59 protein-coding genes, 1 tRNA gene and 2 pseudogenes (2 of these 62 only partly in view) are annotated in these 56657 nt (G+C 40.6%); 27 read left to right on the top strand and 35 right to left on the bottom strand.

Annotated features, from left to right (window positions below; genetic code table 11):
• Together CCS77_RS08605 and crcB are read left to right on the top strand one after the other, a co-directional pair.
• Window positions 1-127 carry the end of a biotin synthase gene (locus tag CCS77_RS08605; protein ID WP_107917150.1) on the top strand. It extends 713 nt beyond the left edge of the window, so only the last 127 of its 840 coding nucleotides appear in the window; its start codon lies off the left edge, out of view; the stop codon is at window positions 125-127.
• Window positions 127-480 carry a fluoride efflux transporter CrcB gene (crcB, locus tag CCS77_RS08600; RefSeq protein WP_103581463.1) on the top strand — a complete coding sequence of 118 codons (354 nt, stop codon included), beginning with the start codon at window positions 127-129 and terminating at the stop codon, window positions 478-480. The genes CCS77_RS08605 and crcB overlap by 1 nt, the downstream gene beginning before the upstream one ends.
• A gap of 850 nt (window positions 481-1330) precedes the next feature.
• On the opposite strand, the gene CCS77_RS08595 is transcribed toward crcB, so the two are convergent.
• A complete protein-coding gene (locus CCS77_RS08595; protein WP_107917149.1) occupies window positions 1331-1813 on the bottom strand; it encodes a hypothetical protein in 483 nt (160 codons plus the stop codon).
• Between the two features lie 116 nt (window positions 1814-1929).
• On the opposite strand from CCS77_RS08595, the gene CCS77_RS08590 reads away from it, so the two are divergent.
• The 3 genes from CCS77_RS08590 to CCS77_RS08580 are packed head-to-tail and all read left to right on the top strand — an operon-like array spanning window position 1930 to window position 5173.
• Entirely contained in the window at window positions 1930-3093 is a 1164-nt protein-coding gene (locus CCS77_RS08590; RefSeq protein WP_002940802.1) for a cation:proton antiporter, read from the top strand.
• A 2-nt stretch (window positions 3094-3095) separates the two neighbouring features.
• The gene (locus CCS77_RS08585; RefSeq protein ID WP_021085366.1) at window positions 3096-4373 is read left to right on the top strand and encodes a citrate synthase; all 1278 of its coding nucleotides are present in this window, start codon (window positions 3096-3098) and stop codon (window positions 4371-4373) included.
• A complete protein-coding gene (locus tag CCS77_RS08580; RefSeq protein WP_107917148.1) occupies window positions 4370-5173 on the top strand; it encodes a 3'(2'),5'-bisphosphate nucleotidase CysQ family protein in 804 nt (267 codons plus the stop codon). The genes CCS77_RS08585 and CCS77_RS08580 overlap by 4 nt, the downstream gene beginning before the upstream one ends.
• Window positions 5174-5175: 2 nt before the next feature.
• Here CCS77_RS08580 and CCS77_RS08575 read toward each other — a convergent pair whose 3' ends face one another.
• The 8 genes from CCS77_RS08575 to CCS77_RS08540 are packed head-to-tail and all read right to left on the bottom strand — an operon-like array spanning window position 5176 to window position 11200.
• Window positions 5176-5640 (bottom strand): damage-inducible protein, encoded by a 465-nt coding sequence (locus CCS77_RS08575; RefSeq protein ID WP_107917147.1) that lies wholly within the window; start codon window positions 5638-5640, stop codon window positions 5176-5178.
• A gap of 1 nt (window position 5641) precedes the next feature.
• The gene (locus tag CCS77_RS08570; RefSeq protein WP_107917146.1) at window positions 5642-7198 is read right to left on the bottom strand and encodes a class I SAM-dependent methyltransferase; all 1557 of its coding nucleotides are present in this window, start codon (window positions 7196-7198) and stop codon (window positions 5642-5644) included.
• A 9-nt stretch (window positions 7199-7207) separates the two neighbouring features.
• The gene (locus CCS77_RS08565) at window positions 7208-7705 is read right to left on the bottom strand and encodes a redoxin family protein (protein WP_103597207.1); all 498 of its coding nucleotides are present in this window, start codon (window positions 7703-7705) and stop codon (window positions 7208-7210) included.
• A gap of 36 nt (window positions 7706-7741) precedes the next feature.
• A complete protein-coding gene (gene modB / locus CCS77_RS08560) occupies window positions 7742-8416 on the bottom strand; it encodes a molybdate ABC transporter permease subunit (protein WP_107848069.1) in 675 nt (224 codons plus the stop codon).
• Window positions 8416-9273 carry a sulfate/molybdate ABC transporter ATP-binding protein gene (locus CCS77_RS08555; protein ID WP_107917145.1) on the bottom strand — a complete coding sequence of 286 codons (858 nt, stop codon included), beginning with the start codon at window positions 9271-9273 and terminating at the stop codon, window positions 8416-8418. The genes modB and CCS77_RS08555 overlap by 1 nt, the downstream gene beginning before the upstream one ends.
• Window positions 9274-9275: 2 nt before the next feature.
• Complete coding sequence (locus tag CCS77_RS08550) at window positions 9276-9665, bottom strand: TOBE domain-containing protein (RefSeq protein WP_107917144.1); 390 nt, start codon at window positions 9663-9665, stop codon at window positions 9276-9278.
• The gene (modA, locus tag CCS77_RS08545) at window positions 9662-10417 is read right to left on the bottom strand and encodes a molybdate ABC transporter substrate-binding protein (RefSeq protein WP_107917143.1); all 756 of its coding nucleotides are present in this window, start codon (window positions 10415-10417) and stop codon (window positions 9662-9664) included. The genes CCS77_RS08550 and modA (CCS77_RS08545) overlap by 4 nt, the downstream gene beginning before the upstream one ends.
• Window positions 10418-11200, bottom strand: a complete 783-nt coding sequence (locus CCS77_RS08540; RefSeq protein WP_103581455.1) for a TOBE domain-containing protein — start codon at window positions 11198-11200, stop codon at window positions 10418-10420.
• Between the two features lie 152 nt (window positions 11201-11352).
• On the opposite strand from CCS77_RS08540, the gene CCS77_RS08535 reads away from it, so the two are divergent.
• From CCS77_RS08535 to CCS77_RS08525, 3 genes are read left to right on the top strand one after another with little or no spacing between them, the layout of a single operon-like run.
• The gene (locus CCS77_RS08535) at window positions 11353-12063 is read left to right on the top strand and encodes an MlaA family lipoprotein (RefSeq protein WP_103585993.1); all 711 of its coding nucleotides are present in this window, start codon (window positions 11353-11355) and stop codon (window positions 12061-12063) included.
• Window positions 12064-12065: 2 nt separating this feature from the next.
• Complete coding sequence (locus tag CCS77_RS08530) at window positions 12066-12668, top strand: ABC transporter substrate-binding protein (RefSeq protein ID WP_107917142.1); 603 nt, start codon at window positions 12066-12068, stop codon at window positions 12666-12668.
• On the top strand, window positions 12668-15118 hold the full coding sequence (locus CCS77_RS08525; protein WP_107917141.1) for an efflux RND transporter permease subunit: 2451 nt from the start codon (window positions 12668-12670) through the stop codon (window positions 15116-15118). The genes CCS77_RS08530 and CCS77_RS08525 overlap by 1 nt, the downstream gene beginning before the upstream one ends.
• A gap of 2 nt (window positions 15119-15120) precedes the next feature.
• On the opposite strand, the gene CCS77_RS08520 is transcribed toward CCS77_RS08525, so the two are convergent.
• Complete coding sequence (locus CCS77_RS08520; RefSeq protein ID WP_012140469.1) at window positions 15121-15696, bottom strand: BON domain-containing protein; 576 nt, start codon at window positions 15694-15696, stop codon at window positions 15121-15123.
• A gap of 75 nt (window positions 15697-15771) precedes the next feature.
• Here CCS77_RS08520 and CCS77_RS10385 point away from each other — a divergent pair.
• Window positions 15772-15869 (top strand) — tRNA-Sec (locus CCS77_RS10385).
• A 121-nt stretch (window positions 15870-15990) separates the two neighbouring features.
• On the opposite strand, the gene CCS77_RS08515 is transcribed toward CCS77_RS10385, so the two are convergent.
• The 4 genes and pseudogenes from CCS77_RS08515 to CCS77_RS10900 all read right to left on the bottom strand — a co-directional run.
• Window positions 15991-16332, bottom strand: coding sequence for a hypothetical protein (locus CCS77_RS08515; protein ID WP_107917140.1), 342 nt, complete (start codon window positions 16330-16332; stop codon window positions 15991-15993).
• 2 nt (window positions 16333-16334) lie between these two features.
• On the bottom strand, window positions 16335-17657 hold the full coding sequence (locus CCS77_RS08510) for an NFACT RNA binding domain-containing protein (RefSeq protein WP_107917139.1): 1323 nt from the start codon (window positions 17655-17657) through the stop codon (window positions 16335-16337).
• A 71-nt stretch (window positions 17658-17728) separates the two neighbouring features.
• Window positions 17729-18253, bottom strand: coding sequence for a methyl-accepting chemotaxis protein (locus CCS77_RS10905; RefSeq protein ID WP_103575376.1), 525 nt, complete (start codon window positions 18251-18253; stop codon window positions 17729-17731).
• 753 nt (window positions 18254-19006) lie between these two features.
• Window positions 19007-19504: pseudogene (locus CCS77_RS10900) on the bottom strand (PDC sensor domain-containing protein); the annotation flags it as partial.
• A gap of 594 nt (window positions 19505-20098) precedes the next feature.
• Between CCS77_RS10900 and leuC the strand changes: the two are divergent.
• Window positions 20099-21364, top strand: a complete 1266-nt coding sequence (gene leuC, locus CCS77_RS08500) for a 3-isopropylmalate dehydratase large subunit (RefSeq protein WP_107917137.1) — start codon at window positions 20099-20101, stop codon at window positions 21362-21364.
• Window positions 21365-21778: 414 nt separating this feature from the next.
• Here leuC and CCS77_RS08495 read toward each other — a convergent pair whose 3' ends face one another.
• Entirely contained in the window at window positions 21779-22036 is a 258-nt protein-coding gene (locus tag CCS77_RS08495; RefSeq protein WP_087581406.1) for a SemiSWEET family transporter, read from the bottom strand.
• Between the two features lie 222 nt (window positions 22037-22258).
• Here CCS77_RS08495 and CCS77_RS08490 point away from each other — a divergent pair, with 222 nt between their 5' ends.
• The 6 genes from CCS77_RS08490 to CCS77_RS08465 all read left to right on the top strand — a co-directional run bounded on the left by CCS77_RS08490 (window position 22259) and on the right by CCS77_RS08465 (window position 30409).
• Window positions 22259-22834: a molybdenum cofactor guanylyltransferase gene (locus CCS77_RS08490; protein WP_107917136.1), complete on the top strand. Its 576-nt coding sequence runs from the start codon at window positions 22259-22261 to the stop codon at window positions 22832-22834.
• Window positions 22827-23795, top strand: a complete 969-nt coding sequence (locus CCS77_RS08485; RefSeq protein ID WP_107917135.1) for a phospholipase A — start codon at window positions 22827-22829, stop codon at window positions 23793-23795. Before CCS77_RS08490 ends, CCS77_RS08485 begins: the two co-directional genes overlap by 8 nt.
• Window positions 23796-23959: 164 nt before the next feature.
• Entirely contained in the window at window positions 23960-25354 is a 1395-nt protein-coding gene (locus CCS77_RS08480; RefSeq protein WP_107917134.1) for a GntP family permease, read from the top strand.
• Complete coding sequence (locus CCS77_RS08475) at window positions 25351-26481, top strand: glycerate kinase family protein (RefSeq protein ID WP_107917133.1); 1131 nt, start codon at window positions 25351-25353, stop codon at window positions 26479-26481. Before CCS77_RS08480 ends, CCS77_RS08475 begins: the two co-directional genes overlap by 4 nt.
• Before the next feature lie 186 nt (window positions 26482-26667).
• Window positions 26668-27405, top strand: a complete 738-nt coding sequence (locus tag CCS77_RS08470; RefSeq protein ID WP_107917132.1) for a 4Fe-4S dicluster domain-containing protein — start codon at window positions 26668-26670, stop codon at window positions 27403-27405.
• A 13-nt stretch (window positions 27406-27418) separates the two neighbouring features.
• The gene (locus tag CCS77_RS08465; protein WP_107917131.1) at window positions 27419-30409 is read left to right on the top strand and encodes a molybdopterin dinucleotide binding domain-containing protein; all 2991 of its coding nucleotides are present in this window, start codon (window positions 27419-27421) and stop codon (window positions 30407-30409) included.
• Window positions 30410-30694: 285 nt separating this feature from the next.
• Here CCS77_RS08465 and CCS77_RS10680 read toward each other — a convergent pair.
• From CCS77_RS10680 to CCS77_RS08410, 11 genes and pseudogenes are all read right to left on the bottom strand, one after another.
• Window positions 30695-30823, bottom strand: a pseudogene (locus tag CCS77_RS10680) (integrase); the annotation flags it as partial.
• A gap of 54 nt (window positions 30824-30877) precedes the next feature.
• Window positions 30878-31738 carry an AMIN domain-containing protein gene (locus tag CCS77_RS08455; protein ID WP_107917130.1) on the bottom strand — a complete coding sequence of 287 codons (861 nt, stop codon included), beginning with the start codon at window positions 31736-31738 and terminating at the stop codon, window positions 30878-30880.
• 5 nt (window positions 31739-31743) lie between these two features.
• A complete protein-coding gene (locus CCS77_RS10780; RefSeq protein ID WP_180385140.1) occupies window positions 31744-31926 on the bottom strand; it encodes a hypothetical protein in 183 nt (60 codons plus the stop codon).
• A gap of 104 nt (window positions 31927-32030) precedes the next feature.
• Window positions 32031-33281: a phosphopyruvate hydratase gene (gene eno / locus CCS77_RS08445; protein ID WP_107917129.1), complete on the bottom strand. Its 1251-nt coding sequence runs from the start codon at window positions 33279-33281 to the stop codon at window positions 32031-32033.
• Window positions 33281-34378, bottom strand: coding sequence for a recombinase RecA (recA, locus tag CCS77_RS08440; RefSeq protein WP_021085361.1), 1098 nt, complete (start codon window positions 34376-34378; stop codon window positions 33281-33283). Before recA ends, eno begins: the two co-directional genes overlap by 1 nt.
• 62 nt (window positions 34379-34440) lie before the next feature.
• Complete coding sequence (locus tag CCS77_RS08435) at window positions 34441-34929, bottom strand: addiction module antitoxin (protein WP_107917128.1); 489 nt, start codon at window positions 34927-34929, stop codon at window positions 34441-34443.
• An 8-nt stretch (window positions 34930-34937) separates the two neighbouring features.
• A complete protein-coding gene (locus CCS77_RS08430; protein WP_107917127.1) occupies window positions 34938-35735 on the bottom strand; it encodes a UDP-N-acetylmuramate dehydrogenase in 798 nt (265 codons plus the stop codon).
• Window positions 35732-36001 (bottom strand): flagellar biosynthesis protein FliQ, encoded by a 270-nt coding sequence (fliQ, locus tag CCS77_RS08425; RefSeq protein WP_236635313.1) that lies wholly within the window; start codon window positions 35999-36001, stop codon window positions 35732-35734. Before fliQ ends, CCS77_RS08430 begins: the two co-directional genes overlap by 4 nt.
• On the bottom strand, window positions 35998-36813 hold the full coding sequence (locus tag CCS77_RS08420; protein WP_234400099.1) for a menaquinone biosynthesis family protein: 816 nt from the start codon (window positions 36811-36813) through the stop codon (window positions 35998-36000). Before CCS77_RS08420 ends, fliQ begins: the two co-directional genes overlap by 4 nt.
• Window positions 36814-36925: 112 nt before the next feature.
• Window positions 36926-37423, bottom strand: coding sequence for a chemotaxis protein (locus CCS77_RS08415; protein ID WP_107917125.1), 498 nt, complete (start codon window positions 37421-37423; stop codon window positions 36926-36928).
• An 8-nt stretch (window positions 37424-37431) separates the two neighbouring features.
• Window positions 37432-38520 (bottom strand): nicotinate phosphoribosyltransferase, encoded by a 1089-nt coding sequence (locus tag CCS77_RS08410; protein ID WP_107917124.1) that lies wholly within the window; start codon window positions 38518-38520, stop codon window positions 37432-37434.
• A 127-nt stretch (window positions 38521-38647) separates the two neighbouring features.
• On the opposite strand from CCS77_RS08410, the gene modA (CCS77_RS08405) reads away from it, so the two are divergent.
• From modA (CCS77_RS08405) to CCS77_RS08390, 4 genes are all read left to right on the top strand, one after another.
• Window positions 38648-39346: a molybdate ABC transporter substrate-binding protein gene (gene modA, locus CCS77_RS08405; RefSeq protein WP_107917123.1), complete on the top strand. Its 699-nt coding sequence runs from the start codon at window positions 38648-38650 to the stop codon at window positions 39344-39346.
• A gap of 8 nt (window positions 39347-39354) precedes the next feature.
• The gene (locus CCS77_RS08400) at window positions 39355-40014 is read left to right on the top strand and encodes a molybdate ABC transporter permease subunit (protein WP_107917122.1); all 660 of its coding nucleotides are present in this window, start codon (window positions 39355-39357) and stop codon (window positions 40012-40014) included.
• 85 nt (window positions 40015-40099) lie between these two features.
• The gene (gene accB, locus CCS77_RS08395) at window positions 40100-40552 is read left to right on the top strand and encodes an acetyl-CoA carboxylase biotin carboxyl carrier protein (protein ID WP_002940019.1); all 453 of its coding nucleotides are present in this window, start codon (window positions 40100-40102) and stop codon (window positions 40550-40552) included.
• Window positions 40552-41883: an acetyl-CoA carboxylase biotin carboxylase subunit gene (locus CCS77_RS08390; RefSeq protein WP_004317853.1), complete on the top strand. Its 1332-nt coding sequence runs from the start codon at window positions 40552-40554 to the stop codon at window positions 41881-41883. Before accB ends, CCS77_RS08390 begins: the two co-directional genes overlap by 1 nt.
• Before the next feature lie 149 nt (window positions 41884-42032).
• On the opposite strand, the gene CCS77_RS08385 is transcribed toward CCS77_RS08390, so the two are convergent.
• The 8 genes from CCS77_RS08385 to CCS77_RS08350 form a co-directional block, all read right to left on the bottom strand.
• Window positions 42033-42584, bottom strand: coding sequence for a DUF2393 family protein (locus CCS77_RS08385; protein WP_103558977.1), 552 nt, complete (start codon window positions 42582-42584; stop codon window positions 42033-42035).
• On the bottom strand, window positions 42584-43114 hold the full coding sequence (locus CCS77_RS08380) for a DUF2393 family protein (protein ID WP_103558976.1): 531 nt from the start codon (window positions 43112-43114) through the stop codon (window positions 42584-42586). Before CCS77_RS08380 ends, CCS77_RS08385 begins: the two co-directional genes overlap by 1 nt.
• Window positions 43104-43838 carry a bifunctional phosphoribosyl-AMP cyclohydrolase/phosphoribosyl-ATP diphosphatase HisIE gene (gene hisIE, locus CCS77_RS08375; RefSeq protein WP_107917121.1) on the bottom strand — a complete coding sequence of 245 codons (735 nt, stop codon included), beginning with the start codon at window positions 43836-43838 and terminating at the stop codon, window positions 43104-43106. The genes CCS77_RS08380 and hisIE overlap by 11 nt, the downstream gene beginning before the upstream one ends.
• A gap of 2 nt (window positions 43839-43840) precedes the next feature.
• On the bottom strand, window positions 43841-44953 hold the full coding sequence (locus CCS77_RS08370) for a prohibitin family protein (RefSeq protein WP_107917120.1): 1113 nt from the start codon (window positions 44951-44953) through the stop codon (window positions 43841-43843).
• A 16-nt stretch (window positions 44954-44969) separates the two neighbouring features.
• A complete protein-coding gene (locus CCS77_RS08365; RefSeq protein WP_002939975.1) occupies window positions 44970-45884 on the bottom strand; it encodes a branched-chain amino acid transaminase in 915 nt (304 codons plus the stop codon).
• A gap of 100 nt (window positions 45885-45984) precedes the next feature.
• Window positions 45985-46626: a thiol:disulfide interchange protein DsbA/DsbL gene (locus CCS77_RS08360; RefSeq protein WP_107917119.1), complete on the bottom strand. Its 642-nt coding sequence runs from the start codon at window positions 46624-46626 to the stop codon at window positions 45985-45987.
• Between the two features lie 9 nt (window positions 46627-46635).
• On the bottom strand, window positions 46636-47133 hold the full coding sequence (bcp, locus tag CCS77_RS08355; RefSeq protein WP_107917118.1) for a thioredoxin-dependent thiol peroxidase: 498 nt from the start codon (window positions 47131-47133) through the stop codon (window positions 46636-46638).
• A complete protein-coding gene (locus CCS77_RS08350) occupies window positions 47130-47333 on the bottom strand; it encodes a tautomerase family protein (RefSeq protein WP_009295389.1) in 204 nt (67 codons plus the stop codon). The genes bcp and CCS77_RS08350 overlap by 4 nt, the downstream gene beginning before the upstream one ends.
• 114 nt (window positions 47334-47447) lie before the next feature.
• Here CCS77_RS08350 and CCS77_RS08345 point away from each other — a divergent pair, with 114 nt between their 5' ends.
• Window positions 47448-47852: a hypothetical protein gene (locus CCS77_RS08345; RefSeq protein WP_021084112.1), complete on the top strand. Its 405-nt coding sequence runs from the start codon at window positions 47448-47450 to the stop codon at window positions 47850-47852.
• Here the strand turns inward: CCS77_RS08345 and CCS77_RS08340 are convergent.
• Window positions 47849-51169: a DUF748 domain-containing protein gene (locus CCS77_RS08340; RefSeq protein ID WP_107917117.1), complete on the bottom strand. Its 3321-nt coding sequence runs from the start codon at window positions 51167-51169 to the stop codon at window positions 47849-47851. The genes CCS77_RS08345 and CCS77_RS08340 overlap by 4 nt on opposite strands.
• Before the next feature lie 175 nt (window positions 51170-51344).
• Between CCS77_RS08340 and CCS77_RS08335 the strand changes: the two genes are divergently transcribed.
• The 6 genes in view from CCS77_RS08335 to CCS77_RS08310 are tightly spaced (at most 26 nt apart) and all read left to right on the top strand, a layout consistent with a single transcriptional unit that may run on beyond the window.
• On the top strand, window positions 51345-52877 hold the full coding sequence (locus CCS77_RS08335; RefSeq protein WP_103571734.1) for an ABC transporter substrate-binding protein: 1533 nt from the start codon (window positions 51345-51347) through the stop codon (window positions 52875-52877).
• A gap of 12 nt (window positions 52878-52889) precedes the next feature.
• Window positions 52890-53828 carry an ABC transporter permease gene (locus CCS77_RS08330; protein WP_107917116.1) on the top strand — a complete coding sequence of 313 codons (939 nt, stop codon included), beginning with the start codon at window positions 52890-52892 and terminating at the stop codon, window positions 53826-53828.
• Window positions 53825-54625 carry an ABC transporter permease gene (locus CCS77_RS08325; protein ID WP_103558967.1) on the top strand — a complete coding sequence of 267 codons (801 nt, stop codon included), beginning with the start codon at window positions 53825-53827 and terminating at the stop codon, window positions 54623-54625. The genes CCS77_RS08330 and CCS77_RS08325 overlap by 4 nt, the downstream gene beginning before the upstream one ends.
• On the top strand, window positions 54622-55302 hold the full coding sequence (locus tag CCS77_RS08320; RefSeq protein WP_107917115.1) for an ATP-binding cassette domain-containing protein: 681 nt from the start codon (window positions 54622-54624) through the stop codon (window positions 55300-55302). The genes CCS77_RS08325 and CCS77_RS08320 overlap by 4 nt, the downstream gene beginning before the upstream one ends.
• The gene (locus CCS77_RS08315; RefSeq protein ID WP_107917114.1) at window positions 55299-56048 is read left to right on the top strand and encodes an ATP-binding cassette domain-containing protein; all 750 of its coding nucleotides are present in this window, start codon (window positions 55299-55301) and stop codon (window positions 56046-56048) included. Before CCS77_RS08320 ends, CCS77_RS08315 begins: the two co-directional genes overlap by 4 nt.
• 26 nt (window positions 56049-56074) lie before the next feature.
• Window positions 56075-56657, top strand: the 5' portion of a protein-coding gene (locus CCS77_RS08310; protein ID WP_107917113.1) for an epoxyqueuosine reductase QueH. 494 nt of this gene lie beyond the right edge of the window; only the first 583 of its 1077 coding nucleotides appear in the window; its start codon is at window positions 56075-56077; its stop codon lies off the right edge, out of view.

Here is a 56657-nt window from a genome sequence, read left to right as displayed (position 1 = left end):
GATCTTTGAAAATGGCGCAGATGCGATCGTGATAGGCGACTACCTCACCGCAAAGGGCGAGAAGGCGAGCAAGGACATCGAGGAGCTTACAAAGCGCGGTTTTAGCTTTGCAAGCATCTGCCACTAATGCTTGTAAATTTGCTTTTTGCAGGGCTTGGGGGCTTTATCGGAGCTGGGTGCAGGTTTTTAGCTGGCGAGCTGCTAAAATTTAGTCACTTTCCGCTAGCCACGCTTGGTGTAAATGTGCTTGGCAGCTTCATTATCGGCGTTTTATTTTGCTTAAATTTAAGCCAAAGCGTGAGGGTTTTCTTAGTCGTTGGCATACTTGGCGGCTTTACCACATTTTCAAGCTTTAGCCTTGATAGCGTTAAATTTTTACTAGAAGGCGAACTCATAAAAGGCTTTTTAAATATATTTTTAAACCTTAGCCTTTGCCTGCTTGCAAGCTATTTTGGCATTTTGCTTGGTAAAAATTTGTGAGGTTTTTAAGGTGTGTAATAAAAATAGCTTTATTTATGCCATTTTGCAAATTTTAAAATTCCATTCACTCGCAAGAATTGGCTACTAAAATTTGGCTTCGCTTATTGTTTAGCTCAAATTTTAGAGCCGAAATTACTCGTTCATGAAATTTTAAAATTTGTTAGAAATTTCTTAGAAGCAAGCCGCATGCAGTGCTTCAGCACTGACGCATGCCACTTCTAACGTTGTCGTGGTTAGGGGATTGTTAAGGGGGAAGGGAGCCTTCTTTGCTTCGCAAGCTCGCAACTGCAAGCAGACCGTAATTCAAGCTTCTTCCCCCTTAACAAAGAAACAAAACTTTAAATTTCTAAAAAGCTATTTTGCAAATTTTAAAACTTTACTCGCTCGCCTTAGCAGACTACTAAATTTAGGCTGCACTACGTTTAGCACTAAATTTAGAGCCGTGATATGCCAGCTCTAATTTTAAAATTTGCTATAAATTTTTTAAAACAAAACGCATGCAGTGCTTTAGCACGATTGCATGCCCCTTGAACGTGCGAGGGGATTGAGGGATCTAAAGGGAGATAAGGGGATGGCTTCGTGTCTGCCCCGCAGTTGCGAGCCTGCGAAGCAAAATTCAAGTCCCCTTGTCTCCCTTTTGAATAAAAAGAAATTTACAAATTTAGTCAAGCTGTCTTTGCAAATTTTAAAATTTCACTCACTCACAAGAATTGACTACTAAAATTTGGCTTCGCTTTCAGCTTAGCTCAAATTTTAGAGCCGAAATTACTCGCTCATGAAATTTTAAAATTTACTGAGGCTTACCGATATACAATCGCATGCAGTGCGTAGCGCCGTCACATACACCTCTCTATCTAGCTTCTACCTTTGGCATCTGCAGCATAAAATTTCTAGCTTCGCTTAAAAGCACAGGTTTGAGCGCATCTGCTGATGTTTGTGGATCGTAAATTCTCTCATACGAAAGCATCAAAACTCCATCTTTTTTAAGCAAAAAGTGGATTATTTCTATATTTTTGCTCTTAGTTTCATCTTTTATAAGAGCTAAAATTTGATCATTTTCTTCGCTAAAAAGCACATTTTTATCTTGCTTAAGAGCCTTTTTTAGCTCCTCTAGCTCGCTTTTTGTCTTAATATCTTTGTCAAATTTTACCTTAAACGAGGCAAAGTGCTCGTCCATATTTTCATTTTTTAAAAAGTAAAAGCTCTCATCTTTAACCACTTGCTTTTTATAAAATGTGCTCCCATCAAACCTAAAACTCTCAACTAAATTTGGCTCATCTGCCAAAGAAAAGACACCAAAAAACAGCAAAACAAAAAGGCCAAATTTACGCATAAAATTTCACTCCAAATTTTTAAAAATAGCCGCCATTTTGCCCAAATTTCGCTTAGCTTAATCAAAAAATAACAAAGCTTTTTATACAATCAGGCATTTTTATTTTAAGGATCTTTTTGCAGTTACACCAAGCAAGCGAGCTTAGCATCCTTGTCGTTTTGGCATTTATCGTCTTTGCTTCGCCTTATATTTCTAAAATTTTACGCATTCCAGTCGCACCTGCTGAGATACTACTTGGAGCGGTTGCTGGCTACATTGGAGTTGTCGGCGAAAACGAGATGTTTAAGCTCATCAGCGAAGTTGGCTTTTTCTTTTTGATGTTTCTAGCTGGCATGGAGATCGACCTTAGGATGCTAATAAACATCGACCGTAAAATTTTGCGCCTTGGGCTCATCTATCTAGCGCTCATCTACGCTCTAGCCACGGCCTTGACGCTAGGACTTGAGCTTAGCCTGCTTTACATCATCATCATCCCGATAATGGCCGTTGGCATGATATTTACGCTATTTAAGGAGTATGGCAAGCAGCAAGAGTGGCTAAATTTAAGCATGCTAATAGCAACTATCGGCGAGCTTTTAAGCATCACACTTCTAACCTTTACCGCTGCTTACTTGCAGTTTGGAGCGAGCATAAATTTATGGCTAACGATTGGCTATTTGATCCTATTTTTGGCTATCAGCGTGCTTAGTTTTAAAATTTTGGACGTGCTTTTTTGGTGGTATCCGGGGCTTAAAGTGGTGCTCATGCCACACTACGACAAGGACGAGAAGGACATCAGGCTTTGCATCGCGGTATTTTTCACGATGATAGCCTTGATGCTCTATCTAAATTTAGAGGTCGCCTTTGGCGCGTTTATCGCAGGTATGTTTATCACGACATTTTTCGATCACAAAAAGGACTTGCCGCACAAGCTTTCAAGCTTTGGATTTGGCTTTTTGGTGCCGATATTTTTCATCCACATAGGCTCGACCTTTAAGCTTTCAAGCCTAGGATCTAGCGAAGTGATAAAGGATGCTATTTTTATATTTTTAGCGATGCTTGGCACGAGAGTTGTATCTAGTTTGCTCTTTTTGGGCAAGCTTGGCTTTAGAGGGATATTTTTATTTTCAGTTTCGCAGTCTATGCCGCTCACTCTTTTGATCGCAGTTGCTACTATCGCACACAAATCAGGCGAGATAAGTGACTATTCTTACTCATCTTTCATCCTAGCAAGCCTCGCACAAGCTATAATAGGAGCTATAATCATCAAAATTTTAATGCAATCAAAAAGCAAGGAGTAAAAATGTCATCAAATACAGCCACACTAATCGACAACCGAACTGGCAAGAGCTATGAATTTCCTATCCTAAAAGGCACGATGGGGCCAGACGTCATCGACATATCGACCTTTTTTAGCGATACTGGGATGTTTACCTTTGATCGGGGCTATACCTCAACTGCGATGTGCCGCTCAGCCATAACCTACATAGACGGCCTAAAGGGCGAGCTCATGTATAGGGGCTACGACATCGCCTATTTGGCTGAAAATAAGACATTTTTGGACGTTGCCTACCTGCTTTTAAACAAAGAGCTGCCAACGAACGAGCAATACAGGGGCTTTAAAGATGAGCTCAAAAAAAGGAGCTTCATACACGAGGGCATGATGAAGCTATTTGATGCATTTCCAGACAAAGCGCACCCTATGGCGATCTTGCAGGCAGCAGTCTCAGCGCTAAGTGCCTTTTACTCAGATCACCTAAATATGGACAAGCCTGAAGAGTATCACGAGATGGCTATGCGTATAATCGCCAAGATCCCAACGATCGCAGCCTTTAGCTACCGCTACTCACGCGGACTTCCTATTATATATCCAAATTTAGATCGTGGCTTTACTGAAAATTTCCTCTACATGATGAGGGGCTATCCATACGAGCACGTCGATCTTAAGCCTATCGAGATAAAGGCGCTTGACACGGTCTTTATGCTCCACGCTGACCACGAGCAAAACGCCTCGACGACTACCGTTAGGACTGTTGGCTCTACGCACGCGCACCCATACGCATGTATAAGCGCTGGTATCGGCGCTCTTTGGGGCTGGGCTCATGGCGGAGCAAACGAGGGCGTCATCCGCCAGCTTGAAGAGATCGGCTCGGTCGCAAACGTCGATAAATACATCGCTAGAGCAAAGGATAAGAACGATCCATTTAGGCTGATGGGCTTTGGTCACAGGGTCTATAAAAACTTTGACCCGCGCGCAAAGGTGCTTAAAAAGATGAGAGATCAGCTGATGGACGAGATCGGCATTAGCTCAGAGCTCATAAAGATCGCCAACCGTATAGAAGAGATCGCGCTAAATGACGACTACTTTGTAAGTAGAAATTTATATCCAAATGTTGATTTTCACTCAGGGCTCATCCTAAAGGCGCTTGGCATACCAAACAATATGTTTGCCGTCATCTTCGTCATCGGCAGGACGCCAGGCTGGATCAGCCAGTGGATCGAGCTAAAAGAGCAAGACACTATAAAGATCGTCCGTCCAAGACAGCTCTACGTCGGAGAGACAAACAGAACACCAAAATGAGCGAGCTTTTAAATTTAGCCATCAAGGCAGCCATCAGCGCTGGAGGTGAGATAATGAAATTTTACTCATCTAATAGCCAGGCGCTTAAAGTCTGCCTAAAAGATGACAGCTCGCCGCTAACTAGCGCTGATCTAGCGGCAAATGAGGTGATACTAAAAGAGCTAAGCAAAAGTGGGATAAAGATTTGCTCTGAAGAGAGCATCTTACAAGATAGCGACAAAGACGAGTTTTGGCTAGTTGATCCCCTTGATGGCACGAAAGAATTTTTAGCTAGAAATGGCGAATTTTGCGTTTGTATAGCGCTTATAAAAGAGGCTAGGCCGGTACTTGGCGTCATTTTTATCCCAGTTAGCAAAGAGCTTTTTTACGCTGATGAAAACGGCGCTTTTAAAGAAATTTTAGGTGCTAATGATGAGGTCGTAGCAAGAGATGATCTAAATGAAAAAGCTAAAAGCTTAAATAACTTCATCTTTTCAAGCAGAAGAGGCGAGACGAAGAAGGTTGAACTTGTAAGAGATAGTTTAAATTTAGAGCAAAAATGCATCGGATCTGCCATTAAATTTTGCCGTTTAGCCGAGCTTGGCGGGATATATGTGAGATTTAGCCCTAGCTATCTTTGGGACAACGCTGCAGGCGAGGCGGTAGTGAAATTTAGCGGTGGCAAGGTCTTAAACGCTAGCGACAGATGCGAGCCAAGCTACAAGCTAGCGGATCTAAAAAGCCCATTTTACGTAGCTTTTGGCAAAAATGCTTTGAGCTTAGAGGATGAAGTTTTTAAGCTTATAGAGCAGGGCAGATAAGGCTACTTGCAGCTTATCTCATTGCTCATCTTTAAAAATGCGCTCTCGTTTTGCTCTAAAAATTTATTTGCCGCTTCTAAATCTTGAAATTTATCTTTTAGCCTGATCACTAAAGTGCCACATTTTAGCTCTCTAGCTCGCTCTAAACTGGCATCAAAGCTTTGCGTTAGATCATTTACGCTTTTTATCAAAAGATCGTTTTTACCTAGCTCTTTTACGCTAAATTTAGCGTGCCTCTCAGCTCTTACTACGCCAAGATAGTTTGCGACTTTAGCGTTACTTATATAGATGAAAACTCCCTCACGAAAGTTGCTGCTAAATGCCACTGCATCATCTTGCTCAAGTATCTTTGCAAGCTCTTGGCCGCCGTAGTTTAGGCTGCTTTTAAGATTTAGATTTTTCACGCTTGGCTTGCTAGCACAACCTGCTAGAAATATACAAAATATAAGAGCAAGAATTTTTTTCATTTTAAATTTCCTCAAGCAGATAGAGCATGCTAGCTATCTTTGCTGTGCCTACGATGTAGCCCTTTAAGTGAGCGACTAATTTGTCATTTTTAAGCTCTTTGCCATTTTTATCAGATATTTTTATGCTGTTTTCTTTTATAAATTTTAAACTCTTAGCTGTTATTTCTTCTAAAGTATTTTTACCATCAAGTAGTAAAAATATATAGTAATCAAGCCTGTCAAGACGTTCTGTAAGACCAAATTTGTTTGCAAAGGTAATGTCTGCGTTATCTTTGTGGTTTAAAAAGTACTTTATATAGCCGGTTAAATTTGCCTTTAGCCTTGAGTGATTTGGAGCATACTCTATATCTTTTAGCTCATCTTTAACTATCATCGCGCTTGCTGAGTTAGTTAAAAGTCTTACAAAAGCGCTATAAACCATGAGCTTATCTTCTGGCAAAATCTCTAAAATTTGAGAGAGATTTATGCTTGCTGGATACATCTTATAAAAGACCTCGCAAAGCCAAGATATATCTTGAGGCATAAGAGAAAATTTATCATGCCAGCCATCATCTTTTTTTACAAAGTCGGCTACGACGTGAATTTTATTTACATCGCTTGGTCCTATTTGTTTATTAGCCACGCTCTCATAAGCCTTAGCATGCACGATGAGACTTTGCCTAAAGACCTTATTGCTAAGTATATCCATAAACTGCTCTAGATCGATCCTATCTTTAAATTTGCTATCTTTGTAGTTATCTACATGCTCTATGCCAAGATCTGGCACAAAAAGGTCTTCAAGTCCGTATTCGCAAAGATAGGCAAGATCGTTTTTAGCCAGCATGGCGTTAAAGTCTTTAAAGTAAAATGGATCGTTTATCTCTTCTAAAAACTCATGAGCTACGTAAAAATCGCTTTTACTAAGAATATTATCTATCCAAAAAAGAAGTACCTTGAGAGGTATTTGTTTCTCGTATATTTCATTGTCTTTGGCTAGTAAAATTTCCTTAAAGATTAAAAGTGCCTCTTTGGCTGCCTTTAGCCTCTCTTCAGTGCTATCTTTGTCTTTTGCGGCAAGCAGCATAAGATCACGCACGACATCTTTTATCTTCCAGCCTGGGTATGTGTTATAAGAGATAAACGCCACGCCGTTTTGGCTTAAATTTTCTCTTACGACTCTTAAAATAGCATCTTTTACAAAGTCAGGTACCCAGCTAAAGACGCCGTGAGCGATGATGTAGTCAAATTTCTCATCACTTTTAAATTCACAGATATCGCCGTGAATTAGCTCTAAATTTTGTAGTCCTATCTCTTTTACGATCTCTTTACCACGCCTTATTTGTTCGCCGCTAAGGTCGATGCCAACTACTCTTGCGTTCTCGTTATTTACAGCAAATGGGATCAAATTTCCACCAAAACTGCATCCTATCTCCAAAACTTTTGCGTTTTTGCAAGGTGGCGGGTTGATGCCAAGAAGTGTGGCGCAAGCCTCTAGTTTATAGGGTGATGACTGCGCAAATGCCGCTGATTTATATGTTAGCTCGTCATAAGACTTTTCGATCTTGCTATTTTTGTCCATTTTCTATCCTTAGTAGTCTTCGTTTTTTATCTTCTCCAACATATTTTTGGCGTCGTTTTCAGGCTCATCAACGATATATGCGCGCCTTATATTGCCACCTTTTATGATAAGTGTTTGACGAAAGTAAAATTTATGCCCATTTGAAGCTGCAAATACAGGCAATTCAAGCGCGCGCTCTAGCATAAACTCGCTATCATTTAAAAACATCACGCCAGTTGCGGTCTCTTCTTCAAATTTCTTCTGAGCAGCGATATCTTGGGAGCTGATAGCTACTACCATAAAGCCAAGATCGTTAAATTCTTTAAGAAGTTTTTTGTAGTTTATCGCTTGCTTGGTGCAACCCTTCATGCCCGCAGTTTTTTGTAGCTGCTCGCTTAAAAGCTCAAAATCCTCGCCTATCTTTGGATAGATAAAAACCACGCAGTCGTGGGTCCTTGCAAAGGCTGAAAAGTCAAATTCTTTACCGTCTAAAGTCCTTAAATAGATGCTTGTAGGCACTTTTATCATGTTTTGTCCTTTAAAAATTTTATCTATTATATATCTTTAAGCTTTTTTTGAATTTAAGAGATAGACGACAAAAAGAACGAAAAAGCTAATTATTAGCATCAAAAGAGCGTAAATGTGAGCTTTGGTATAGTCAAGCATCTCAACTGCTTCAAATATCGCGATACTAGCGACCTTGCTCTCACCAGCCACGCTGCCACCTATCATCAAAACCACGCCAAACTCGCCCATCGTATGAGCAAAACTAACAACGATCGCGGTTAGTAAGTTTGATCTGATGCTTGGCAAGATGACCCTAAAAATGGTCGTAAGCTTGCTTTTACCAAGGCTGTAGCTCGCCTCAAAAAGGCTCTTTTTTAGGCTATTTAGCCCAGCATAAATGGGCCCAAACATAAATGGCAGCGAGTAGATGCAGCTTGCTACAACAAGGCCCGTGAAGTTAAAAACCAGCCTTACGCCAAAGAGCTCTTCGATAAATTTACCAAAGGCTGAGTAGGGCGAGAGAAAAATGAGCAGATAAAAGCCAAGAACGCTTGGCGGCAGCACCAAAGGCAGCGAGATGATGGACTCTAAAAACGCCTTGCCAAAGAATTTCTTTTGCGACATAAAGTAAGCAAGTCCTACGCAGAAGAAAAATAGGATAAAAGTCGTGATAAAAGAGAGCTTTAGCGAGAGCCAAAATGGCTCGTAATCGATATTTGCTAGCTCACTCATCATGCTTTTACCAAATTTACGCCAAAGGCTTTTGTGCTAACTATGGCGGTGTCGCCAGCTCTTAGCCCACTAGCTTCTGCGCTACTTAGCACGACTTCGCAAATTTGGCGGTTTATGAGCACGCTTGCTACAAAAATGGCGTCACACTTTTTGATCTCTAAAACCTTAGCGTTAAATGCAAATTTTTGCGATCCTGCACTTTTTAAAAATATCTCACTTGCACTGCCAGACCTTGAAATTTTGCCATTTTCAAGTACAAAAACCTTGCTACAAAGCTTGTAAATTTCAGCTATGTCGTGACTTACTAAGATAACACTCATCTTAAACTCATCATGAAGTGCTAGTAAATAATCCTGCAGCTTCTCGCGCATGGCGTTATCTAGGGCACTTAGTGGCTCATCTAGCAGTAAAATTTCTGGCTTTCTCATCACCGCACGAGCAAGTGCCACGCGCTGCTTTTGACCGCCTGAAAGCTCGCCTATCTTGGCGTTTTTTAGGCTCTTTAGCTCGCAAATTTCAAGCAGTTTGTTTGCTAAATTTTCATCATTATTTGCAAAGAGCAAATTTTTAAAGACATTCATATTTTCAAAAAGGGCGTAGTCTTGAAACAAAAAGCCGATATTTCGCTTTTGCGGGGCTAAATTTGTCTTTTCGTCAAAAAATATCTTATCTGTAGCCTTTATCACGCCACTTTGTGGGGCTTCAAAGCCAGCGATGAGCCTTAAAATCGTCGTTTTACCTCCGCCACTTGCTCCATAAAGTGCGACAAACTCGCCACTTTCAAAGGCAAGCTCGGCCTCAAGCATAAATTTACCGCCACCGCCATTTAGCTCTTTTTTGCAAGAAATTTCTATCATTTTTAAGCGCTTACGTGGATACTTGTTGATTTAACATAGGCAAAAACCTGCTCGCCTATCACTAAATTTAGCCCTTTTAGAGCGTGATCTGAGATGATAGCCTCAAAGCAAAGCTGCTCACACTTTAGGCTAACTATACTTAAAATTTCGCCACGAGTTATGCCAGCGACCTCGCATTTTAGCTCATTTTCAAGCGAACTAGCCTCAAGTCTAAGCCTTGATAAAACGACGTCTGAACTTTTGAAATTTAAGCTCACCTCATCATTTAGAGCAAATTTGCTAGCCTCATTTAAGGCCAGCATATATAAATTTCTCCCTAAATTTAGGCACTTAAGCTCAAAAAAATTGACGCCATCTTTAGAAGAAATTTGAACGATCTTTGCTCTTATCATTTAGCTGGGACGTTGTAGCCAAATTTCTTGAAAATTTCTTTTGCCTTTTCGCCCAAGATAAACTCATAAAATGCCTTCGCATCAGCGTTATTTTCAGCACGTTTTAGAAGCACGATGCCTTGATCGATCGGAGTGTAGAGCTCTTGAGGCACGAAGATGTAGTTAATGCCCTCTTTGTATTTTGCCATTTTCTCGCTAAAAAGCGCGCTAGCAGCGATAAATCCAACATCTGAAGCGCTCAATGCTTGAGAAAGTGTCTCAGAAATTTTTTGAGCATAGACGATGTTTTTCTCTACTTCGTCATAAAGTTTTGCATTTTTAAGAGCCTCGATGCTAGCTTTGCCGTAAGGTGCGGTTTCTGGGTTTGCTACCGAGATCGCTTTTAGGCCGCGAACCACTTCGATGCCCTTTTTAAAGTCCACATCTCTTATAGAAAAGATCGCCAAAGCGCCTTGAGCGTAAACTTTTGGAGCAGCCACTGCAAAGCCTGTGTCATAGGCCTTTTGTGCAAAGCCCATATCAGCAGCCATGAAGATATCAGCTGGAGCCGAGTTTTGTATCTGCGTGACAAGGCCGCCGCTTGCGCCAAGAGTTAGGTTGATCTTAGCGTCTGGGTGAAGCTTATTAAACTCTTTTATAAGCTCTGGAAACGCGTAAGTCGTGTTTGCTGCGGCATAGACATTTACCTCTGCGCCAAGTGCGTTTATGGCAAGCAGAGCTGCCACACATAGAAATTTAAAAACCTTTTTCATTTATACTCCTATTATGATTTGAGATGATTTTACTATTGCTAAAAGCGTGTCACCAACGCCTATTTGCATATCCATCGCGCTATCTTTTGTGATGATGGCAGTTAAAGTTTGCTCGTCGCTTAGTTTTAGCGTGACCTCGGCATTTACAGCGCCTATCTTTGCCTCGATGACCTCGCCTTTTAGCTGATTTTTAGTGCTTATTTTTATATCAAGATCTTTTGCTAGGATGACAGAGGGTGCTTTAAAGATGAAAACTACCTTTTGACCCACTTTTAGGCCTAAATTTTTCTCGCTCTCAACTGTTATAGTCGCTTCAAGCGTGTTGCCATTGCTTAGCTTTGCAGTGATCTCAGAATTTACAGCACCTCTATTTATGCTAACGATCTCGCATGAGAGCTGGTTTCTAGCGCTTAAATTCATACTCATTCTTTGTAAATTTATGATATCAACATCTTCAAAATCAACCTTTTGGCAAATTTTTTGTAAAAAGTCCTTTTGCGTCTCGAGGATAGCGTCGTAAATTTTTATCAGTTTTTTGGCGTATGGGCTAAGCTCTGATCCGCTATTTTTCTTGTTGCCATCAGCTCTTATGATGAGAGGCTTACTGCTTTTGTTATTTATCGTATCTAAGCAGTCCCAAGCGTTTTTATACGATATGCCCACCACTTCAGCAGCTTTTGTAATACTTTTTGTCTCTTTTATCGCTTTAAGTAGCGCGATATGCTTTGCTAAAACCTGCGTATCTTCGCCCAGAAATAGCTCTAAATTTATATCTGCTTTCAAATTTTTACCTCTAAATATATAATAATAATTTGCAAAGTATATCTAATTATATTAATTCACAAGCTTAAATTATAAATTTTCTTTAATTTCTTGTAAAGTTTCAAGAGGATAAAATCAAGCTGTATTTTATAAATAAATTTTAAGGTTTTATGATGAAATTTTTGCTTGCTATCTTTTGTAGCCTGCTTTTAGCCTGTGCCAGCGCTGATTTGAACGCAAACAGTGAAAAAGATGATTTTGACGTTGAGTTTGAAGCAAAAAAAGATGTTTTTGACCCGCTTAGTGGCTACAACAGAGTGATGACAAATGTAAATGACTTTATATATATAAATATGCTAACTCCAGTTGCAAAAGGCTACGCTTATGTCGTGCCAGCCACAGCTAGGACGATGGTTGCAAATTTCTTTGACAACCTTCTTTTTCCAGTGCGTTTTGTAAATAACTTGCTTCAGTTTAAATTTCAAAACGCTGGCGAAGAGACTTTGCGCTTTTTGGCAAATACGATAATTGGCTTTGGAGGGCTAACAGACGGGGCAAAATACTATGATCTAAAGGCTCACAATGAGGACTTTGGACAAACCCTTGGCTACTGGGGGCTTGGAAGCGGTTTTCACATCGTTTGGCCTTTGCTTGGACCATCAAATTTAAGAGATACTGGCGGCCTAGTTGGAGACTATTTTGCCGATCCTATCAGCTACGTTGATCCTAGGCTTTTATCGCTTGGTATCAAATCTTATAGAGCATTTAACGGCTTTTCACAAGATCCAACTGCTTATGAAAAACTACGCAAAGACGCAATCGATCTATATCCATTTTTACGCGATGCTTACGAGCAAAGACGCGATAAACTTATCAAGGAGTAAGTATGAAAATTTTTAAAGCTTTTGCGGCGATTTTACTTTTAGCAACTAGCCTTTTTGCCCTCTCAAAAGAGCAGATAAAGCCTGAGATAGAGGCAAAGACAACAAAGGTGATTGAAATTTTAAAAAATACAAATTTAGATAACAATGCAAAGACAAAAGAGATTTTTGCTCTGCTTGATCCATTTTTTGACTACAAACAAATGGCAAAGATCAGCCTTGGCAAACGCTACAACAGCCTAAGTGCTGACGAGCAAGCTAAATTTGACGCTGCATTTGAGCAAAAGCTAAAAAGCTCATATATCGACAAACTTTTAGGCTACAAAGACCAACAGATCCACATCACTGGAGAGAGTGAGCCTCAAAAAAATAGATATTGGCTCACATCAGAGCTTCTAAATGACGGCAAAAACTATGAATTTGTCTATAAATTTTACGATGCAAAAGAGCGTGGCTGGCTCATTTACGACCTTGATATCGTTGGTGTGAGCATCATTCAAACTTATAGAAGTCAGTTTGGCGACGTGCTAAACAATGCTGATTTTAATACGCTTTTACAAAAACTAAACGAAGCGGTTTTGCCTGATCAAAACAAAACTAATCCTTAATGCGACAAATTTTTAAATTTATCATTGCCAAAAACAAGCTTGTTATCTCGCTTGTGCTAGTTCTAAGCGTAGTTTTTGGCTACCTTAGCACAAAGCTTAGCATCGACGCTTCGGCTGAGACCTTGCTGCTTGAGCATGACCCAGATCTAAAAGCCTATAGGCAGATCGCAAAGCGCTACGATTCGCCAGGGCTTTTGGTGGTTGCTTTCACCCCAAAAGATGATCTTTTTTCACCTAAAAATTTAGAGCTTATTAAAAATTTAAGTGATGAGCTAGCCAAAAACGATATGGTTAGCAGCGTCATCTCTATCTTAAACGTCCCACTTCTAAATAGCGTAAAAGGTGGCGTTACAGGCATCTTAGATCACACACCAACACTAAGTGATAAAGATATAAATATCTCAAAAGCAAAGCTTGAGTTTGCAAAAAGTCCTATTTATAGCGGAAATTTGATAAGCAAAGATCTAAAAACCACAGCGATCGCGCTAAATTTAAAGCAAGATGAGAAATTTAACGAGCTTTTAAATGAGCGAAATTTGCTTAGCCAAAAAGAGTCAAACGGCACTATCACGCAGGCTGAAAAAGAGAAATTTAAAGCGCTTTTAGCGGAGTTTAAAGCCTACCGTGATGAGCTTAGAAAGAGCGATCACAAAAACCTTGAAGCCATAAAGGCAACTATCGCTAAATTTAACGCAAATGACGAGCTATTTTTAGGCGGCGCAAACATGATCGCTGATGATATGATAGGCTTTATAAAGAGCGATCTTTTGGTTTATGGGCTAAGCGTTTTAGCGCTTCTTAGTTTTAGTTTGTGGCTATTTTTCAGGCAGGTTAGATGGATCGTCTTGCCGATGTTTATCTGCGCGGTAAGTGCCATTTTTACGACTGGAATTTTTGGTATGTTTGGCTGGGAAGTGACGGTCATTAGCTCAAACTACATCGCACTTCAGCTAATTATCACCATTTCAACTGTCATCCACCTAGTCGTTAGCTATAGAGAATTTTATGCAAGGCACCCAAAATACAGCCAAAATCAGCTCATCTATCTAACACTTCGTGACAAATTTTCTCCATCTTTTTGGGCGATATTTACAACTGTTATTGGCTTTAGCTCATTAATGAGTGCCGATATAAAGCCAGTTATCATGCTTGGCATTATGATGAGTGCTGGTATTAGCGTTTCACTTGTGCTTGCATTTTTGCTATTTGGCTCGATAAATGTAAATTTAAAGAAGCTTGCTCCCGTTAGGACATTTGAAAACAGCTTTAAATTTACAAAATACTGCGCAAATTTAGCCCTAAACTCAAGAAAGATCATCTACGCAGTTTGCGTGCTTGTTGTCTGTTTTGGCGTTTATGGCATCAGTAAGATAAAGGTTGAAAACAGCTTCATTGGCTACTTTAAAGAGAGCACGCAGATCCGCCAAGGCATGCAGGTCATCGACACAAAGCTTGGTGGCACGATCCCAGTTGATGTGATAGTGAAATTTAAAGAGAGCGAGCCAAAACAAGAAAAAACTGATGAGAAAGATGACTTTGAAAGCGAGTTTGAAAACGACGCAAAGAGCGCAAAATACTGGTTTAACAGCTACCACACAAGAGTTGCAGAAAAAATCCACGACTATCTAAAAGAGCAAAATTTTGTAGGCAACGTAAGCTCTCTTGCAACGCTCATAAAAGCGATAAAAGAGCTAAATAACGGCGTAAGTGATGACTTTTTACTTGCTGCGATGTACGAAAAACTACCACTTGAGTATAAAAAGATCTTGCTAAGTCCTTATGTGAGCGTCGAAAATGACGAGCTTAGATTTAGCCTAAGGATCGTTGATAGTGATCCAAAGCTTAGACGAAATTTATTTCTAAAAGAGCTTAGAGAAGGGCTTACAGAGCTTACTAAAAACGATAACGTAAGCATCGAAGTTGTCGGCATGATGGTGCTTTATAACAACATGCTTCAAAATTTGCTTAGCTCGCAGGTTGATACATTTGGACTAACGGTTGCGATACTTTTTGTTATATTCTGCTTTGTTTTTAGAAGTATCAAGCTAGCGACCATCGCCATAGTTTCAAATTTGATCCCGCTTTGCACGCTCTTTGGTGTAATGGGTTTTTTTGGTATCCCACTTGATGTGATGAGCATTACGATTGCTGCCATTAGTATAGGCATCGGCGTTGATGATATCATCCACTACATCCACCGCTTCAAAGAGGAGCTGCTTACAAAGGACGTTTTTGAGAGCATCAAAGCTGCACACGCGAGCATAGGATACGCGATGTATTACACCTCATTTACCATTTTCCTTGGATTTAGCGTGATGATAACTAGCAACTTTATACCGACTATTTATTTTGGCTTGCTAACTGATCTTGTTATGGTATTTATGCTGCTTGGCGCGCTCATCATCTTGCCAAGTCTGATAGCAAGCTTTGTGAAAAAGCGCGAAGCATAAATTTATTTGATAACTTTGATGAATGAATAGACATCAGCCACGCCATCAATGTGCTTAGCGTACCAAATGGCGTGCTTTTCTTGCTCGATGCTATCTACCACACCGCTAAAAACAACGTCACAGCCAACGATGCTAACACGCACATTTGTGCCCTCAACGACGCTATCTTTAAAGAGATTTTGCTTTAAATTTGCAAGAATGCTTAGGCTATCGCACGGATACTCGCTCTTTTTTACCCTAAGATAGGTGTAAATTTTTCGCACTCCGTCCGTGCTTTTGGCAAGCTCAACTAGCTTACCTTCAAGCTCTTTGCTATCAACAAGCCCTATGAGATAGGCATCGCCGTAAAAGACCTCTATCTCGATGTCGATGTTGCTGAGCCCTTTTGAAAACAAAATTTTGCTTTGTAGCTTGCTTTGGATAAATTTATCGCGAGAGATCGAGTAGATGCCGCGTTTATCGCGAGAAATGGAGTATGCGTCATATACATTTAGCGGCGCTGTTGCTGGGGTGAGGACTGAGGAGCAAGAGCAAAAAAATAAGACCAAAAATGCAAAAACGCTAAATTTAGAAATCATAAATCCTTTTGTAATTTTAAAAAGTTTATAGAAAATGGGCTAAAATTTATCTAAATCTGCTAAAATAACGCACACGGAGGATAAAGTAATCTGGTGATGCTCACGGGCTTCAAACCCGATGACTGGGCGGTTGACCGTCTGGTGGGGAGTTCGATTCTCTCATCCTCTCGCCACTTTTACTTCTTTTAATTTCTACTTTTTAAATGATTTGTTTTTATGATTTTAGGCGTAGCTAGCTAGTAAATTTTAAAAATAATGGTCGCAAATTTAAACCATGGTCTTTAAATTTAAAGTTTAAATTTTTATATCCAAAACGTGTGGCTCTTCGCTCTCTTCTTCGCTATCAAGCTCGTCTTCTAAGACCTCTTCATCTTTGGCTTTTGCGTTTTGCTCTTCGTTCTCAAACTCGCTCGCCTCTTCTTCGCTCTTTTGACGCTCGTGCTCTTTTTCAGGGTCTATTTTATATGACTCCTCCATCGGACGCACCTCTTTGATCTCCTCGTTTTGCTGGGTGGCTAGCTCAGATGCCAGGAGTGCTTGCATGTCAAAGCGTGCTTGCTGGTTTGCATGCACCTGCGAGACGACTGGGGCGTTTTGGTTGATGAAGTTGCTGTTTCCTAAAGGTGTTACCGCCATTTTTAGCCTTTATTTATGATGATCGTTTTGTAGTTTGTGTAAGTGACGTTTGCGCCATTTTCACGCCTTAAATTTTCGCGTTTGGTGTAATCCACCTCGTATCTGCCAGCCCCTTTTACGCTAAATTCCACGCAAAATTTAGCAGCCATTTCTAGCACGTCCTCTGGCACTTTGCTCTTGTTTGTTTTTATGATGACGTGAGCGCTTGGGACGTCTTTTAGATGAAGCCAGATGTCATCTTTTTTGGCAAGATCAAGCAAATTTATATTGCCTTTTTCGTTTCTGCCAACTAAAATTTTAAACTCCCTAACGTAGAAAATTTCAGTATTTTCGCTCACATCTTTTATCTGGCGCTCTCTTTGTTTTGCCTTATTTTTTGGGCTTAAAATTTCAAGCTCGTAAGCATTATTAGCCTCTTTTAAAAGTGACTTTAGCCCTTCCAAAAACTCGATCTTTTCGCTTAAATTTCTCTTTTCTATCTCCACTCCAAGGGCTTTTGCGCGAAGTTTTTTTGATCTTGAGTAAAATTCATTTGCGCTATTTTTGGGTGTATCGCTAAGAGTTAGTTTTATCTCGTTGCCGTCAAAATCATTAAGAGAAATTTCTCTCTCATAGCCCTTAAAATTTGCCAAATTTGCAAGCAAAAGTGAGCCATAGTTTGCAAACTCCTCACTCTTTTTCATAAGCTCATCTTTATCTTCAAGCGAGTTTAAAATTTCACTCATACTATCTATCTTTTTTTGCACGCTAGCAAGCTTTGCCTCTTTTAAGCTAGCTATCCTTGCTTCATTTATCCTAGCCGCTTCACTTTTAAAAAACTCATCAAATTCCGTTATAGGCTCGCACGGCTTTTCTTTGATGGCGATAGCTGGCAGCTCTTTTAAAACCTCGCCAGTTTCTATCTTGCGGTAGCTATTGTCGATGTGTCTTAGAGCCTCGATGATAACGTTATTTTCATCAGTTATCACAGCGTTTGTAAAGCGGCCTGTAAATTCAAGATAGAGGATGAAATTTTCGCTTTTATATGAGCCACTTTGCGTGCAGGTAAATTTTAAAATTCTATTGTCTTTTAGGCACTCGACGCTTTTTATGTGCGAAGCGTTAAAACGCTTTTTTAGGACATTATCAAAGGGTGCTTGATAAATTTTCGCCTCTTTTAGCTCATCATCTTTATAGATCGCTGAGTTTGACTTATTTAGATCAAAAATGATCTTTTCGCCGCTAAATTCGATAAGTATAGCCATGTCGCTTACGCGCTTTGCTTGGCTTATCTTTTTAAATTTTGATAGATAACTTGCTATTTGAACTAAATGTGCGTACTTCATGCGGGGATTATATCAGAAATGTTGCAAAAATGTTTTAACAAAGAGTCCTAGCTGGCTTGCTAGGACAAAAGTTAAAATTTGTTTTTAGCGACCTCTTTAACGATCTGATCAGCGATCTCATCGACCTCGTTTGTGGCTTTGTTTGTTTGATTTGCCACTTCGAGATTTTCTTTTGTTAGGTTGTCGATGTCGGCAACTAGCGTGTTTATCTGAGCGATCGCTATGGTTTGCTCATTTATGGCTGCACTCATATCATCGATGTTTTGCGTTAGGATATTTGCATTTGCCTCGATCTCACCAAGGCTTTTTTGAGTGCGCTCGGCTAAATTTCTAACCTCATCAGCCACAACCGCAAAGCCCCTGCCATGCTCGCCCGCACGTGCCGCTTCAATGGCAGCGTTAAGGGCTAGTAAATTTGTCTGATCGGCGATGTCGTGGATGATGGTGATGATATTTTTTATCTCCTCAGACTGCCTTTTGACATCATCAGATCTTGCATTTACCTGCCTCATAGACGCGCTCATTTGCTCAACCGCAGCCGCACCCTCAGAGAGCGATGTAGCACTCTTGTTTGCTTTAGTCGTTAGCTCTTGCATGTAGCCTTTTAGCGCTTTAGCGCGGTCTTCTAGCAGTTTTGCGACATCTTCATTATTTTTTAGCATCTGCGCGATCTTGTCGCCAAGTGCGTCGATGCCTTTTGCGATGACGCCCTCGTCGTTTATCCTGGCGGTAAAGTCGTTTTTAAAGTAAATTTCTAGCGCTTTTAAGATATCGTGCTCATTTGAAGCGATATTTGTCTTTAGTGAGTCACGTAGATCGCCAAATGCCTCTTTTAGCTTTAGCAGAGCTTGGCTATTTGTCGTCGCTTCAAGCGTCGCTCTAAAGTCGCCACCTTTTATCTTGCTTACAAATTCTTGCGTTTTGGCTAGAAATTCGCGCTCGTTATTTAAATTTTCTTTTGTGCTCTCGATGTTTTCATTGATGATGCTAGCCATAACGCCTAGCTCGTCGCTGCTTTTTAGCTTGATAGGCTCGACGTTTGAAGTTTTGTTGTTTATAAATTTAAAGACCTCGATTAGTCCATTTTGTATCGTTAAAACCGGTCTTAAGAAGTATCTAACGACCACGATGATGGCGATGATGACTGAGATCAAAAAGATGCTAAACATCAAAATTTGCTTGTTTGAAGCGCTTTTTATCTCAGCTACAAACTCATCAGCATCAGCCACTATACAGACGTTCCAGCCTGTTAGCTTTTGTTTTTGGCAGTAGATGACGTTTCTCATACCGTTATAAAAAAATAGCGAGACCTTGTCGCCATCTATGCTGTTTTTCATATTTTCTTTGATGAGGTTTTTATAGGTTTCATCTTCTTTTGAGACCAAATTTATATCAGGATGAACTATCACTTTGCCAGCATCATCGGCGATCATGATGTTTGAAGTTTTAGTTGTTTTTATCTCTAAAAGCTCTTCGCTAAGGCCGTTTAAGAAGATATTTGCGCCGATTACCGCTACAAGCTTGTGGTTGCTATCAAAGATAGGAGCGTAGGCTGTGATGGTTAAATTCTTTGTCGTGACATCTATGTATGGCTCTGAAAATCCAGGCTTGCCGCTGCTGCTAGCACCTTGAAACCAAGCCCTCGTGCGACCATCAAAATTTGGTATCAAAAATGGCTGGTTGTTTTTCAAAAGATCAGTCTTTATGACGTTGCCGTTATCTGCATAGCCCACAAATAGCGCGTCAAATGGCGAAATGACAAAAGCACCCTTTAGCGCCTCGGCTATATCGTCCCTGTTGGCGTAGAGCTTTTTATCTTCAAGCTCTTTTGCGAAGGTTTGCACCATGTGAAGTCTTAATTTTAAAAACTCATCGACAAAGTACATCGTCGATTTTAGACCAGTTTTACGCACATTGTTGTAGGACTGAATTTTTTCCGATTTGGAATTTGAGTAGTTTATGCTAAAAAATATGCCTATGCCTATTAGCATCCAAGCTGTCAGCAAAAAGGCTATCTTGTTAGACAAGCTAGAAAAAAGTCTTTTCATCTTAAATCCTTTTAAAATTTTCGGCGTATTTTATAATAAAAGTTAAACAATATCTCTTAATTTTTATTTTTAAGAAAAAATAGCAAAAAGTAGCTAAAGAACGCTAGTTATGATAAATTTTGCTAAATTTTATTAATTTAATTATCCAAAGTAATAAATAGAGTATTTTAGGGATTTAGAATAAAATTTAAGGCTAAATTTGACATTTAATTTATTTTAGTTGCTTAAATTATAATTTTAAAATATATAAAAAAGAAAATACTATCTTGCAAATCTTATCTGTCCAAATTTTTAGCATAAATTTTTTGTCAAATTTATAGTGATTTAAAGCGCTGGCTAAATATCTTTTTATACAAATTTCGTTAAAATCGCCCCAAAATTTAAAGGAAATTTATGAAACAAACTATCACCGAGAAAATATTTTCAGATCACGTTGGCAAAGAGGTAAGCGCAGGAGAGATCATCGAGAGCAAGATCGATATGATCATAGGCAACGACATTACGACACCTATCTCGATCAAGCAGTTTGAGCGAAGTGGCGCGACAAAGCTAGCTAACCCAGACGGCTTTGCCATCGTGATGGACCACTACATCCCGACAAAGGACATCCTAAGCGCAAATCAAGCCAAAATTTCACGCGAATTTGCATACAAACACGACCTTAAAAACTATTTTGACGAAAAAGATATGGGCATCGAGCACGCGCTTTTGCCTGAAAAAGGGCTAGTCATCCCAGGCGACGTCATCATCGGCGCAGACAGCCACACCTGTACGCATGGCGCTCTTGGAGCCTTTAGCACCGGCATGGGCAGCACCGACCTAGCTTATGCGATGATCACTGGCAAAAACTGGTTTAAAGTGCCTGAGAGCATCAAAGTCGTCTTTAAAGGCAAGCTTGATAAGCACGTCTATGGCAAGGACCTCATCCTTGAGATCATCCGTCAAATAGGCGTTGATGGCGCACTTTACAAGGCGCTTGAGTTTAGCGGCGAGGTGATAGATGGCCTTAGCATGGATGATAGATTTTCAATGTGTAACATGGCGATCGAAGCTGGCGCAAAGAGCGGTATCATCGCGGTTGATGAGATCACGAAAGAGTTTTTAAAAGATAAAAATTTGCGCGATAAACCAAAATTTTTCTACTCAGACGAGGGCGCAAAATACGACAAAATTTTAGAGATCGATGTCACAAACCTTGATCCAGTCATCGCATATCCATTTTTGCCAAGCAACGGCAAGAGCGTAAGGCAGGCGGTTCGCGACGATCTAGCTATCGATCAAGCATTTATCGGCTCATGCACAAATGGCCGTCTAAGCGACCTTCGCATAGCAGCGCAAATCCTAAAAGGTAAAAAAGTAGCCCGCAAAACAAGGCTCATCATCACTCCAGCGACGCAAAAGATCGCAAGAGCTGCTGAAAAAGAGGGACTTATCGACATTTTCATAGAAGCTGGCGCAGTTGTTAGTAACCCAACATGTGGTGCTTGTCTTGGCGGATATATGGGCATTTTAGGTGCAAATGAGCGCTGTATCTCAACGACAAACAGAAATTTCGTCGGCCGTATGGGCGATAGGACTAGTGAAATTTATCTGGCTAACTCGGCTGTTGTGGCGGCGAGCGCGATAGCTGGTAAAATCGCCGATCCGCGTGATCTTTAGAATTTAACGGCTCGTCTCGCGAGCGTTTTTAATGGAGCTAGTAAAAATTTAGCTCGATAGACTAAAATGTCTTATCTTTGCTAAATTTTTACGTCGCAACCCTTAAACCCATCTCACGATACTTTGCCTTATCTTTTTCACAAATTTTGATGAAATTCCTTCTGAAAATTTCGTCACAACATCCAAATCTATCTTAAAATCTTGCCGCTAAATTTTAAAGCCCGCTTCGCGATACTTTGCTTTATTTTTTGACAAATTTTGATGAAATGTTTTTTTGTGAAATTTTCGTTGCAATATCTGGTTTTATCTGTAAAAATTAAAGAAATTCGAAAGTATTTTGTATAAATTAAATTTAGCCGATAAATTTACAAATTTACCGGCTATTTTTAGCGTAAAAAGCTTGAAGTTAGCGCATTAAAACGCTGTTATAGTTGCCAAAAGTCCAAAGATTATGCCTGGGAAGTTTGCGGTAGAAAGTGGATAGTCTTTTTTAGCTTTTAGTAGGCCGTAACTTGTCCAGATCGTGCAGTTTAGCGCAGCCGCTAGTGGGTGCACTAAAGGCGTTTTGTTGCCATCAAGGTTGCCCATTATTTGCGGGATGTATGAAAAGTACATAACAACCGATAAGCACGTGCCTATCCAACCTAAAATTTGTAAATTTCTTTCACTCATGTGATCTCCTTTAAAAGTAAGCCGTTATTTTCTAGCTTTATGATTAGCGTGGTAAAAAAATTAATTTTATCTGCTAAAAAGTAGCCCATTGTTTTGGCAAAAGCGCTCTTTTTTTGCAAATTTAAGGGCAAAGCTTTGCTAAGTGATAATAAATTTAAAACAAGATGAGTTAGAAAATTTGGTTATACTTTTGTAATTTTTTGAAATTTAAAAGGATAAAAGATGCAAACTTGCGTCATTTTAGCAGGTGGCAAGAGCTCGCGCATGGGTCAGGATAAGACCTTGTTGCCATTTGGGGGATTTGAAACACTCACGCACTATCAGGTTGCTAAATTTAGCAAAGTCTTTGATGAGGTTTTTGTAAGCTCTAAATTTGAGAAATTTAACCCGCCACTAAAGCTCATAAAAGATGAGAGCAGTGAGGATTATTCGCCGATGTTAGCGCTTTACTGCGTGCTAAAAAGCTTTGATCATAGCGTCTTTATCATCCCAGCTGATATGCCATTTTTTGACCCAAAAAGTCTTGGCGAGCTGGCTAAATTTAAAGATGAATTTGAGATGGTTGTGGCTGGCGATGATGAGCATATACACTCGCTTTGTGGCTTTTTTAGCCCAAGCTTAGCCCCACTTGCACATGAGCTTTATCTAAAAAATGAGCACAAAATCGGGCTTTTACGAAAAAACTGCAAGTGCAAGATAGTAAATTTTGAGGACAAAGAGCAGTTTTTTAACGTAAATTTCCCAGAAGAATACAAAATAGCAAACGAAATTCAAAAAAAGGAGCAAAAGGATGCGTAAGTTTATACTATTTTTGGCTCTTGCCTTTAGCCTTCTAGCAGCAAGCGAGCTTAGCGAGTTTCAAAGGGCGCAGGCACTCGAGCAAAGTGGCGATATAAAGGGCGCTATGCAAATTTATAAAAGCATCGCCGCAAACTCTATAAACGCGCAAAGCATGGCTTCTCAGGCTAGCCTAAATGCCGAGCCAGCGACGTCAGAAGCAAAGGTAAAGCAGGCTAAGATCACACAAGAAAACAAGGCTGATCATCATCTGCAAAACGCACTTGGCATAGAGCTTTATAAATTTAACTACCTTTTGCCAGTAACTTACGCTAAAAATATACCAAACGACAGCAGAAAGAGTGTTGAGACCAAGTTTCAAATAAGCCTTGCAAAGCCGCTATTTTACGACGTTTTTGGCCTTAGAGAGAGCCTAGTAGCGGCCTATACACAGACTTCTTGGTGGCAGATCACAAGGGCTTCAGCTCCATTTCGTGAGACAAACTACCAGCCAGAAATTTTCTTAAATTTTGCCTATCCAAAATATCTGGAAAATATCGGTATCCAAAACCTAAAATTTGGCCTTTTGCATGAGTCAAATGGACGTGATGGCAAAAAATCAAGAAGCTGGAATAGAGCCTATGTTCAAAGCGATTTTGTTTACGGCAAGCTTAATATCTCGCCAAGAGCTTGGGTAGTGATCGGTGACAAGGGCGACAATAAAGACATCCTAAAATATATCGGACGTGGCGATGTAAGACTTAGCTACAATCTCAATGATCACATCTTTAGCCTTATGCTAAGAAATAACTTACATTTTGATAAAACAAATAAAGGCGCGGCTGAACTTTCATATATGTTTCCGATATTTTCAAGCGGCGTTTATGGCTATTTGCAGTATTTTACTGGATATGGCGAGAGCTTGATTGACTATGATAGGCACACTGACAAGGTTGGTCTTGGCTTTGTTATTTTAAAATAGTCTAAAAATTTAATCTTATAAAGCGGCTAAATTTGGGCAGATGAAGTAAATTTTAGATAAATAATGAAAAAAATTTAACTAATAGAAAAACTTAAAAATATTAGAAAAAATATAAGCAAATTTTGCTAAAATCACTAGCAAAATCTCACAATAAAGGAGTTTTCATGAGCGGTATAGCTTTGATTGTCTGTTTTGTTATAGCAATCATCCTTATGATCCTTATGATCTCAAAGCTCAAGGTGCATCCATTTTTGGCACTTATGAGTATATCTTTGGTGCTTGCCATTGTCGCAGGCATAGATCTATCCAAGATCCCATCGATGATAGGCGTTGGTTTTAGTGGCACATTTAAGAGCATCGGCATCGTCATCATCTTTGGAACGATCATCGGCACAGTGCTTGAAAAAACGGGAGCTGCGCTAAAGCTAGCTGACATGGTCGTAAAGTTAGTCGGACAAAGACGCCCTGAGCTTGCCATGCTTATAATGGGCTGGGTTGTAGGCATCCCTGTATTTTGCGATAGCGGTTTTGTCGTTTTAAACTCTATCCGCGAGGCGCTTTATAAGAAAATTTCAGCAAGTCCAGTTGCTATGTCAGTAGCACTTAGCGGCGGTCTATACGCATCTCACGTCTTCATCCCGCCAACTCCTGGTCCGATAGCCGCTGCTGGCACACTTGGCCTTGGAGGAAATTTGCTTCTTGTCATCATCATGGGTACGGTAGTTTCAGTACCTGTTTTGGTAGCTGTTTATTTCTTTTCAAAAAGCATCGCTAAAAGCGTAACTATTAGCGATAAAGAGGCTGACGCTACGATAACAGCTAGCTACGAGGAGCTTTTAAATAAATTTGGCAAATTGCCTAGCGGATTTTTGAGCCTTGCTCCTATCATCATGCCTATCATCTTCATGGCGGTTGGCTCTGTGATCGATGTTTTGGCAAAACAAGGCATGCTTGATAAAGCTGCGCTCTTGCCAAAGATATTTTTATTTTTAGGTAATCCTATCATAGCTCTAGCTATCGGCGTTATCTTTTGCGTATTTTTACTAGCTGAAACTAAAAAGATGAGAGAATTTGACCACATAACAAATGAATCATTAAAGATCGCAGGTCCTATACTCTTTATCACCGCAGCTGGCGGCGTTTTGGGCAACGTCATCACTGAGGCTGGCTTTGTAAATTTCATAAAAGAAAATGCCTCAACTATAAAAGCGATAGGAATTTTCTTCCCATTCATCATCTCAGCCGTGCTAAAAACCGCTCAAGGAAGCTCGACTGTGGCTATCATCACGACAGCCTCTATCATGGGCGCATTTAGCGCTGACAACTCGCTCATGCACACACTTGGCTTTACGAGCGAAATTTCAGCCGCACTTTGCGTCATGGCGATAGCATCTGGTGTGATGTGCGTATCTCACGCAAACGACAGCTATTTCTGGGTCGTGACAAACTTTAGTAAGATGACCGCAGATCAAGGATATCGCACACAAACAGCGATGACATTTATCATGGGCGTTGTTGGAATGATCAGCGTTTATATACTATCTTTGGTGCTTTTATGAGAATTTTGGTTGCGATAGATTCATTAAAAGGCTCGCTAAGCTCGCTTGAGGCGGGCCTTGCTATAAAAGAAGCCCTTGAAGAGTTTTGCGATGTCGTCGTAAAGCCAGTAGCTGATGGCGGTGAGGGTAGCGTGGAGGCTATGGCTGACGCACTTGATGCTAAATTTATAGATACCATCGTCAAAAACCCACTTGGGACTGAAATTTTAGCTAGATATGCTCTAAAAGATGACCTTGCCATACTTGAGATGTCTAGTGCTTCTGGTCTTACTCTTATAAATGCTAGCGAGCGCAATCCTATGAAAACTAGCACATTTGGCTTTGGCCAGATGATAAAAGATGCCATTAGCAAGGGTGCTAGGAAATTTATCATAGGTATTGGTGGAAGTGCGACAAATGACGCTGGCATAGGTATGCTAAGCGCTCTTGGCTTTAAATTTTATGATAAAAACGGCTCTTTGCTTGAGGGTAAAGGTGAAGATCTAGCTCAAATTTGCGAATTTTCAGATGAAGAGGCTATAAAAGAGCTAAAAGAGTGCGAATTTCTAGTAGCCTGTGACGTGGATAATCCACTCTACGGACAAAAGGGTGCAGCCTACGTCTATGCCCCACAAAAGGGCGCAAATGGACGCATGGTAAAGCAGCTTGATGATGGGCTAAAGCACTTTGCAGGGCTTGTAAAAGAGAAAAATGGCACTAAATTTCACACGCAAAAGGGCGCTGGAGCAGCTGGCGGACTTGGCTTTGCTTTTGTGGCATTTTTGGGCGCAAAGCTTAGGCCCGGTATCGAGATCATCACGCAGACCATCGCACTTGAAGATGAGATCAAAAAGGCTGATCTAGTAATCACTGGCGAGGGTCGCATGGACTTTCAAAGCACCATGGGCAAGACCCCAACAGGCGTGGCAAAGATAGCTAAGAGGCATCATAAGCCAGTCATCGCGCTTGCTGGAAGCGTGCAAAGGTGCGCCAAAGACTGCCATAAGCACGGCATCGATGCGTATTTTTGCATACTAAATGAGCCAATGAGCCTTGAAGAAGCTATGCGAAAAGATAATGCCATTAGAAATTTAAAGATGACCGCCGAGCAAGTCATCCGCCTTTATATGCTAAATCACAAAGTATAAATTTAAAAAAGATAGAAGCTAAATTTCTATCTTTTTCTCCCAAAATTTAACTTCAAATTTTACTCACAAAGTGCTACAAAAATTCTCAAAATTTAATACATTTTGCAAAAATATAAAATAAACTTTAGAAAAAAAATTTACTATGTTAAAATAAGAAAAACTTCTAAAAAGAAAGGAGAATTTCTTATGCAACAGACCCTAAACTCTCGTCGCAGCTTCATCACAGCTGCAGGACTGTTTTTCGCTACGACTGCGCTAAAGGCAGCACCAAAGGACTTTGGCGGTAGTGGCGTTCGCTACGGCATGGCGATAGATCTAACAAGATGTGTTGGCTGTCAGTCATGTACTATGAGCTGTATGTTGGAAAACGACGTTCAACCAGGTGCTTTTAGGACCATCGTTTCTGAGTACGAGGCAAAAGATAAAAGCGGTAAAATGGCGGTCATTGCGTCACTTCCAAGACTTTGCAACCACTGCAACAAACCAGCCTGTATCGACGTTTGTCCAACTGGTGCAAGCTATCAAAGAAGCAACGGCATCGTAAAGATCGACACAAAGGAGTGCATAGGCTGTGCGCTTTGCGTGGAGGCCTGTCCATATCATGCAAGATATCTTAGCTTGCATACCTATAAGGCCGATAAATGCACCTTCTGCGACCACAGACTAAGAGCGGGACTTCAGCCAGCATGTATAGAAAGCTGTGTGGGCGGTAGCCGTATAATAGGCGATCTTAACGATCCTAACTCAAATATCAGAAAATTTCTAGCCACACACGAGACTATGGTCATAGATAGCCCTAAAAATACAAATCCACAGGTGTTCTACCACGGTGTTAGCGAAATTTTGGCTAAAAACGATAAGAAACTCGAGCTTGATAATGGATATAAAAAGGTTATCAGCTGGAGCGAAGAGATAGCACAGTAAAAGGAGACAAGTAATGCAAAGAAGAGAATTTTTAAAAAGATCAGCTGTACTCTCAACACTAACCGCGAGCGCTGTGCTAGCAGATGGCGAGAAAGACGACTACAAACCGCAGTCAAACTCGCTAGAGCCTGAATTTAGCGTAAAAGACGGCAAAATTTCACTTAACGACGGACATAGCGTTGTCTTTTCTATGTGTCACGGCTGTACAACGAAGTGTGGCATAAGACTTCACGTAGATGACAAAAACGACCGCGTTTTAAGATGTAGCGGAAACCCATACCACCCACTCTCAAACGTACACTGGGCAAATTTTGACACATCGATAAACGACGCACTACTTGCCACAACACTAAGCGGCGAAGATGAAAAGCGAGCCACAGTTTGCGCTAGAGGAGCGATATTACCTGAGATGATAGACTCGCCCGCAAGGATACTGACGCCACTAAAAAGAGTTGGCAAAAGAGGAGAAGGTAAGTGGAAGAGCATAAGCTTTGAACAGCTAGTAGAAGAGGTAGTAGAGGGCGGAGATCTCTTTGGTGAGGGACACGTGGACGGACTAAGAGCGATATATAGCGACGAGCTAATAGACAGCGAAAATCCAGAGTACGGCACTAAGCGCAACCAACTTTTAAGCTTTTACCTATATGACGGACGCTCAGACATCGTTGATCGCTTTGTCAAAAAGTCATTTGGCACTATCAATCACTACTCACACGGCGGAATTTGCGGTGGTGGCTTTAGGGTTGGCGGCAAGATCGCACACAACGCAAAGGGCTTTGCACACACAAAACCAGACTATGAAAACTCTAAATTTGTTATCTACTGGGGCACTTCGCCGTCAAATGGTGGCAACCCTTTCCAAAAACAGGCAAAAATGCTCTCTTACGCAAGAGGCACTAGAGATGACTTTAGCTACGCAGTGGTCGACCCAAGCGTTACAAATGCTGTAAAATACGCCTCTTCAGACAAAGGCCGCTGGATAGCGATAAAGCCAGGCACCGACTCAGCTCTAGCCATGGCGATGATACGCTGGATCATAGAAAATGAAAAATACGCCACAAACTACCTTGTTCAGCCAAATTTAGACCAAGCAAAACTTGCAGGCGAGATACACTGGTGCAACGCCACACATCTAGTCATCACCGAAAAAGGCCACAAAGACTACGGCAAATTTGCACTTATCAATAACGAGTGGCAGGTCTGCTCGCAAGATGGCAAGATACAAAGCTACAAGGTAAATGAACCAGCCAAGCTCTACTACAAAGGTAAAATTTTAATAGACGGCAAAAAAGTCGAGGTAAAAAGCTCAATGCAGCTTTTAAAAGAGTCAGCTTATAAGCACAGCCTAGATGAGTACTCAAAAATTTGCGGTGTTAGCGTTGAAGATATCATCTGGCTTTGCGAAAATTTCACCAAAAATGGCAGACAGGTGAGCACAAACGTGCATGGCGGTATGATGCATACGCAAGCTGGTATGACTACTTATGCGATCCTTTGTCTAAATACGCTAATGGGCACTTATGGCTATAAAGGCGGCAATGTCAATGCAAGTGCCGGCACACACGAGTTTTTAAAGGGCAGATATGACCTTGAGAGCTTTGAGGGTGCTTATAAGCCAAATGGTCTAAATTTATCAAGATCAGGCAAATACTACGAAACAAGCTCTGAGTATAAGCGCAAAGTAGCAGCTGGCGGCAGCGGCTATCCATCAACTCAGCCATGGTATCCTATCTCTATGCCACTTGTAAACGAAACTCTTACAAGCCACAAGGCTGGCTATCCATACAAAGTAAAAGTTTTCATAAACTACATGACAAACGTACTTTACGGCCAAGCGGGACTTGAAAGAGCAGTTTTGGACGCACTAAAAGATAGTAAAAATTTACCACTTTTTGTAGGTATCGACGCCTTTATGAACGAGACAAACGCCTATGCTGACTACATCGTGCCAGATGGGGTAAATTTAGAAAACTGGGCGCTTCCAAACTCTCTTTGGGGAACGATCGCTAAAACTTCAGTCGTGCGCTATCCAGCCGTTAGCTCAAAGCAAGCAAAGGATAAAAATGGCGGCGTGATCGACGTTGAGGCGTTTTATATAGCCGTAGCAAAGAGACTTGGACTAAAAGGCTTTGGCAAAAATGCCTTCAAAGACAAAGACGGAAATTTCATGGACCTTGACGTAAAAGAGCAGTATTACGCGGCTGCACTGGCAAATTTGGCCTTTGACGGCGAGGGTGTGAAAGATATAAGTGACGAGGATAAAAAGCTTAGTAAGATATCAAGAGTGATGACAAAGCTTGATCCTTATCTAAAAGACGAAGAGAGGCCAAAAGTAGCACACGTGCTAGCAAAAGGCGGCAGATATGATAGCTACGAGAGCGCATACAAGGGCGATAAAGCAACCGTAAAAGTGCCAGCGCCTACGCCAGCTTCGATCTACTATGAGCCACTTGGCGGACACAGACACTCGGTAACGGGCGAATATATGCCAGGAGTGCCAAGCCTGATGCTACCAGTCGCGAGTGACGGCACGCCGCTTGAGAAATTTTTCCCACGCTCTGAGTGGAAATACACAGTAAGCTCAAGAAAGTCAAATATCCAGCACTTCTACACATTTGTTAGCCCAAGACTAAGAGCTGTGCATCCTAGCAACTTCATAAGGATGGCGCCAGATGTGGCGAGCGAGCAGGGCATTCGCTCAGGCGATAAGGTCAAAGTGACTACGCCTTATGGAGCGCAGGTTGGCGAGGCGTTTATAACTGACGGCGTTGCTAGCGGAGTTATCAGCATAGAGCATGGATTTGGCCATGATGAGTTTGGTATAAGAATGCACATCGTCGATGGAAAGCCAGCTTTTGGGATAGCAAATTTAGAAAAAGGGGTCAATCACAACAAGCTTGGACTTCTTGATCCAAAAAGAAATGGCGAATTTAGCCTAAATGACTGGCTGGTTGGTACTTGCGCTAGACAAGCACTTCCTGCGAAGATAAGAAAGATCAGCTAGTTTGATATAAATTTGGCGAGCAGAGTAAAATTTGCTTGCCAAATTTCATTTTCGTGAGAGCTTTTGTCTTGCAGCGTAAATTTATATGCAGGGCAAGCTTTTAGGCTGCCTGCAAGCTAAAAATTCTCACATATTTATAGAGAGTTTCATAGTTAAATTTAATGTTTTAAATTTGCATGGCTTAAATTTAATATCATCTGAAGTGTGCTAGCTGGTATTTCAAACAGCGTTTTTAAATTTGTATGGGTTAAATAGTATTGCTAGTTTGCTCTATCTTTGAGTGCCCTAGTTTGCCAGATCCTCAGCCACTTTGGCGGCAAGTTTTAGCTTGTCGCTATCAAAGTGCGTGTAAATTCACGAGGTATTTAAGCTAGTGTGCCTAAAAGCTTCTTGCGCTAGTTTAAGCCTTTTTTGGTTACAGCCAAGAGAAATTTAAAAACAGCAGGCTTAAATTACAAATATCAAAAACTATAAAAGCTTAAGCACATATCCATTTTCAGCGGTTTCAAGCTTATATTTATGCATCTTGTCAAGCTCTAAAACCACTCTGAAATACTTATCATGCCAGCCGATTATGACGTTTTTAAATGTCTCGTTTTCAAGCTTTAAATTTCTAGTTTTAAAGCTTCTTGGAGGTTTTGCAAAGTCAAGCACGATCTTGTTTTTCTCGTAAGCAAAGTGCTTTAAATTTTTAGCTTTTGTGACGATATTTAGCTCTTTTTCATGTGTTAAAAAGCTCACAAATCCTAAGAATTTAATCTCTTTTTCGCTGCTTTTTATCTCTTGAATAGGCTTTGAGGCTGGCTCGATCTTTACTTCGACTACCTTTTGCTCAGGCTTAGCTGGCTCTTTTGCTTTTTTTGTGCCAAGGTCGATCACTACGACGTTTGGAGTTGGTACGTCTGAGGTTTTATTTCTATCTTTGTTTGAAATTTTAGTCTCATTTTTTTCTATTATCACCGGCGTGCTAACCTTTTGAGCTGGCACCTCCGCCATCGTGACAGAAACGTCTAGTTTTTTGGCTGCGACTGGTTCTGGATTTTTCATCTTGCTTAGGGCAAATTCATCGTTCCAGTCGATAGTTTTGTTTATATCAGTTAGTCTTTTTTCTTTTATACTGCCGTCATTTGCTCTGTATCTTATGGTGACATCAAGTAGTAGCATCGCATCGCTTGGGAATTTAAACGAGAGCGAGTTGAAGCTGTCATATTTTTCGATGACGTTTGTCGTCATAACGCTTGTGTTTAGCTCGCTAATAGGCATAAATGGGTTTTCTCTGGCGCATAAGCTCGCAGTCAAGATAGATAAAACTAACCAAATTTTCTTCATCGTTCCTACTTTTTATTAGAGTCTGGCTCAAGGCCTTGTAGTTCAAAATAGTCTTTCTGCAGACGTGCGTTTAGTTTTTTTAAAATTTCCACGTCTTCGCTAAGCCTCTCTTTTTTGCTCTGAAGGCTTAGCATCACGTCAAGTGAGCGTTTGCCAAACATCATGTTGCCCACGTAAAAGGCAAACATAGCCACGCAAATGGTGGCTATGACGTAGCGTAATGTCGGCCGAACAAATTTTATGATTTTATGAAATATGCCATCTTCTTTGCCATATTCATCTAAAATTTCGCTCAAATATTATCCCCTAAAAACTCACCCGCCTCAAGCTCGATCTCGAGCAAGCGGTTGTATTTCGCGTTGCGCTCGCTTCTTGAAGTGGCGCCTGTCTTTATCTCGCCAGTGTTGAGTGCGACCGCAAAGTCAGCGATAAACGCATCTTCGCTCTCGCCGCTTCTGTGGCTCATTATGCAGCGGTAGCCGTTTCTTTGAGCAAGGCGGACAGTTTGCATAGTTTGCGTGACTGAGCCTATTTGATTTGGCTTGATTAGGATCGCGTTTGCGATGTTTTTCTCGATGCCCTCGCGTAAAATTTTCTCATTTGTAACAAATAGATCGTCGCCAACTAGTTGCACCTTGCTGCCAAGCCTTTTTGTAAGCTCAGCCCAGCCGCTCCAGTCATCCTCGCTAAGGCCATCTTCGATAGAGAATATCGGATATTTTTCGCAAAGTTTTTCATAGTAGCTAATGAGCTCATCGCTACTAAATTTCTTGCCTTCAAGCTCGTATTTGCCGTCTTTGTAAAGCTCGCTTGATGCGACGTCAAGGGCAAGTTTTATCTGGCTGCCTAGCTCATATCCAGCCTCTTTTACAGCCTGAGAGATAAGCTTTAGCGGCTCTTCATTGTCTTTTAAATTTGGAGCAAAGCCACCCTCATCGCCGACAGCCGTGCTGTGACCAGCTGCGTTTAGGATAGATTTTAGCTTGTGATAAATTTCAGTCGCAGCTCTAAGCGCCTCGCTAAATGTGCTAAAACCAAATGGCATGATCATAAATTCTTGAAAATCAACGCTATTGTTTGCATGTGCGCCGCCATTTATTATGTTAAACATCGGCACTGGTAAGATGCTAGCGTTTGCACCGCCAAGGTAGCGATAAAGTGGGATATTTAGGCTCTTTGCAGCTGCGCGAGCTACCGCCATAGATACGCCAAGGACTGCGTTTGCGCCTAAATTTGAGTAGTTGTGCGTGCCATCAAGCTCAAGCATCTCTTCATCGACTGCTTTTTGGTTATAAGCATCAAGGCCGATTATCGCCTCAGCGATCTTTTCATTTACGTTTGAAACAGCCTTTAAAACGCCTTTACCAGCATATCTCTCGTCTTTGTCGCGAAGCTCTAGCGCCTCGCGCTTGCCAGTGCTTGCGCCGCTTGGTACGATCGCGCTTGCCTCGGTTCCGTCGCTTAGTCTAACTGTCGCACGAACTGTTGGGTTGCCTCTGCTGTCTAAAACCTCGTGAGCTTCTATATCTTCAATAAATACCATTATTCATCTCCTGCTTCGTTTGTGTCGTCGTCTTCGTCTTTTGCGCCGCTGCTTATGAGGTGGTCTATACCCATTGAGCCTTTGATCGCCGCTACTATCTCGTCAGAAATTTCTGGGTGCTCTTTTAGATAGGCTTTGGCGTTTTCTCTGCCTTGACCTAGTTTTTCGGCCTTGTAGCTAAACCACGCGCCTGATTTGTCGATGATGTCGAGCTTTACGCCATAGTCGATGATCTCGCCCTCTTTGCTCACACCCTCGCCAAACATGATGTCAAATTCAGCCACTTTAAATGGAGGCGCGACCTTGTTTTTAACGACTTTTGCTTTTGTGCGGTTACCGATAGGCTCGTCGTTTTGTTTAAGTGTGGCTATCTTTCTAACGTCTATTCTTACAGATGAGTAAAATTTAAGCGCATTACCGCCAGTTGTGGTCTCTGGCGTGCCATATCCCATCATACCGATCTTCATACGAATTTGGTTGATGAAGATAACAGTTGTCTTCATCTTGCTTAAAATTCCAGTTAGCTTTCTAAGCGCCTGACTCATAAGCCTTGCTTGCAAGCCAACGTGCTGATCGCCCATATCGCCGTCTATCTCGCTCTTTGGAGTAAGGGCAGCGACGCTATCAACTACGATAAGATCGACTGCGCCACTTCTTGCAAGCGTCTCAACGATCTCAAGTGCCTGCTCGCCAAAGTCTGGCTGAGAGACGTAAAGGTTGTCGGTATTTACGCCTAAATTTGAAGCGTATTTTACGTCTAGTGCGTGCTCTGCGTCGACAAATGCACAAATTCCGCCAGCTTTTTGCGCTTCAGCGATGATGTGAAGTGTGAGCGTGGTCTTACCAGAGCTCTCTGGTCCATAGATCTCGATGATCCTGCCTTTTGGAACGCCGCCTATGCCAAGAGCCAGATCAAGTCCTAGCGAGCCAGTCGGTATCGACTCGATGGCCTCAACCTCTTTGTCGCCAAGTCTTAAAAGCGTGCCTTTGCCAAAAGCTTTATCGATCTGCTTTAGCGCAAGCTCAAGCGCCTTTTTCTTGTCCGCTTCGCTCTCTGGGATAGCTATCTTTTTGTCACTATCTTTTTCTTTTGCCATTTTTTACCTTATAGTTGAAATTTGGCTTGATTTTATCTAAAAAGAGATGAATTTTACTTGATTTACTCGCAAATTATAATATTTTCGCCAAGCAGTGCAGCGCTATCAATAAGAGCAAAAAGCTGCTCTTTTTCAAACAAAAATCCATAAATTTGATCTTCATTTTTTAGTATCGCAAGATTTAGTGGCTCTACAAGCGAGCTTGCGCAAAGGTTTAAAAAAGCTTCATCGATACTATTTTGCGAAATTTGGGGTTTGGTTTTGAAATTCTCATCTTTTATAAAAGAGATAAATTTCTCTTGCGAGGTAGATTTATTAAATTTAAAAATTAGTTTTTCTTTTAAGGCTTGGGCTAAAATTTCATCAAATTTAACTAGGTCGATGTAGTTTTGCACACCTAAAATTTGAGCAAAATTTAGCAGATTTTTATCATAACTGGCCACATTTTTCTCATGCTCGCTTTGCGCCTTTTTAGCCCTATAAACGGCATAAAAACCAATCATAATAAACAAAATAGAAAGTGTTAAAACTTCTGCTAAAAACTCACTCATCATCATCCTTATAAAATGCAAACTTCAGTCTTAAGCTCTACGCCAAATTTCTCTAAAACTCTAGCTCTAGCCAAATTTATAAGGCTAGTGGCATCTTCAAAGCTTGCGTGGTTAAAATTTATCAAAAAATTTGCGTGCTCTTTGCTAAATTTCGCTCCGCCGATAGCGTATCCCTTTAGTCCAACTGCCTCCAGCAACGCCCCTGCAAAGTGCCCTTCAGGATTTACAAAGCAGCTGCCAAAGCTAGCTCCTTTTGGCTGATTTGCCCTCTTGGCACTTATAGCTTTAGATACGCTCGCGTCAAAGCCACTAGAAAGCTCAAATTTAGCTCCCAAAATAGCCTCATCTATGCCGCTGTGGCGGTAGCTAAAGCTTATCTCCTCTTTGCTTACCCAGCCACGAGCCAGACGCACATGCGTGAGATTGTCGCTTATGCTAAATTTAAGCAGTCCAGCGTTCATTTTTATAAGTCCGCCAAGAGTGCCTGGGATATTTTTTAAAAACTCAAGGTGAGCTATGTTGTTTTGTTTGCAGAAGTTATAAATTTTGGCAGATTTTGTCGCAGCACCTATCTCAAGATAAATTTTATCGCCTAAGCGTTCTAAATTTATATAGTCAAAGCTCTTGCCAAGCATCGCCATTTTTGGGGGATTTGGCGAGATAAGAAGGTTGTTGCCCCCGCCTATCATCACTGTGCCTAAAAAGTGAGGCGAGCTTAGATCTTCAAGACTATCAACCTCAAAAATTTCATGCACGCCGCCTATCCTAACTGAGGTAAATTTAGAAAAATCAACAAGCCTCGTCACTGGATAAATTCCGGTATAAACTCAAGCATACGAGTGGTAAATTCAACCATCATCGAGATCATCCAAGGCATTAAAAATATGATGACAACGACGACTAGTAAAATTTTTGGCACGAAGCTTAGCGTGGTTTCGTTTATCTGCGTGGTCGCTTGAAAAATGGAGATGATAAGACCAGCTATTAGTCCGCTTAGCAGCATCGGAAGGCTGATATAAAGGGCGATCTTAAAGGTTTCAACTCCAAGTGAGATAAGCGTACTTTGCATCAGCTAAACCTTACTTCGTTGTATTCAGTTGGGATTAGGTAGTCGTTTACGTCGATCGGCTTTTCAAAAAAGCCTTTGTCATAGCCTATTTGATAGAGCTTGTTTAGCGCTTTTAGCTGCGTTTCGTTCATGCTTATAGACTCGTCATTTGCGTATAAATTTAGATATGTTTTAAGCTCTTCTTTGCCAACTCTGATGAGGTTTCGCTCCATTAGCATGTGAGATAAAAATGGCTTGTGCGAAGTGGCGATCCTAACGGCTTCGCTAAGCACTCTCTCGCACTCGATCGCGTCGGTTATGGGCAGACTTCGTCTAAGCGCCATGCCGCCAAGTGGAAGCGGTAAATTTTCGCCGTTTAGCTCGCTCCAAATGTCCCAAATTTCGCGCTCTACGCAGAGCTGGTCTGAGAAATTTAAGATACTTTCATGTATGAGCACGCCAGCATCGACCTCGCCGCTAAGCACGGCATTTTCGATCTCTAAGAAATTTTTATAAACGATCCTTGCCTCTGGGTAGGCTATGCGAAAGAGCAGAGCATTTGTCGTGTTTTTGCCAGAGAGAGCGACCTTGAAATTTCGCTTTAACTGCTTATCTTTTAGCTTGATAAGCTTTGGTCCGTATCCGTTGCCAAAGCTCACGGCACAGCGCAAAAGCGCGAATTCATCGCAAATTTTAGGATAGAGTGCAAAGCTGATCGCTGTTGCCTCATAAGTGCCTTTTAGTGCCTCTTCGTTTAGCGTTTCTATATCAAGCGCCTTTGATGTGAAGGCTAAATTTTTACTGCTAACCCAGCCAAATTTGACCGCGGCATACATGAAAATATCGTCAGCATCCGGCGAGTGAGCGACGTTTATGGTTTTTAGATTATGCAAAGATGATCCTTTTTTTGATTACGCCATTTTAATGAAATTTATTTAAAATAAAGTTTTAAGGGCGGTTTTGAAACGATTTTACCAGCTTTGCCTCTTTGAAATTTAGCACATATTTCACGTCTATGGCGTCATTTTTACCCTTGTTGCGCGAAGAAAAGGTCGAGTAGTAAGGGTGTTTAAGGTCAAGCATTTTAATTAGCTTTTGATCATCAAGTTCTTTTTTTACGCGCTCAACGATGATCGTTGTTATAAATTTATCCTCAAACTCATAAAATGGCCAGACTATAACGCCAGCGTCGCTTGATTTAAAGTCCGTGATTTTAGAATTTTTAGGGATATTTAGCATGGAGATGATCTTTTTGCGCGAGTTGTCCGCGTTTTGCACGGAGATCACCTTTACAAGCAGGTCTTTTTTGACTCCGATTCCATTTTGGCTAAAGCGATAAACTCCGTCCTCAAGGATGCCAACTTTTTCAAAGGCGTTAGCGTAGGTTGCGGCAGTGCAAGCAGTCAGTAAAAGCGACAGAATCGTTAAAATTTTTATAAATTTCATCTTTTCTCCTAAAATTTAACTCTTTTTAGCCTATCTGAAGCGAAATTTTTTCTGCCAAATTTAGCCTCACTTTTGCCGTTTAGCTCGACTAGATCGCCTGTAAAGCCACAAATGTCATTTTTAACAAGATAGCTTCCCACACCGTAAATATCAACTGGGGTGTTAAATTTCTCAAATTCGCTCATTTTTTGCGGATTAAAGCCTGAGCTAACGACGATTTTAACGTGCTTAAAGCCAGCTTTATCAAGCGCCTCTCTTAGGGCAAATATAAGCTCCTTGCAAACGCCGTGCGGGTCAAATTTGCTCGTATCTTTGCCATCAAAATACCTATCTATCAAATTTTTGCTAGTATCAACTCTAACCGCGCCAAGCCTCTCTTTTAGGGCATTTGCAGCCTTTAAAGCATCTGTTATCACGTCGTTGTTGTAATCAACCAAGGCCGTGATCTGCTCGTTTTGAAAGGTTTTAGCGTAAATTTGGCAAGCCTTTACCACGTCTCCGCCGCACATTTGAATGAGCGCGTGAGGCATGGTGCCACCACCTTTTAGCCCTGTAAGCTCGCCCTGAGCGTCTGTGGCGACCTTTTTTATGCCGCCGATAAATGATGCATAGCCGTCGCCTGGCTGCGTACAGATGTCATCTTGTCTGTCTGCCATGCTAAAGACGTCCTTGCCATTTGCTGCTTTTATCACGTCTCTGGAATTTGTCGCCACGCAGCTTCTTCTAGTGAGCGTCGCGTCAATGACGTTTTCTAAAAAGCCAAAATTTTCATACTTGCCGCTTATCTTTAAAACTGGCTCGTTTGCATTTATGATATCGCCATCATCAAGTGCGTAAATTTCAAGCTTGCTTGGGTTTTTGGCAAATTTATTGATGATAGCCAAAACCTCGTCGATGCCACAAAGCACGATATCATCGCGCCTTTGGAAAAACTGCATCGTCACGTGCTGATCTGGTAGGTTTTGCTTAATTATCTCATTTACTTTTAGAAAATATTTCGCCGTAAAGTAGCCCTCGCCGATCCTAGGATCTAGCCTAAAAGTCCTGTCTGTTAGCCTATCTATCTTGCCTTGCATCTTTAGCTCAAGTTCGTTCATGTCTGTCCTTTTGTTTTTGCGAGATTATACCATTTTAGAAAAAGGCTGAAATTGTAAAAATATATTTTAAGAATATATAAGAGTATATTTTATAAAATCTTGAAATTTTATTTTTAAAGGAAAAAATATGAAAAAAATTTTGCTTTTAATGGCCGCAGTTTTTGCATTTGGCAATGAAAATTTGCTAGTTAGTGCAGGCGGTGGATATAAAAAGATAGTCGAAGCAGTCGCGCAGAATCTCAAAAAAGATGGCGTAAATATTGACACCTCTTTTGCAAACATCAAAGCGATCATGGCACAGGCAAAAGAGGGCAAAACTGACGTGATAGTGGGCGATGAGGACTTTTTGAAAAAGTCTGATCTAAAGATTACTGAATATGTAAATTTAGGCTCTGGCGCCTTGGTGCTAGCTACCAAAAAGGGCGTAAAAATAGAAAAAGTTGATGAGCTAAAAACGCTTTCAAAAATAGCTATGCCAGACGCGGCAAAGACTGTTTATGGCAAGAGAGCGAGCGAGTTTATGCAAAATGCAAATTTAAGTGGCGAGCTAAAGGATAAAATTTTAGCAGTTGCAGGCGTGCCACAGGTCGTTACCTATATATTAAACGGCGAAGTTGATGCTGGCTTTATCAACCAAACTGAGCTAAATGCACACAAGGATGAATTTGGTAGTTTTATCTTGATAGATAAGGCGCTTTATGCACCAGCAAACATCGTGGCTGCAAAGCTTGAAGGATGCGAGAAAAAGGCTGATTGCGAGAAATTTATAAACGAGCTAAAAAGCGAGAGATCAAAAGAAATTTACTCTAAATTTGGCATAAGATAGGGCGAAATTTGCAAGAGCTCGCTTGGCTTTTTGATCCACTATTTTTAAGCATAAAGGTCGTTTTGTGCCAAGGGCTTTTGCTTGCTATTTTTGGGCTAGCTCTTGCTTATTTTTTAGCTTTTAGCAGCTCTAAATTTAAAGCAGTTGCTGAGATGATAGTCACCTTTCCTCTCATATTTCCGCCCATTGCGACGGGATTTTTACTGCTTTATCTACTTGGCAAAAATGGCATCATCGGCAAGGCTTTAAATTTAGAGATCGTCTTTAGCTTTAAAGCCCTCGTTATAGCAGCCTTCATAGCCTCGCTGCCACTTTTTGTAAAGCCCGTAGCCTCAGCGCTAGGCTCACTTTCAAAAAGCCTAAGTGAAGCAGCATATAGCCTTGGTAAAAATAAATTTCAAACAGCCGTTTTGGTGCTTTTCCCAAGCATCGCAAAAAGTGTGGCAGCAGCCTTTATCCTAGCGCTTTCGCGAGGGCTTGGCGAGGTTGGCATAACGCTCATTTTAGGCGGCAATATCATAGGCAAAACAGACACCATCTCACTTGCCATCTACAACGCAGTCTATGACGGCAGAAGCGATCAGGCACTCGCTTTAAGTCTTGTTTTAGTTGTGCTTAGTTTTTTCTTATTTTTTATTATAAATTTGCTAGAAAAAAGTAGAATTTAGCACAAATTTTATGCCAGCTAAAAATTAAATTTATTTAAATTTCGCTACAATTAGGGGCTTATATAAAAATTTAGGAGAATTTTCTATGAAAAAAGAAGATATAAAAGAGCTTATCGAATTTTTTAATGGTATGGAGATGAATCATATCAAGATAAAAAGTGGTGATTTTGAGGTCGAGGTAGAGAAATTTGCTGATTATTGCGCGCCTGCAAAGCCAGCAGCACAAGCAGCAGCTCCAGCGCCAACACCTGTAAATGTTGTCGTTAGCTCAGAGGTAAAACCAGCTGCAAATTCGCCAAAAGATAGCATAAAATCTCCTATGGTAGGTACTTTCTACGCTGCTCCAAGCCCAGGCGCTGCACCATTTGTAAAAGTAGGTCAAAGAGTGAGAAAAGGCGATGTAGTGGGCATCATCGAAGCTATGAAGATCATGAACGAGATCGAGGCTGAGTTTGACTGCCAGATCACTGAGATGCTAGTCTCTGACGGACAGCCAGTTGAGTTTGGATTGCCGTTGTTTGGCGTGGAGAAAAATTAATGGAATTAAAAAGAATTTTAATCGCAAACCGCGGTGAGATCGCTCTTCGTGCTTTGCGAACGATAAAGGAGATGGGTAAAGAAGCCGTTGTAGTTTATTCAACCGCTGACAAAGACGCGCTTTACGTAAAATACGCCGACGTGGCCATTTGCATCGGTAAAGAGCGCTCAAGCGATAGCTACCTAAACATCCCAGCTATCATAAGCGCAGCTGAGATCAGCGAAGCAGACGCTATCTTCCCAGGTTATGGCTTTCTAAGTGAAAATCAAAATTTTGTTGAAATTTGCTCACACCACAAGATCAAATTCATTGGACCAAGCGTTGCTGCGATGGCTTTGATGAGCGATAAGAGCAAGGCAAAACAGGTCATGCAAAGAGCCGGCGTGCCAGTCATCCCTGGCTCAGACGGCGCTGTGGCTGATACAAAAGCTGCAAAAGAGCTAGCCAAAAAGATCGGCTACCCTGTCATCTTAAAAGCTGCGGCAGGTGGTGGCGGACGCGGTATGCGCGTGGTTGAAAAAGAGGCTGATTTAGAAAAAGCATTTTGGTCTGCTGAGAGCGAGGCGATGAGCGCATTTGGCGATGGCACGATGTATATGGAAAAATATATCCTAAATCCACGCCACATCGAGGTTCAAATCATCGGTGATAGCCACGGCAACGTGCTTCACATAGGCGAGCGCGACTGCTCTATGCAGCGCCGTCACCAAAAGCTGATCGAAGAGAGCCCAGCTATCTTGCTTGATGAAAAAACAAGAGAGAGGCTACATGAAACTGCCATAAAAGCAGCAAAAGCGATCGGCTACGAGGGGGCAGGTACGTTTGAGTTTTTGGTTGATAAAAATTTAGACTTTTACTTCATCGAGATGAACACAAGACTTCAAGTCGAGCACACAGTAAGCGAAATGGTAAGCGGGCTTGATATCATCGAGCTTATGATAAAAGTGGCTGAGGGTGAAAAGCTACCGTCACAAAAGAGCATCGAGCTAAAAGGCCATGCGATCGAGTGCAGGATCACAGCTGAGGATCCAAACACCTTCACTCCGTGCCCTGGCAAGATCACAAAATATGTCTGTCCAGGTGGCCGCAACGTGAGAATGGATAGTCACATCTACCAAGACTACTCTATACCGCCGTATTATGACAGTATGATCGGCAAGCTCGTTGTTTGGGACACTGATAGAAATAGAGCCATTCACAAGATGAAAGTTGCTCTTGATCAGCTCATAATAAGCGGCATCAAAACAACAAAAGACTTTCACATCGCCATGATGGAAAACAAAGACTTTTTAAGCAACAACTACGATACAAACTATCTTTCAAGACATTAAAACTAAATTTTAAACCATTGCCTTTTTGGCTTTGGTTTAAAATTTCTTATTTTATATATAAGCCAAATTTTATTTAGATTTAAGAGAAATTTAGCCAGTTTATAATTATTTGCAAAACGTGATAAATACTAAAAATTTATCTAAATTTATTAGTAGCAACTAAGTTTTGTGATATTCATACCATTTTTAAAATATGGCGGATAGGGCATAGTTACTGTAAATGGCACCGCTTTTTGCTTTGGTAAATTTTGAGCTACGTCAAATTTATATGCCACAGTGTTTGGTCTCTCGTCCTCATCGCCTCCAAAAACCCATGAGAAAAATGAGAGCCCGCTTGGTTTAAATAGCGCTTCGCCACCAAGATCGTTTTTATTTAGCGGCTGATTAATAAGCTTAATTGTAAGAGTGCATTTGCTAATGGTAAATTTGCCGACATTTCTTACTTGACCTCGAAAGACGATGCTTTCATTTCTTAACACTCGCTCGCTCTTTACACCCTCGACTATGCCTTTTTTGGTGTATTTATCAAGAACTAGCATCAAAAAAATGGCAAGCGTGGTTGAGACCAAAATATTTGTAAAAAGTAGCGATAAAAATAGCTTTCGCTCAGCTCTAAGTGAGAGCACAAGAAATAAAATAGAAAGTAGTGCGATCGCGAAAAGCACGATGATATGAACGATGGTAAAGTAGTTTGAGCTCATCAAAAACACTCCGCTTTTTTGGTGATATTGTAGTCAATGAAGGCAAAGTCATTGACAAATTCTCTTATCTGCTTGCTCTGCTTTGGCAAAAGCGCTTCATTTAAAATGATACGTTTTTTAGCAAAAGGGTTTAGTGAATTTAGAAAATTTCTCGTGCTTTGCGTTGAACCAAGGTAGAAGCCAAGCTCGATTTTGCAAACGTTTAATGTGTAGTTTGAGTTATTTGTGATGTTAAAATCAACCATCAATGCATCGACATATTGAAGCTGCTTTGTGTTTATTTTGCTTATGCTAACTGGTCTTAGGTTTTCATTTATATATTTGTTTGCGTAGTAGTTACCTGCAAAAAGTCCCAAAAAACCAGCTAGGATAAATAAAAATCCTATCTGCCACCATGATTTTATCGCAACAAAAATTCCTAAAAGCACGATAAATATAAATGCTAAAAACACCCAACCATAGGCTAGAAAGTCGATAAGTTTGGCGTTTTGAAGTATGAAAAGTATGTTGTGCTTGATGCTATTTAACATCTCGCGATCTTTTTTCTTCGATACCGCTCATGCCAAAACGCCTTGCAAGCTCGTTTTTGACGGTATCTGGATGTATGTTGTGGGCTGAAAGTGCGACAAGCGCGTGAAAGCAAAGATCAGCTGCTTCATAGATGAGGTCATTTTTTGCCTTTTGCTCATCTTGTTTTGTCTGCTTGGCAAAACTAAGCTCTTTTGCCGCCATGACAAGTTCTGTAGCCTCCTCGCCAACTTTTTTTAGAATTTGATTTTCACCCTTTTTAAAAAGACTTGCCACGTATGAAGTTTGTGGATCTGCATTTAGCTTTCTATCTTCTATAACGTGATAAAGTTCGTCAATGACGCCGTAACTTGGCTTTTTAACCTCGCATTTTTGATCAGAAATTTCTAAATTTTCTAAATTTATCTCGTTAAAAAAGCAAGACCTTGCCCCAGTGTGACAAGCAGCGCCTCCATTTTGAATGACTTTTAAAAGCAAAGTGTCGTTGTCGCAGTCTAAAAACGCAGCCTTGATCTCTTGTGTGTTGCCACTCTCTTCGCCTTTTTTCCAAATTCTATTTTTAGTGCGTGAAAAGTAGTGAGCGTAGCGGCTAGATAGACTTAAATTTAGTGCTTCTTCGTTCATAAAAGCAAGCATCAAAACCTCGTTTGTAGCATGATCGCAAACCACCACCGGGAGCAATCCACTAACCTTTTGCCAGTCTATACTTTTTGCTACGCTATTCATTTTTACCTTTCGCTAACCGAGCTAGCTTTTGCCCTATCTTTTGCATCTAGCCAGATATTTGGCACAGCTCCGCCAGGTGTTAAGAAAATTTTGGCATCTTTGTTCTCTTTAAGAGCGTCGTTAAACCTATTTTGCGTCTCGATCTGTTTTAAATTTAATAAATTTTGATCTACACTTTTTGCGATCTCTTTGTTTGCATACGCAGTCGCATCAGCCTCGATCTTGATAGCATCGGCCTTACCCTTTGCCTCGATGATCGCAGCTTTTGCGCTACCCTCGGCAAGTGCGGCTTGTTTTAGGGCCTCTTGATTTGCACGCTCGACCTCGTATTTTGTCCTCTCGGCCTCTTGTTTAGCGATCTGAACGCGCTCGATCTGCTCTTTTACCTTTGAAGGCAAGATGATCTCACGAAGCTGCACTGTTAGAAGCTCAACTGGCTTGTTTGGCTGTGAGTCGATGTCTTTTCTTATGCCATCATCGATCTGTCTAGCTAGGTCGTTTCTCTTTGTCGGTAGCTCTTCGGCTGTGTATTTACCAGCGATGCTGCGAACCACGTCGCGCACGACAGGATCAACGATCTTGCTCTCCCAGCTAAGACCCCAAGATGCGATAGTTTGTGGCGCATTTTCTGGATTTAGACGGTACTGCACGGTGATATCGATGCTAACTGGTAAATTTCTAGCGTCTAAAACTGAGATAGAGTTTTTGCGTAAAATTCCAGCTCCTTGATAAGACTTTTGCAAGCTCTCGCCCATATCTTCGCCTGAAGTGTAGTTGATGATCCTAACTCTAGTATCAACTACGATGATATTTTGGATAAATGGTAAAAAAAAGTGAAATCCTGGTTGCAAAGGATTTGGCTCATATTTACCCGCTGTGGCTTTGATGCCGACCTCGCCTGAGTGTATCACTTTAAAAGGCTGAGTGATAGCAAGGATCGCGATAATGGCGATTATGATGTAGGCTAGCGCACCAAATTTGCCAAAGCCACTTGGTATATTTGGCATTTTAAAATCCTTTTTAAAAGGTGGCTCTTTGTCATTATTTTGACCTGAGCCCCTGTTGTCATTACCTGGCTTTTTTTTGTTGAAATAATCATTTAAATCAGCGGGCATTTCGTTCCTTTAAATCTTAAATATATGTTAAAAATGATTCGTATTTTTTGTTTAGACCATAAACTACGTCAAAGTAAGCTTTTTGTAGTCTCTTTGTCACTTCGCCTCTAGCACCGTTGCCGATGATGCGGTTATCTATACTGTTTATCGGCGTTACTTCAGCTGCAGTGCCAGTGAAAAATGCCTCGTCAGCTGTGTATGCTTGATCTCTTGTGATGCGCTCTCTTCTTACTTCGATGTCAAGATCGTGAGCTAGTCTTATGACTGTATCTTGAGTGATGCTAAGTAGGCTGTTGTCGTTTGGTGGAGTGATCAATGCGCCATTTTCAACGATGAAGAAGCACTCGCCTGGACCTTCAGCCACAAAGCCCTCGCTATCAAGAAGTAGCGCCTCGTCGTATCCAGCCTCTTTTGCTTCGTAGTTTGCCATTTGTGAGCTTAGGTAGTTTGAGCTAGCCTTTGCTCTGTTCATTTGAGCAGCTGGGGCAAGTTTAGCAAAGCTTGAAATTTTAACTCTGATGCCTTTTTCTAGGCCTTCATCGCCAAGATATGCACCCCACTCCCATGAAGCGATAGCAGTTTGCACTGGTGCTTTTGTGTGCGCTACGCCCATTACGCCGTATCCTAAAAAGATAAGTGGGCGGATATAGACGTTGCTGTTATATTTGTTTGCGCGAAGTAGCTCGATCTGTGCTTTTTCAAGCTCTTCTTCAGTGTAAGGCACGTTTAAAACGGTCATTTTTGCTGATCTTAAAAGTCTTTTTGTGTGGTCTTTGAGTCTAAAAATAGCTAGACCTTTTTTTGTTTTATAAGCTCTTGTGCCCTCAAATACGGCATTAGCGTAGTGCAAAGAGTGAGTTAGAACGTGTACTTTCGCATCGTCCCATTTTACTAGTTTTCCATCCATCCAGATGAATTCTGAAGCGTTCATAATTAAACCTTTCTTTTTTAGAAATTTGATCCGAGTTTATCTAAAATTGCTTTAAATTTACATTTCTAAGCCCAAAATGTCCGTAAATTTTAGGCTAAAGTTACTTATCTAAAAGCTCTTTTATCGTCTTTGCCATCTCGTCGATCGACGAAGCTGCGTTTAAATTTATTAGATATTTGCCGCTTACCACAAAGGCTGGCACGCCACTAATGCTTGCTACATCATAAGAGGCAAACCACTCGTTTAAAAGCTCTTTTGCACGATCTGAGCTTAGCGCTTTTTCGTATTCGTCTTTGCTTACGTGAGCCGCATTTAGCGCTAGATCTATAAATCTTTGCTTATCTTTGCCGTCATTAAAGTCATCTTTTTCATCGTGTCTTGCCTTGTAGATCGCAAATTTAGCTTGCTTAAATTTAGACTCATCGCTTAGCAGATCAGTCCCATTTGCCTCATCTATCGATATAAGAGCGGCGAAAATTTTACTTGTTGTCTCGCCAAGCTTGCCTTTGGTGCTTAGGTGATATGGGATAAATTTAACCCCGTCAAGCTTTGACATCAGCTTTCTTGTGATCGTTCGGTCAAATTTATAGCAGTGTGGGCAGTCGTAGCTAAAGACCTTTACGACTGAGTTTTTAGGCACGTTAAGCGGTTTTGCTAGAGTTTGATACTCCACACCTTCAGTTAGTGCTGATAAATTTAGCGCAAAAAACGCACTTAAAACTAGCATTTTTATAAGTTTCATCTTTGCTCCTTATTTTGCTAGATCAGCTAGCACTTTTGCGGCGTGGTCTTTGGCTTTTACGCTTTTATAAATTTTAGCTATCTTGCCGTCTTTGCCGATCACAAAGGTGCTTCTGGCGATGCCAAGATACTCTTTGCCGTAGTTTTTCTTGACCTGCCAAACGCCATAAAGCTTTGAAATTTCTTTATCCTCATCGCTTAAGAGGATGTGCTTTAAATTTTGCTTTGCGATAAAGCCCACATGCGACTTCACGCTATCTGGACTAACGCCGATGATAACGGTGTCATTTTTGATAAACTGATCGTAGTTTGCGCTAAATTCGCAAGCTTCAGTCGTGCAGCCAGGAGTGTTGTCTTTTGGGTAGAAGTAAAGCACCACGTTTTTGCCTATAAAGTCCTTTAATGCGACCTTTACGCCATCTTGATTTAGCGCTTCAAACTCTGGCGCTTTATCGCCAACTTCAAGCGTTATCTTTCTTTCAATGTCTGCTTTGCTAAATTCGCTCATTTCATCCCCTTTCTTTTGTCCTCTACGCTCTCGCCACCTACGCCGATATTGCCAGCATCGTGAGTTTCGATAAAGATCATAACCGCCTCTTTTTTCTTGCCAAGAACTCTTACGAGCGTCTCGGTTACTTCTTTAAAAACTTGATCTTTTTGCTCTTTTGTAGGCTCTGGGCCTGCTATTTTGATATTAACATAAGGCATTTTTGCTCCTTTTTTAAGATGCAAAATATTAGCTAAAATGAGTGAAATTTCAGATTAAAGCCGTTATTTAAGAATTTGGCATTAAAATAAGCAAACTTCCAAAAGGAGCGAAAAATGGACTATAACAGGCAAAATAAGGGCTTTGTTTGCTTTATGTATGGCTTTGGACGAAGCAGGGCGGTTTATGCGGTTTTGATGATACTAATGGCGCTTTTGGCTGGCTTTTTAACACTTACTTCAAGCGCTCAAGCTGACGTTTCAAATTTACAAATAGCCCTTGGCATCATACTTTGTGGCCTTTTGCTGATCCTTGTAAATCCTAAAATTTTCATCATCAAGCTAATTGGCTACTTAATCGCCTTAGCTGGCGTTATGATCGCCCTTCACAACGCAAATTTGCTAGGAGCTGATTTTAATTTATATTTTTACGCAAGCCTTATTTTTGGGGCATTTATGATGCTTATGCTTCTTAGTTGGTTTGTCTATAATGCAAGAAGCAGCGAAATAAATGAAATTTAGTTCGCCACTCCCATTAGCACGCTTGTATAGGTGTTTTGCTTAGGCTCTGAGCTTGTTGCATCGTTTATATTTATGCGGCCAGCCTCAAGCCCAGCTTTTATAAGTGCCTCTTTTACCGCATTTGCACGCTCATTTGCAAGCTCTATTAGCTTTTCTTTATCGACCTCGATGCCCTTTAGCGCCTCTTCTCTTAAGGCTTTTTCGTTTCTATCTTTTAAATTTGGCACAAGCTCATTTAAAACTGCGATGTAGTCTTTGCCGCTTGAAGCGATGATTTGATTGATCTTTTGATCTAGTTTTTTGTTTTTATAAAAGCTTTCATCTAGTTTTGAGTATGTTGGCGTTATGCTAAGTTTCATCTTAGGTTTTGAGCCAGTTAGCTTTATAAAATCAGCTATCTTAGGCGCTTCTGAGCTTATGAGCTCGCTACTTCCAGCAAGAAAATCAATAGAGCTAAGATCTTTGCTGCCAAGTCCTAGGGCGTTGCCTAAAAATCTAAACGGAGCTAGCGTGATATCAGCAAAGAGCTTTTTCACAGCTGCCCAGATGACGCCGCCATATTTAAAGTCAGGATCGTCTAAATTTCCCTCAACTGGCAGGTCGATGTTTATTTGATTATTTTGATCGCTAAGTATCGAGATAGCAAGCGAAAGTGGTAAATTTACAGCGTCTTTTGAATCAACCTTCTCTCCAAGTGTAAGTGAGTCAAAATTTATGAAATTTGAGCCATTTAGTTTTGAGTCGGTGACGCTATAGTTTAGGTTTAAATTTAGCTTACCTTTTTTGATCTTATAGCCAACAAACTGCCCACTATATGGCGTTATATCAGTTAGATCAATATCTTTAAAGTCAAGCTTTATGTCGGTATTTTGCTTTAGCTCAAATGGAAAGAGTTTTGCAGTGATCTGCGCAAAGCCATTTTTGCCAACCACACCTTGAAACTCGCCTGAGCTTGGGCGCTTTTTATCGATGTCTGTTAGCTTGCCATTTAGCTTTGAAATCGTTGTGGCAAATGGCATAAATAGCGATGCATCTGAGAAATCAACCTCGCCATTTTTAAGAGAAAAGTTTTTCACGCTAAATTTTAGCTCGTCATCTTTTTTGCTAGTTGCCTTTTTACTCTCAGGTTTTGCCTCGGTTTTAGCCTTATTTTTATCCTCTTTTACGATCTGAGATAGGTTAAATTTACGCTCTTTGCTTAGATGAGCCTTGATAAATGGCGAATTTAAGCTAACTCCGCTTATGGCAAGGTCATTTTTGGCAAATGAAATTTTTTCAAGATCTAGGCTTTTAAAGGCGATTAGTTTTTCAGTTTTTTTGCCATTTAGCCTTATATCTTTGATGCTAACTTTTGCGTCTGCTTTGATATCTTTTGCGTAGTGAAGCTGGGCATCTGCGCTCATCTGACCGCTAGCTAGAGATGCTTCTAAAAAGGGCTTCGCATAGGCAAAATACTTTGGTAAATTTGTATCATTTAGCTTGATTTTAGCGCTTACATCAAGTGGCTCGATCTTTATCTTTGAATCAACATCCAAATTTAGCTTTTGTGAGCTTTTCATCGCCACTTTTGCGTCAAATGGCTTGCTAAAATCGCTACTTAAATTTGCTACTTTTACAAAAAGATTATCAAATTTATGAGCGATCTTTTCGCCCTCAAAAAGGTGTGTCAAAGCGATGTCAGCGTTATTTACGCTTATATTTTTTACATCAAATTTAAACTCATTTTCTTTGCTTTTTGAAGCACTTTTATTTTCAGCCTTTTTCTCTACTTTTTTAGTGTGTTTTGCTGCTTTTGTAGCTTTTGCGCTCTGCTCGCCAAATCCTAGCTCATTTACAGCGCTTAGCCCATTGTCGTTTAGTTCTGAAGTAAATTTAGGCTTATTAACATCGACACTAGCGATATTTAAAGCCGTTTTTAAAATGTCAAAGCTTATGCTCTTTATCGCCACATCAGTGACGCTTGCTATATCTTTATTTTTTGCTTTAAGCTCTATGTTTTTTACATTTAGCTCATCAAGGCTCGCAAGGCTTTTGTTGCCATCCATTGTGAAGCTTGTATTTGTCACGCCAGCGCTTGCTACATTTGCATTTGCGCTTTTGCTAAGTGGCGCATTTATGCCATTAAGTACTATTTTTTCAAGTGTTAGCGCGGTTTTGTTATTTGCTAAATTTATATTTAAATTTGAAGCATTTATATCTTTTAAATTTGCTAAATTTCTATCTGCTTCATCTACTTTAAGAGCGTTTGCACCTATGCTTTTTAGCTTGGCTGTGGCATTTAGCTCACTTTTTTCATTTAAATTTGCAAGAAGCGAGATATCACTTAAATTTAGTGATTTTACGCTTGCGGCTATAGCATTTTTAAAAGAGATATCATTTAAATTTATGGCACTTAAATTTAGCGCAGCCTCCGTTTTATCCGCTATCTTACTATCAAGATCAAATTTTGGAAGCTCTAACTCGCCAAGGCTAAGCTCATTTGCGCCTTCATCTAAACTTAGTCCTTTTACATTTAAAAAGCCATCTTTTAAATTTATCCTAGTTGCGTTTTCATCGGCTTTTAAAGCGTAGTTTATCTTTAGGCTTATAATGGCATTTTTGAGATTTAACGTGTCATTATCGATAAAGCTTATCGCAACTGGCTTTATGCTAAAGTCCTTTATGCTGACATTGCCCTCTATTTTTAGTGGATTTAGCTTGATATCGCCATTTAGATCGATCTTGTGCGCTAGACTTGAGTTTGAGTCAAAGATGTGACTACCAGCGCTATTTTTCTTCGTATTTAGCGAGTTTAGCTCGTAGTTTATATCATCAAAGCTTACATTAAATGGCTTTGTTAAATTTTGATCGCTATATGAAAATGAACCTTTGATGATTTTTGCGTTATTTAGCGCGAAATTTATTGAGCTAGTGCTGTTGTCTTCGCTAGTTGCGTTATCATCGCTTATAAAATTGCTAAAGTTAAAATTTGCTTTTTTATCTCTTGCGATCTTTACTTTTGGCTCATCTAGCCTAAAAATGTCTATCTCAACTAGCTTTTTAAAGATAGAAAATGGCTTTAGCTTAAGGTCGATCTGCTTCGTGCTAAAAAGCGGCGAAGTGGTGTTTAGCTCGGCATTTGTAGCGTTTAGCTCGAAGGTAAATGGGTTAAATTTAGCATCACTTACAAAAAGTGTTGCGTTGTAGTCTTTTAGGTATTTTGGTGCGATATTTTTGATAGCATAAGGCAGACCAAAAAAGCCAAGAAGCGTATAAATAAGCAAAAGTGAGACTACGCAGATGCCGGTGATTAGGGCTATTTTTTTCTTTTTATCCATTGTGAAATTTACCTTTTTGTCAGCTAAAATGAGCCTTGATTTTACTTTAAAAAAGGTTAAAAGTTAGTTAGAAATTTCAAATTTTCTATACATTAAATTTACACTTATCTTAATAATACTTTTATGCATTTCGTATTACTATTCGTCAAATATTTTTTAAACAAAGGAGCGAGTGATGAAGAGATTTTTGGCTTTATTGTTTTTGTTGTTTTCTGCCTTTGCTTATGCAAATGAAAATGCCGTTGTGGTCGCTATCGAGGAGCAAACACCTCGTATAAATCCACTCTATGACGAGGATCACGATCCTACGCTTTCGCTAGTTTTTTCTGGACTTACTAGCCACGATGAAAATAGCCACGTGGTGCCTGAGCTTGCTAAGTCTTGGCAGGTGAGTGATGACGGGCTGGAGTATGTTTTTGAGCTAAGAGATGATGCTTTTTGGCATGATGGGGTGAAATTTAGCGCAAAGGACGTTAAATTTACCATCGAAGCGGCTCAAGATAAGAAGCTAAACGCGCCTGCTATCTCAAACTACGAGGTGGTAAAAAGCGTTGAAATTTTAGGCGATTATAAGGTAAAGATCACGCTAAAAGAGCCTTTTCCGCCGTTTTTAGATGCGCTTAGTTTTGGCGTGCTGCCTGAGCACATTTTAAAGGGCAAAGATATCGCGACTGATAAATTTAATGACGCACCTATCGGCACTGGCGCATACAAGCTTGTAAAATGGAAAAAAGATGAGAGTTTGGAGTTTGTGGCAAATGATAAATTCTATAAAGGTGAGCCAAAGATAAAAAGGCTATTTTTAAAGATAGTTGGTGATGAAAATTTAAGGCTCGTTGGGCTTAAAAGCGGCGAGATCGACGTCGCGCTCATCTCTCCAACTGGCGTAAATTTCATAAAAGATGATAAAAAATTAAGCTTGCTTAAGTTTAAAAGTGCGGACTATAGAGCTTTGATGTTTAACTTTAATGATCCTATCTTTCAAGACAAAAATGTAAGGATAGCTCTAAACTATGCGGTTAATAAAGATGAGATAGTTAAAAAACTATTTCACGGATATGCAAGCGTAGCGAACAACCCGATAGAAAAAAGCTTTGCAAACGACAGCGAGTTTAAATTTAGCTACGATCCGCAAAAGGCTAGAGAGCTGCTTGAAAAGAGTGGCTTTAAGAAAAACAAGGCTGGCTTTTTCGAGAAGGACGGCAAAGAGCTTGGCTTTGACATCTACGCTTTTAATAACGACATCTTAAGGGTCAATCTAGCTAAAATTTTAAGCAGCGAGTTTGAGAAATTTGGCGTAAGAGCCAAAGCCTATGCAAAGCCAAAAACAGCCTTTAGCATAAGCAAGGTTGATAGCTTTGTGATCGGCTGGGGAAGCCCATTTGATCCAGACTTTCACACATATAGAATTTTTGGAGGATTTGCTGACATCGATGTCAATGAAAATGGCTGGAACTTTAGCCACTACAAGGACGCAAACGTCGATCTTGCCTTAAAAAACGCAAGATATACAAAGGACGTGGAGCTTAGGAAAAAATACTACAAAGAATTTCTAAAAGCGCTTTTTGAAAATCCACCTTACATTTTCATAGCCTATCTTGACTATCCGCTCGTTTTTAACAACAAAATTTCAGGCATAAAGACGCAAATTTTAGGTCACCATGGGGCTGGGTTTTTATGGAACATAAGAGAGTGGCAAGTAAAATAGTGGATAAAAACTTTGTTTAGAGCCATTTTAAAAACAGCGATCTCAAGCCTTGGGTTGCTGTTTTTCATCTCATTTTTTCTATTTTTGCTCATATATTTTTTGCCAGGAAACGTCACTGATGCGATGTTTTTGCGAAGTGAGGCGGTGAGCGTGGCTGTAAAAGAGCAAATTTTAGAAAATTTGGGGCTAAAAGATGGCTTTTTTGTGCAGTATTTTAGGTGGCTAGCTCACTTTGTCACGGGGGACTTTGGTACTAGCTTTGTAAGTGGAGCAAGCGTTTTTTTACTCATTAAAGAGAGACTTTTAAACTCGCTTATCTTATTTTTTGCTTCGTTTTTTTTGATAGTTTTTTTATCATTTTTTTTGGGGCTTTTAAGCGCCATTTATAAAAATAAATTTGCTGATATCTTTATAAACTTTAACTCTTTTTTGCTAGCTTCACTGCCGCATTTTTACGTAGCACTTGTGCTAATAGCTATCTTTAGCGTCTATCTAAATGTGCTGCCAAGCTCTGGCGCAAACGAGCTAGGCTCTAGCGGAGTTGGGGCTAAATTTATCATCTTGCCAACGCTTGCCATCATCTTGCCACACCTTGGCGCAAACGTGAAATTTGTGCGTGACAGGCTAAATCAAAGCCTAAACGCTGATTTTATCCAGACAGCTCACGCTAGAGGCTTGGGACGCGGCAAAATTTATCTATTTGCGATAAAGCACGCAAGCACCGATATAGTCTATTATTTTGCAACCCTTGTGGCTGGCGTTTTTGCTGGCTCATACGTCATTGAGAGCATTTTTTCATTTCCTGGCATAGGCAAGCTTAGCCTTGATGCGGTGATTGCCAAAGACTATCCAGTCGCACTTGCGACCATTTTGCTAACGGCTATTTTTGTCGTTTTTGCAAATTTACTGGCTAAAATTTTCGCTATCTTAGCAGATAAGAGAAATTTATGAGAAAAGTCATATTTTTCCTAGCCTGTTTTGTCTTTTTAGCACTTGTCACATTTGCCTTTGTGACGCCATTTTTCTCTAAATTTGAGCCAAATTTCACTGACTTTATGGCGGTAAATTTAGCCCCAAGTAGCGAGCATATCTTTGGCACTGACATCCTTGGTAGAGACAATCTCATAAGAGTGGCCTACGCGCTTAAAAACTCGCTTCTTATCTTACTGCTAGCTGGCTTTTTAACGACGCTTTTCTCGCTCATCTATGCATATTTTGGCACGAGCAAGAGCAGAGTTTGTGAGAGCCTTTTTGACAAGGGGCTTGATGCCTTTTTAAGTATTCCAAACATCGTTTTTATCATGCTTTTTAGTTCATTTAGTAGTGGCGATCTTTTGATTACCTCTTTTATCATCGCCATTTGCTCGTTTATGCAGGGCGCAAAAGTTTTTATGCAAAATTTAAGACTTAGTAAAAAGTGCGACTACGCCGAGCAGGCTGTGATAAACGGAGCTAGCAAATTTAGCCTTATCTGCTTTGAAATTTTGCCAAATTTAAAGCATCTAATAGTTAGTATCTTTGGTATAAACGCGATAAACGCAGTCGTCATGGAGGCAACGCTTGGCTTTTTTGGCGTGGGAAGTGATGCTAATAAAATAAGCCTTGGCATCATGCTAAATGAGAGCAAAGAAGCACTTTTTCTTGGCTCTTGGTGGATGGTGCTTTTCCCGGGGGTGACGCTCTTTTTGCTCATCCTTGCAACCTCGATCATCACTTCAAATTCAAAAAATGGCAATATAAAAATATGATAGAGATTAGAAATTTAAACGTTTTTTATAAAGATAGGCAGCTTTTGCGAGAGCTTGATTTTGACATGAGCGAGGGTAAATTTATAGGTATCACAGGCGCTAGTGGCAGCGGCAAATCGCTCTTTGCAAAGAGCCTAATAAGGCTTTTTGATGATCATTTTAGAGTGAGTGCGGATAAATTTAGCATTTATAAAAAAGATATCTTAAAACTTAGTCAAAATGAGCTAAAAGAGCACCGACGAAAGGTCGCCGCGCTTGTTTTTCAAAACTCTATTGCTAGTCTTCATCCGCTCTTAAACGTGGGCGATCACTTTAACGCCTATCTTGATGGCGATAAAAGGGCAAAGAAAGAGCTTGCGTTTGCCTATTTTAGGGAGTTTGGGCTAAATAACGCAAATCTCATCTGGCACAAATATTCCTACGAGCTAAGTGGCGGCGAAGCGAGCCGTGTGCAGATCGCTCTAGCACTTTGCCTGAAGCCAAAAATTTTAGTCTGCGACGAGATAACAAGCGGGCTTGATAGCATTAGCGGTAGCCAAGTAGCAGGCATTTTAGAGAGCCTAAAGGGCAAGATGAGTGTCATCTTTATCTCGCACGATGAGGCGCTAACGAACTATCTTAGTGATGAAATTTGGCAGATGAGAGATGGGCGGCTAAATTTAAAGGAAAATGCGTGAAAATAAGACTTGAAAACGTCTCAAAAAGTTTAAGTTTTAAGGAGCATTTTAACGCTAGAGCTGAAGTGCTGCACCTTTTAGAGGGGATAAATTTCGAGCTTGACGATGGCGAAAATTTAGCCATTTTGGGTCAAAGTGGCAGTGGCAAAAGCACGCTTGCAAAGCTCATATCATTTAGCGAGCCAAAAAGTGGGGGCAAAATTTATATAAATAATGAAGAGATCACGGACAAAAATGAGCTAAAAAAAGATATCAGATATATCTTGCAAAACCAAAAACAAGCCCTAAATCCAGCGCTAAAAGTAAAAACCGCGATCGCTCACGTGAGGTCGTATCTTAAGCTTAGCTTTAGCGAAAATGAGCTTAAAGAGCTTCTGGCAAATTTAAATTTAAAAGATGAAATTTTAGAAAAATATCCATCACAGCTAAGTGGCGGCGAGGCAACAAGGGTTGGGATACTGCTAGCGCTTCTATCAAAGCCAAAAATCCTAATCTGCGACGAGATAACAAGCGGACTTGACAACGAGACAAAGCAAAAGATCATAAATTTGCTTTTAAGCTTGGATGAAAAGATCAGCATTATCTTTATCACGCACGATATTTTAAGTGCGATGAAGATAGCGCAAAAGGTGCTAATAATCGAATCTGGCAAGCAAGTGGCGTGGGGTAAATTTGAAGATCTTGCAAGCCAAAATGTCCTTAAAAAATACCTCGATGCAGCTAAATTTTATGATGACAAACTTTGATATAATGCAAGCAAAAAAGGTCAAATTTGCTAGTTCATATCTGCTGCTCGGTCGATAGCCACTACTTTTTACAGCGCCTACGAAAAGATCATCCAAATGAACGAATAGTAGGCTATTTTTACGATCCAAACATACATCCATATAGCGAGTTTTTACTGCGTTTTGAGGACGTGAAGCGAAGCTGCGAGAAGCTTGGCATCAAGCTAATATGTGGCGAATACGACTACGAAGCGTGGCTTGGCGGCACAAAGGGGCTTGAAGATGAGCCAGAAAAGGGCAAAAGGTGCGAATACTGCTTTGACTTTCGTATGAAAGACTCCGCCAAAAAGGCGATAGAGCTTGGTCTAAATAAGATCACGACGACACTTTTGATGAGCCCAAAAAAGGACTTTTTTCAGCTTAAAAAGGCGCTTGATGAGGCGGTGGCTGGCTCAAATTTAGAAGCCGTTGCAGTTGATTATAGAAAAAATGGCGGCACAAGTGAGCAGTTTATCCTCGCTAAAAAAGACAAGCTCTATCACCAAAACTACTGCGGCTGCGTCTTTGCGCTAAAAAAACAGCGCGACTCGCAAAATTTACCCCAAAGTGAGCTAATGAGCGAACTACACG

The sequence above is a fragment of the Campylobacter concisus genome, assembly GCF_003048375.1.
In the GTDB taxonomy this organism is placed as follows: domain Bacteria; phylum Campylobacterota; class Campylobacteria; order Campylobacterales; family Campylobacteraceae; genus Campylobacter_A; species Campylobacter_A concisus_T.
Note: the sequence above shows the minus strand (reverse complement) of the source record. Positions and strands in the feature narration are given on the sequence as shown.

Coding starts and splice junctions, on each gene's coding strand:
- CCS77_RS08390 (WP_004317853.1), top strand. CDS start 40,552: ATGGAATTAAAAAGAATTTTAATCGCAAACCGCGGTGAGATCGCTCTT.
- CCS77_RS08575 (WP_107917147.1), bottom strand. CDS start 5,640: ATGAAAAAAATTCTTGCTCTTATATTTTGTATATTTCTAGCAGGTTGT.
- CCS77_RS08515 (WP_107917140.1), bottom strand. CDS start 16,332: ATGGCGGTAACACCTTTAGGAAACAGCAACTTCATCAACCAAAACGCC.
- CCS77_RS08435 (WP_107917128.1), bottom strand. CDS start 34,929: ATGAGTGAGTTTTTAGCAGAAGTTTTAACACTTTCTATTTTGTTTATT.
- CCS77_RS08495 (WP_087581406.1), bottom strand. CDS start 22,036: ATGAGTGAAAGAAATTTACAAATTTTAGGTTGGATAGGCACGTGCTTA.
- CCS77_RS08360 (WP_107917119.1), bottom strand. CDS start 46,626: ATGAAACTTATAAAAATGCTAGTTTTAAGTGCGTTTTTTGCGCTAAAT.
- CCS77_RS08420 (WP_234400099.1), bottom strand. CDS start 36,813: ATGTATGCCGCGGTCAAATTTGGCTGGGTTAGCAGTAAAAATTTAGCC.
- crcB (WP_103581463.1), top strand. CDS start 127: ATGCTTGTAAATTTGCTTTTTGCAGGGCTTGGGGGCTTTATCGGAGCT.
- accB (WP_002940019.1), top strand. CDS start 40,100: ATGAAAAAAGAAGATATAAAAGAGCTTATCGAATTTTTTAATGGTATG.
- CCS77_RS08585 (WP_021085366.1), top strand. CDS start 3,096: ATGTCATCAAATACAGCCACACTAATCGACAACCGAACTGGCAAGAGC.
- CCS77_RS10905 (WP_103575376.1), bottom strand. CDS start 18,253: ATGCAAGAGCTAACGACTAAAGCAAACAAGAGTGCTACATCGCTCTCT.
- CCS77_RS08410 (WP_107917124.1), bottom strand. CDS start 38,520: ATGAACGAACTTGAGCTAAAGATGCAAGGCAAGATAGATAGGCTAACA.
- CCS77_RS08550 (WP_107917144.1), bottom strand. CDS start 9,665: ATGATAAGAGCAAAGATCGTTCAAATTTCTTCTAAAGATGGCGTCAAT.
- eno (WP_107917129.1), bottom strand. CDS start 33,281: ATGGTATTTATTGAAGATATAGAAGCTCACGAGGTTTTAGACAGCAGA.
- CCS77_RS08580 (WP_107917148.1), top strand. CDS start 4,370: ATGAGCGAGCTTTTAAATTTAGCCATCAAGGCAGCCATCAGCGCTGGA.
- CCS77_RS08350 (WP_009295389.1), bottom strand. CDS start 47,333: ATGCCTTATGTTAATATCAAAATAGCAGGCCCAGAGCCTACAAAAGAG.
- CCS77_RS08465 (WP_107917131.1), top strand. CDS start 27,419: ATGCAAAGAAGAGAATTTTTAAAAAGATCAGCTGTACTCTCAACACTA.
- modB (WP_107848069.1), bottom strand. CDS start 8,416: ATGAGTGAGCTAGCAAATATCGATTACGAGCCATTTTGGCTCTCGCTA.
- CCS77_RS08535 (WP_103585993.1), top strand. CDS start 11,353: ATGAAATTTTTGCTTGCTATCTTTTGTAGCCTGCTTTTAGCCTGTGCC.
- CCS77_RS10780 (WP_180385140.1), bottom strand. CDS start 31,926: ATGTTTGCCTTTTACGTGGGCAACATGATGTTTGGCAAACGCTCACTT.
- CCS77_RS08525 (WP_107917141.1), top strand. CDS start 12,668: ATGCGACAAATTTTTAAATTTATCATTGCCAAAAACAAGCTTGTTATC.
- CCS77_RS08555 (WP_107917145.1), bottom strand. CDS start 9,273: ATGATAGAAATTTCTTGCAAAAAAGAGCTAAATGGCGGTGGCGGTAAA.
- CCS77_RS08520 (WP_012140469.1), bottom strand. CDS start 15,696: ATGATTTCTAAATTTAGCGTTTTTGCATTTTTGGTCTTATTTTTTTGC.
- CCS77_RS08345 (WP_021084112.1), top strand. CDS start 47,448: ATGGACTATAACAGGCAAAATAAGGGCTTTGTTTGCTTTATGTATGGC.
- CCS77_RS08385 (WP_103558977.1), bottom strand. CDS start 42,584: ATGAGCTCAAACTACTTTACCATCGTTCATATCATCGTGCTTTTCGCG.
- CCS77_RS08380 (WP_103558976.1), bottom strand. CDS start 43,114: ATGTTAAATAGCATCAAGCACAACATACTTTTCATACTTCAAAACGCC.
- CCS77_RS08455 (WP_107917130.1), bottom strand. CDS start 31,738: ATGAAGAAAATTTGGTTAGTTTTATCTATCTTGACTGCGAGCTTATGC.
- CCS77_RS08415 (WP_107917125.1), bottom strand. CDS start 37,423: ATGAAATTTATAAAAATTTTAACGATTCTGTCGCTTTTACTGACTGCT.
- recA (WP_021085361.1), bottom strand. CDS start 34,378: ATGGCAAAAGAAAAAGATAGTGACAAAAAGATAGCTATCCCAGAGAGC.
- CCS77_RS08570 (WP_107917146.1), bottom strand. CDS start 7,198: ATGGACAAAAATAGCAAGATCGAAAAGTCTTATGACGAGCTAACATAT.
- CCS77_RS08365 (WP_002939975.1), bottom strand. CDS start 45,884: ATGAACGCTTCAGAATTCATCTGGATGGATGGAAAACTAGTAAAATGG.
- modA (WP_107917123.1), top strand. CDS start 38,648: ATGAAAAAAATTTTGCTTTTAATGGCCGCAGTTTTTGCATTTGGCAAT.
- CCS77_RS08530 (WP_107917142.1), top strand. CDS start 12,066: ATGAAAATTTTTAAAGCTTTTGCGGCGATTTTACTTTTAGCAACTAGC.
- CCS77_RS08370 (WP_107917120.1), bottom strand. CDS start 44,953: ATGCCCGCTGATTTAAATGATTATTTCAACAAAAAAAAGCCAGGTAAT.
- CCS77_RS08325 (WP_103558967.1), top strand. CDS start 53,825: ATGAGAAAAGTCATATTTTTCCTAGCCTGTTTTGTCTTTTTAGCACTT.
- CCS77_RS08470 (WP_107917132.1), top strand. CDS start 26,668: ATGCAACAGACCCTAAACTCTCGTCGCAGCTTCATCACAGCTGCAGGA.
- CCS77_RS08485 (WP_107917135.1), top strand. CDS start 22,827: ATGCGTAAGTTTATACTATTTTTGGCTCTTGCCTTTAGCCTTCTAGCA.
- CCS77_RS08335 (WP_103571734.1), top strand. CDS start 51,345: ATGAAGAGATTTTTGGCTTTATTGTTTTTGTTGTTTTCTGCCTTTGCT.
- leuC (WP_107917137.1), top strand. CDS start 20,099: ATGAAACAAACTATCACCGAGAAAATATTTTCAGATCACGTTGGCAAA.
- CCS77_RS08510 (WP_107917139.1), bottom strand. CDS start 17,657: ATGAAGTACGCACATTTAGTTCAAATAGCAAGTTATCTATCAAAATTT.
- CCS77_RS08320 (WP_107917115.1), top strand. CDS start 54,622: ATGATAGAGATTAGAAATTTAAACGTTTTTTATAAAGATAGGCAGCTT.
- CCS77_RS08490 (WP_107917136.1), top strand. CDS start 22,259: ATGCAAACTTGCGTCATTTTAGCAGGTGGCAAGAGCTCGCGCATGGGT.
- CCS77_RS08565 (WP_103597207.1), bottom strand. CDS start 7,705: ATGATAAAAGTGCCTACAAGCATCTATTTAAGGACTTTAGACGGTAAA.
- CCS77_RS08595 (WP_107917149.1), bottom strand. CDS start 1,813: ATGCGTAAATTTGGCCTTTTTGTTTTGCTGTTTTTTGGTGTCTTTTCT.
- CCS77_RS08340 (WP_107917117.1), bottom strand. CDS start 51,169: ATGGATAAAAAGAAAAAAATAGCCCTAATCACCGGCATCTGCGTAGTC.
- bcp (WP_107917118.1), bottom strand. CDS start 47,133: ATGAGCGAATTTAGCAAAGCAGACATTGAAAGAAAGATAACGCTTGAA.
- modA (WP_107917143.1), bottom strand. CDS start 10,417: ATGAAAAAGGTTTTTAAATTTCTATGTGTGGCAGCTCTGCTTGCCATA.
- CCS77_RS08475 (WP_107917133.1), top strand. CDS start 25,351: ATGAGAATTTTGGTTGCGATAGATTCATTAAAAGGCTCGCTAAGCTCG.
- hisIE (WP_107917121.1), bottom strand. CDS start 43,838: ATGAATAGCGTAGCAAAAAGTATAGACTGGCAAAAGGTTAGTGGATTG.
- CCS77_RS08480 (WP_107917134.1), top strand. CDS start 23,960: ATGAGCGGTATAGCTTTGATTGTCTGTTTTGTTATAGCAATCATCCTT.